The following is a 57,671-nucleotide window of genomic DNA, read 5'->3' as shown; positions in this document are numbered from 1 at the left end:
CCGCGAAGGTGTCCCCGAGAGGGAACCCGAAGGGGTCGTCGGAGATGTAGAAGCGACCCTTGAAGGAGTTAACGAGGATAAAGACCAGGGGGACGATCCAGACCAGTGTCAGCAGGGTCAGGACAATGACGGCGGCGTCTCGTCTGGCACTGTACCGGGGAGGACGGTCGTGGACGAGCGTGCTGGTAGAGACGGTCTGGGTGGGGGCGCTCATCAGGCGTCAACCTCCTTGGAACGGGTGGCGCGCAGCTGGACGAGCGCCATGACGGCCACAATGACGAAGAAGATGACCGCCTCCGCCTGGGCCACTCCGGCCTGGTTCCTCTTGACGTACATGGTGTCGACGATGTTGAGGGCGACCATACGGGTCCTCCCCAGCGGGTTCCCGTCGGTCAGGGCGAGGTTCTGGTCGTACATCTTGAAGGTGCTGGTCAGCGTGAGGAAGAGGCAGATGGTAATGGAGGGCATGATCATCGGCAGGGTGACCTTGCGCAGGGTCTGCCAGGAGGAGGCGCCGTCGATCTGGGCGGCCTCTATGAGCTCGGGCGGCACGTTCTGGAGGCCCGCGATGTAGATGATCATCATGTAGCCCATGAGCTGCCAGTTCACCAGCATGACCAGGCCCGCCAGGCCCAGGTGCCAGTCGTTGGTGATGGTCTGGCCCCAGTACTTGAGGACGGCGTTGAGCATGGCCTGCCAGGTGTAGCCCAGGACCAGGCCGCCAATGAGGTTGGGCATGAAGAAGACGGCCCGGAAGAAGTTGGTGCCGCGCAGCCTGCGGGTGAGCATGTAGGCCAGGGCGAAGGCCCCCAGGTTCACCGTGATAATGGAGATCGCGGAGACCAGGGCGGTGAAGCCGAGCGCTGGGATGAAGCCCGAGCCCGGGTCCAGGGCCTTGAGGTAGTTGTCGCCGCCGACCCACTTCGCGTTCGTCAGCGCCTTGAACTTGGTGAACGACAGGTAGAGCCCCATAAAGAAGGGGACGACGAATGCGACGAGAAATGCCAGGAGAGTTGGTCCTGCGAATATCGGGAAGTAGTACTTCAGTGCCTTGGTCATGGGTGCCTCGTGGTGGGGCCGGCGCCTCGGTGCGCCAGCGGGTCGGAGCGGGGGGCGGAGGGGTGGTGGTGGGCGGCGGTGCCCGGCTGGCCTTGGCCGGGCACCGCCGCCTGGAGCTAGGCCGGTGCGCGGCTCAGGAGGCGGCCGCCTTGTCGGTCTTCCACTGGCTGGTGAAGAAGTCCTTGACCGCGCTCCACTCCTCCTTCCCGGAGGCGTACTGGGCCAGGTGCTGGCCGAGCTGCTTCTTGAAGTCCTGGCTGGGGAAGGTCTGGAAGGCCCAGGTGACCGGGTAGAGGTCGCTGTTGCCCATGTAGGTGACGACCTCCTTGCCCAGCGGGTCGCTGGGGGCCAGGTCGGCGTAGGCCTTGTAGGGCGCGATAATGCTGAGCTTCTCGGAGGCGAGCTTGGCCCCCTCGGGGTCCGTGAAGAGCCAGGTGAGGAAGTCCCGCGTGGCCTTCTGGTTGGCCTCCGTGGCCTGGGAGTTGACGGTGAGGTAGTTCTCCGTGCCGATGGCGATACCGGCCTTCTCCTCGCCCTTGACGCCAATGTAGATGGGCAGGAAGTGGATGTCCTCCTCCTTGACGGAGTTGCCGTCCACCTTGGCGATCTGCGACCAGGCCCAGTTGCCGTTCTGGATCATGGCGGCCTTGCCCAGGGCGAACTCGCTCATGGAGTCGGTCACCTGCTTGGCGGTGGCCTCGGTGGGGCTGACGGTGGAGTTGGCCAGGTAGAGGTCGAAGATCTGCTTGTAGTTGTCCGAGTAGGTCAGCTTGATCTCCTTGAGGTCGTCGACCTTGTCGTCACGGTACTCGTAGAAGACCGGGTAGTTGGCCAGGTGGGTCTGCCAGCGCCAGTCCTCCCCGGGGGCCAGGGACGTGGAGGCGAAGACGCCGTCGATGCCGAGGTCGGCCTTCTTGGCCTGCATGTCCTCGACGACCTCCTTGAGCTTGTCGAAGCCCTTGATCTCGTCCACGCTCTTGGCCTTGGCGCCCTCCAGCGCGAAGTACTTGTTGAGGATGGCGGCGTTGTAGATGATGCCGTAGCCCTCGATGGCCAGCGGGACGCCGACGACGTGGCCGTCGCCCTTCAGGGCCAGGGAGGCGTCGGTCAGGGCCTTGGCGACGTCCGTGTCGGACAGGTCGGAGGCGTAGTCCGACCAGTTGGAGTAGCCTACGGGGCCGTTGAGGTTGAACAGGGTGGGTGGGTCGGACTTGGCAACCTCAGAGGTGAGGGTCGCCTCATAGGTTCCGGCCGCGGCGGTCACCACCTTGACCTCGACGCCGGTCTTCTCCTTGTAGGTGGAGGCGATCGACTTGAAGGCCTCGTCCGCCTCGGGCTTGAAGTTGAGGAAGTAGATGCTGCCCTTGGCGTCGTCCGAGCCGGAGCCGGAATCGGAGCTCGAGCAGGCGGCGAGGGTGGCGGCGATGGCGAGGGCAGCGGAGCCGCTAAGCACTGAGCGGCGGGAGACGAGTCGCATGTAGTCCTCCTTTGGACAGGGACGGTGAGGCGGACCAGGTGGTTCGCAGGGGGTGTGGTGGCGGCCGGGTGCGGCTGCGTGCCGGGCGGGCACCGGCGGCGCGCCCGGCAGCAGGCGAATCGTCTCACACCGGGAGGCCGTTTCCTGCAAGATCTGCAAGATTGCACAAAAAACGATCATTAGTTGGCGTGATACCAGGTATTTTACGTTGTCGTTACTGAAACGTGAGACGGACGTAACAAGTTCGTCGCGCGAGGACGCGATCCGCTCGCTCACAAACACGTCATGAGCGCGCATACATCGCGGACGCGGTACCGCCTGAGACGCGGACCCCGTCCCAGCCGGCTCGGCACCCCGTCGCCACCAGCCGTAGCCCGGCCCAGGGCCTGCTGCCCCGCCCCGCATCTGGGGTGCTATGGCACCGCCAGCCCGCCTCGCCCCGCACCTGGGGTGCTGTGCACGGCCCCGGCGGTGGTGGGCGGACGGTTCTGTCGCAGTCTGAGGATCAGAGCCGACCCCACCCCGTTCTCACCTTTGTGCACCCAATGTCCACGCAGGTCAGGAACCTGGGGCCCGGCGCGGCAGAGAGTGCCCACCGCTCTGATCCTCAGACTGCGACACGCACACGAACCAGGCCAGCAAACAGGCAGCAGAACATCCAGGAGACCGCATAGAGCCACCCGAATCCGCGCCGCGAGAGACCAGGAACCCCCACCCCCCGCAAATCAACCTCGCCCCGCTCGCGCCATACGTCAAGACGCAGCCGTGGTCCCGTGCAGGTTAATGCCGGTAAGGCACAGCAGTGCGACGAGGCAGGCTGAGATGACGAGTACGGTTGACACTGCGGTGACTGCTACCTGTCTGTCGGTGCCTGCTGCAGGGTACGGTGGGGTCGTGCTCTCGGGACGACGGCGCAGGAGGACGTCGAGGACGGCGCAGAGGATCCAGCACAGGATCCCCAGCGAGACCGATATGAGAACACGTTCCAGGACTATCACCTCCACGGCGGCATCAGAACCGAGTGCCTGCACGGGGAAGAGCGTGAAGAGATGATGCACTGCACGTTGGCAGAGCAGTGACACCGGGGCTGGGAGCAGCAGCATCAGCCCAGCCCACCAGAGAGTGCGCTTGAGCACGGAGGCACGTTCACCCCAGTAGCCCAGAAAGGCGTCCACAGGTACCGCGGCAGCTGGGCCAGAGCCTGCCTCAAGTTGGGGCGCAGAACCATATTCCATGCTTTCATGAGGGCTCTCACAGAACACCGTCGCCTGTGCTTCAGATACTCTGTCGGCCATTCTCGACCTGATCCACCTCCAGCTGCGAAGTGGGTGCCACAGTATGTCCGCCAGGCTCACCCACACAACACCTAACACCCAGAGCAATAAGAGCGCGAGCAAGGTCCAGACATTCATTATGGATCCATTACCCCATTCCTTCCACGCAACATACAGCGACTGCGGGAACGGGCCACCGCGAGCGTCTCCCTCCCTCACGAGTTCGTAGATATAAGCCGCCAGGGGGTGAGAAAACCCAATAAATAACCTGGACTCCCACCGATCCAGCCTCAGTCTTCTGCCGAATATGCGCACCACGGCTCCTCCCATGACGCTCGGGAGAAACTGCATGATGACCAAGAACGCAGCGACAGCCAGGTTTAAGGTGCCATAGAACAGCTGCGCAACACGGTTATGATACTCTCCGGCCAGATAGATAACTGACACTACTATGGTGAAGCACAGGGCCAGCCCGCGTCCCCGGTCGTCATTATCTCTCACAGGATCACCATCCAAAGTTTCCTCGACATGATTCACAACCCGATAGCGAGTCAAGTACCAGAGCCCACAGCCGGGCCCTGACCCTCGTCCGCGCCATATCTCAGGACGTGACTGAGACCCCGTGCAGGCTAATGCCAATCAGGCACAGCAGTGCGACAAGACAGGCTGAGATGACGAGTACGGTTGACACTGCGGTGACTGCTACCTGTCTGTCGGTGCTTGCTGCAGGGTACGGTGGGGTCGTGCTCTCGGGACGACGGCGCAGGAGGACGTCGAAGACAGCACTGAGGATCCAGCACAGGATCCCCAGCAAGATCGACATGAGGATACGTTCCATGACGAGCACCTCCACATCAGGACTATCCAACCTGAACACTGCACGTCGGTAGAGCAGTGACACAGGGGCTGGGAGCAGCAGTATCAGACCGACCCACCAGAGAGTGCGCTTGATCAGGGAAGCACGTTCACCCCAGTAGCCTACAAAGGTGCCTGCAGGTGCCACGGCAGACAAATCGTGATTCTCTTTGACAGGAACCACGAAACCATATTGCAAGGCGTTCTGATGGCTCTCACGATACGCTGACATCTGCGACCTATATGGTAAACTGTTTATCCACGAGTCGATCCGGTGCCACGTACGACGCGGATGAGCCAATACGTTTGCCAGCGCCGCCCACACAAAGCCCATAACCCATGCGATCAGAAATACGGTCGGGGCCGCACGAATATCCTGGGGTCATTGTCCCAGTTTTTCCATGCGGCGTACAGCGACGTCATGAAGGAAGCTTCGGCGTGGGAGCATGACACCAAAATGTCGCACAAGTACATCCCCATTGGGAACGACAGCCCGATAAGCATCTTCGCCTCCCATCGCTCCAACCATATGCCCTTGCCGAACCGGCGAATCAGAATGCAACCGATGAGGCTCGGCGAGAACATGAAAACCAGACTGGCCAAGTAGAAAAGTCCTGGCCCTATGTCATACAACAGTTTAAAGATCGGATGAAGATCAACGGTAGCACCATACAAGCACGCCGCGGACGTCAGCACCACGAAGCAAACAACGAGCTTACCGGGTCGGAAGCTACTGTCCTCCACGCCTGTCTCCCACGTTCTCCTCGATACCCTGCAAGCTTCTAGTGTACACCAGGACGGCCCACGGCTTCACTCCGGCCCTCGCAGAGTTTGGAATACCTATCTTCAAAAGGAGCTCGAGACGCCATCAAGGTTAATGCCGATCAGACAGATCAGTCCGACGAGACAGGCTGATACGACAAACGCGGTTGACACCGCCGCGACCACCAATCGATTATCATTACTTTTTGTAGGGCGCGGCAGGTTTGCAGTTTCCACACAACGCAGGAGCGTACCGAAAACGCCACAGAGAACCCAGCATAGGGCACCCGCCAAGATCGACAGGAGTATGCGTCCTAAGATGAATGCTTCCGGATTTAGCGAGTCACCAGTCTCGTAAACCTGCGCGGAAGAAAACGCAAAGAAGCGGCAGACAGCACGCCAGTAAAACAGTGACATTATTGCAGGTGACATCAGGACCAGGCCGCCCCACCAGAGGACGCGCTTGAGCACAGAGACACGCTTGACCCACCATGAGCTTAAAGGCATGACCGCAAACATCACAACGATCGGACCAAGAAGTATTTGGATAGAATCTTCAAAATGCTTCTTGAGCGTCCCTCGTGTTGCCTGAGTCGCTCCTGTCGGCTCGGAAGTACTGTCTGTCCGTGACGGAGCTTTCCGCTGAGGATAACGTGGACGTGTTACTTCGCTCGCGAAGCCCAACCATATCATACCCAGCACCCAGATACCAAAAAACATGATCGGCGCTCGAAAGACCGCCGCAGAGCTGTCCCCCCATCCGTTCCAAGCAATATACATCGAGTAAAGGGAAAATCTTCGAGTAAGACGAAATCCGTCAAATATAAGTTGACAAATATACGACCCTAACGGATATGAGAGACTCATAAACATCACAACTTCACGAGAACGCAAACGATAGTTTCCGTCAACATAAAGAATTACAACGTACACGATAAAGTTTAGGATGAAAGGTACAATAAGAGCAGTTATACCGAAGTACGCAGCTACGTCAAAATACGCTGGAGCGACGCAAAATGAACCATGGACCAAACACTGATACTCAATAGACAAATCGCTCACACACTTTACAAGTGTCAGCGCAATGAAGTACGTAACCAGTCTAACTATAAGGTGATCTTCGTCCTTCACAATTTTGTTGCGAACATTCTTCTCGACGCTGTTCATGGTCTCTAGCATACACTAGGTTGTGCTGAAAATAAAGAGGACCACACAAAACACGCCCGCTCTGCATGCATGTTCTGGATGCGGGTCCGGTCCGCTCGGGATGCTGATCTTGGATCTTCTTCTGTCTCGCACGCAGCGCTGCTCCCCGTCTTGAGGCTCAGTTGCCCAGGTCCGGCACATCCCTGGGGACCCGTGGAGCAGATCCCCTTCCTCAAACGAGGAGTCCCGGAACGACGTTCCGTATAGCGCAAGAGAGACGGTTACGTCCCGTGGCTGCACTACAACGTCATCAAGGAGTTGGATTGTAGTACAAATCGATAGAGATTGAGAATAGGAGGATGATCACGGCAGCACTGAGCGCAAATACGGCGGACACAACGCAAATAACTACACGTTGTGCGATACTGCTTTTCGACATGGGGCCAGACTGCATATTAGAATAATATTTATAGCTAGCTTCATCTGAACTAAATAGAATGCAGAGAAGCCAAAGCAGGAGGCCAGCCACGAGCGTGGCAATGATACGTTCTTCTTCAATGACTTCCGCTAGGTCCGTTGCGGCACTACGACTCGAACCCGATGGCGGCACCTTGAGGGGGGAAGGGAAAACTGAGAAGAAATCATGAACTGCCGTCATGTCCAGAAATGACATCGGAGCAGGAGACAGCAGTACCAGTCCGCCCCACCAAAACGCGCGTCTCACCATAGGCGCGCGCCCGACCCACCAAGAGGCCTTGGATCGGGTATCCATATCTTTACTGCTCATGCAGCGCCCCCGTCTAACACGTGACTCCAGGCTCCCGCAGGTCCAGGAAGCATGCCTGGCGTTGGAAGTGGTGACGTACCGTCAGGCTCCCTAGTTGCTCGCCGTGGTCTCAGTGGCTCCGGTCAGGAGCGAGGGCCTCGCCCCCCAGGAGGGGCGGGGCACCTGGCAACCATTGTCCACCCTCCGGGCCCGTCAGAGGGCGTCACAAACGTTTAAGTTTTCGCCCGGCCTCCTTTTAGGCGCCTGACCTGCGCAGATACCGCAACCCACCCGGCGTTAGGTGGTCCGCAGGGCGTCGGAGGGCTGGATGCGCCCGGCCCTGCTGGTGGCCAGGGCCCCGCCCAGAGTGCCCACCACGATGCCCCCGACCACTCCCAGGGGCACCAGGACCGGGTCCAGGACGGGCTGCCAGTGCCGGACGATCGTGACGGCGAGGATGACCATGACCGAGGCGTAGGCACCCAGGAGCCCGCCAAGGGTCCCAATGGTCAGGGACTCGCTGAGAATGAGCGCCGTGAGGTGGGTGCGTCGGGCGCCAATGGCCCGGCGCAGCCCCAGCTCACCTGTGCGTTGGAAGACGGCGGTGGTCATGGAGTTGGTCAGCGACAGCACGGAGGCCAGGAGGGTGACACCTGTCAGGGTCAGGAGCATGGTGGTGACGTTGGACTCAATGGACTCACGCAGGCTCATGGGGTCCGGCGGCGCGTTCACGGTCACGCCCTGCGGGGCGGTGGGCAGCCAGGCCACCGGCGCCTGGGCGGCCACCTGCGGGGCGGCGCCGGGAGCCACCTTGATCTCCGCACCCGCGTACCGGGCCTTTCCGGTGACCTGGTCGGAGGCCATAATGACGGAGTTAATGAGCGTGACCTGCAGCCCGGCGTCCTTGAGGATCCCGACCACCCGCATGGGGACGCCGTCGACCCAGATCGCCGGGGAGGCCGCCAGGGGCCCGAGCTGGATCTGTGTGGCCACCTGGGTGCCGACGATCACCTCGCCGGGCCCCAGCGTGGTCACGGAGGGTCCGGAGCTGTCCAGGGTGAGGATGCTGGCGGGGACGCGCCCACCCACCAGTCCGACGACCTCGTAACGCTGGTTCCCCGCCTCGTTGGCGGCGTCCGTGGGGGTGGTGGCGATGGGGGCCTGCTCGTAGACGGAGTAGACGAGCACCTCCCTGACCCCGGCCAGGGAGCCCACCCGGTCCATGGCGGTGGTAGACAGGAGCTCGGCCGCGGGCGCGGGGTTCTGCATCAGGTCAGGTGAGGTCATGGCCACCCGCTGGTTGCGCTGGGCGTCAAAGATGTCCGATACCTGGCCTGAGGCCGTCTGGGAGAGTCCCATGGTGGTCAGGGCCAGGCCCACGCCCAGGGCGACGGCGGCCATGAGCGCCAGCGTCCGCCCTGTCTTGGTCCACAGTCCCCGCCAGGCGTCGGCCAGGGCGTCAGCCACCCGCACCCGTGAGTCCCGCCCCTCCGGGACGGGCACCTCCCAGGGCGGGGCCGCGGGCCGGTCCGGGCAGCCGTCCTGAGCGGAGGGCAGCAGGAGCGTGTCGCGCTCGTGGACGCCCGGGTCGGCGCCCGCCCGGCGGCCAGGGGTGCCCCGGGTGCGTCGGGCGGCGCGACGGCGCGACGGGCCGGTGCTGCGGGCCGGGGTCGCGGGGCTGGCAACGCTGGCGGCGCTGGCCGGGCTAGCGGCGGCACTACCGGCAGCAGCGGGGGCGACCGGCTCGGTGGTGTCGGTGACGACCCCGTCCAGGACCTTCAGGCGACGTCGGGCCCGGGACGCCAGGGCAGGGTCGTGGGTGACCACAATGAGGGTGGAGCCCCTGGTGTTGAGCTCCTCCAGGGTCTCCATCACGGTCAGGGAGTTGGCAGAGTCGAGGTTGCCGGTGGGCTCGTCGGCCACCACCACAGGGGCGCCCGAGGCAATGGCCCGGGCGATCGCCACCCGCTGCCGCTCACCCCCGGACAGGCGTGCGGCCCGCTCCCCGGCCTTGGCGGCCAGGCCTACGACCTCCAGGGCCTGACGGGCCAGCTCCCGGCGGCGGGAGGCAGCCAGGCCCCGGTACAAGGTGCCCAGGGCCACGTTGTCCAGCACGCTGCGTCCCTCCAGCAGGTGGAAGGACTGGAAGATAAAGGCGAAGGTGGCGCTGCGCAGGCGGGCCCGCCCGGCGTCGGACAGGCCGGTGGTGGGGTGGGAGTCAATGATGTACTCCCCCTCGGTGGGGACGTCCAGCAGGGCGAGCTGGTTGAGCAGGGTGGACTTGCCCGAGCCGGAGGGCCCCTCAATAGCGACGTACTCCCCCTGGCTGATCGTCAGGGACACGTCCTTGAGGGCCTCCACGGGTGAGGCGCCCCGGTAGGTCCTAGACACGTGCTCCAGGGTGAGGGTGGCCATTAGCGGTCCACCCTCACCTTGGCGCCCTCAGTCAGGACGCTGCCGGCCTCGGGCTCAGCCAGTGCGCAGGTGCCGGCCACGCAGCCGGAGACGGTCACCGTCACCTGGGTGAAGCCCCCGTCGGCCCCTTGGACCAGGACGCTGGAGGATCCTTGAGCGTCTGTGGCAATGGCACGCTGGGGCACGGTGAGGACACCGGTCAGGGGGGCGGTCAGGTTCAGGGTGACCAGCACGTCCTTGCGTCCGGCCCAGGAGGCGGGAATCTCCCCGCTGGTGGGCGTCAGGGAGGCCACGGATCCTGAGCCACCTGCCCCTCCTCCGGAGTCGCGGGAGCCCTCCTTGCCCGGGCTGCCTGCCCCCTCACCGCCCTGACCGGTGGAGTCCGGCTTCTTCTCATCCACTGAGGCCACCTTGACCGGCACGCTGGTACCGTCCAGGACGGCTGTCCCCGAGACCTTGCCGCTCCCCAGGCGGGCGGCCATGTTACCGGGGACCGGCGCGGTCAAGGTCATAGTGGAGCTGGACAGTCCCAGGGTGGCACTGCTGTCCGTCAGGACCGTACCCACGTCGGGAACCTGGGCGACCTTGGAGGGCAGGCCTGAGAGCACCATGACCTCTGAGGCCGGCAGCATGATCTGCGCGGCGGCCTTGGTAGCCGGGGCCGCGGCAGGCGCGGGGGTCCCGTCGTCCTTGTCGGCCCCGCCTTGTGCTGAGGAGGAGTCCCCGGGGCCGTCACCGGAGGCAGCCGGGCGCGTCGGGGCCTGGGAGCCGACCTTCTGGTAGAGGCTCTGGATGCAGGAGGCGGTCAGCGGCCCAAAGCTGCCGGTGGCCGTGATGTTGTAGCCCAGGTCCCTCAGGGCCTCCTGGACCATGGTCACGTCCGCACCGGAGTCCCCCTCACCAATGTCCCGGTACATGGGGAAGGTACCAGCCAGGGCGAACACCGGCCGGTCATTGACCCAGGTCACCACCTGGCCGCTGCTGAGGTCCTCACCCACGTTCACCCCGGTAGAGGTGACCACCGCGGTCCCGCTGGGGCGTGGAAGGGGCAGGCTGCGGGCCCCGCTGGCCTCAGCAGAGGCCATGACGGTGGTCTGCTCCTTCAGGTCACCACGAGTCACCTCCACCACGACGGCATTGGCGGAGGGCGGTGCGGCGGCTGCCTCGCGCTGTGCCGGGGACTCGAAGCGGGAGGCCAGTGCCCAGGTCCCGGCAACGAGTCCGACGGCGGCGACCACGGCCAGTACCGCCCACCACCAGCGCGCCCTGACGCCTTTCTCACGAGTGGCTGAGGAATCGGAGCGAGAGGTTCGGATGAGACGCATACTGGGTCCTAGGGGTGAGGTAAGGGAAATTCTACGGGGAGTACGGGGGCGGTAGACAGGTGGAGCTCAGACACCTCCCTTGGCGATAATCTCTCGGGCGCGGGCGGCCTCAGCCTGGTGCTCGGCTAGGACAGGTGCCAGCTCGGCGCGGTGGGCGTCCACGAAGGCCTGGCGCGTGTCCCACTCCTGCTGGTAGAGGGTGTCGGTCCACCCCGATGAGGCCCGACAGGCGGCGTCAGCACTCGCCGTAGCGATCTCATCAGCTGACGGCGTAGCGATCGGCCTCCAGTTCCACTTGTCCCGAAGGGACTCAGGAAGTCCTCCCGTGGAACCCGCGTCCCAGGGACGGTCCGGCAGGTCAGAGATCCCCAAGGGCGCCATGCACTCACGCCACGACGCAGCCGCCGCACTCAACTCAGGAGAGGTACGGTCTGTTCCCAGCCGGTTAAGCTGGGAGCTAATAGAGGAAGGATCGGCCTGGGCATCCTCAACCGACTTATTGAATCGCTCCTTAAACTCCTCCACACTTACCCCCGCCACAGCAGCCTGCCCCTCCAGGTTACAGATACTTAGCTGGTCAAGGAACCCGTCACCTCTTCCGGCATAAAGACTGCCTCCAGCGGCCTCGACCTCGTCCCTCAGAAGATCCCGAGGATCAGGGGCCTGATGGTATCCGAACTGGCTGGCAGTGGTCTCATTAAAGAAGGTGGAGATGCCGTCACCAGCAAGGTTGGCGGGCGGCGGGGCCGAAGCATCCATGCGCACACGATAGTCAGAGAACCCCGCCTTGACCATGCAGTTCCTGGCTACAGTACTTTCGGCTTGAAGGGTCAAGGCCATAGTCTGCCCACCATAGTAGGGGTCAGTGGGAAGGGTCCAGTGAGACTGGTCCTTCGTCACCTCGGCCCCTGTCGTCGTGACGGCGCTAGAAGCTACAACTGTAGATGGCGAGGTTTGCCCGTCAGGCGGCGCCGAGGCCCCTTGCCCGCTTGTCTTCCCTCCCTGGGAGCACGCCCCCAGGAACATGGTCATACCCAGCACGACAGCACAGATGGAACGCAGGGGTGAGCGACCGTCAGTCATTGCTTGTCTCCTTCTTCTGTCCCGTTGGCAGCCTGGGACAGTAGATCGCGTAGGCGGGTCTTCTCGGCGGCGTGGGCGTCAAGGGCGCGCTGCACGTCAGCACGGTGGGCGGCAATGAAGGCAACCTGGCGGTCCCAGGTCAGGTCGTACAGGGCCTGGTTCCACCCCGAGGACTCACGGCACCCGGCGTCAAAAGTCGCCACCTGGATCTCATCGGCACTGGCATCCCCCAGGGGCCACCAGTCCCAACGCTCCTTGAGCGACTCAGGCATATCACCATAGTTCTGCAGCATCCAGGGGGCACTGGGCAGGTCACTAATACCCTGTGGCGCCATGCACTCCACCCAGGCCTTAGCTTGAGCGGCCAGGGCAGGGTCGGAGTTACTGATCCCAAACTGGTTGAGCTCGTACTCATAGGACCCAGGCTTGCTCGCAACAGGCTCCCCCGTTGGAATAGGACCGTTTTCACGCACATTTGCCTCGTTCACGCAAGTATACATCTGATCCTTAAACGCCTGCGACTTGTCCTCGTAGTAGGAACGATCTCTGTTCTCGACACCACCCGAACTGTAACGGTAACCCGGATCCGGGGCCTTACGGTAACCGTACTTCTGTGCGATCGCAGTATTGAATAGCGCCGAGAAACCATGCGGATTAGTTTCCGGGTAGGGGACGTCAATAGAGGACAAGATCTCGTAGTCCGGGAACCCGTGCTCCAGCATGCACTCGTCCACCCACACATGCACTAGGTGAACCTGCAGCCTCAAGAGCTCCTCGTCATAGATACGGTCAAACGGGAGCGCCCAGGTACTAATGTCCTTAGTAACACCCAGCGAGTCCTCCCCACCAGACGACGAACTAGGACCCACCGACCCGCCATAGCTGGCCCCCGCAGTGGATGACGCCACACCGCCATCCACCGCGGTAGAGCAGGAACCAACCATTGTGCAGACAAGAGCCAGAGCGACCAAGCAGCCTAGCCCGGCCAGTCGAGTACCTTGCATCCGTGTCAGACATTCTTTCTCAACCGTCACAGACGTCCTCCTGTTAACACGACGGTGCGAGGCTCCCATAATACGAGATCCCATAATAGTCTTACACCCCTCCCTTGGCTATGATCTCGCGGGCGCGGGCGGCCTCGGCCTGGTGCTCGGCTAGGACAGGTGCCAGCTCGGCGCGGTGGGCGTCCACGAAGGCCTGATGCGTGTCCCACTCCTGCTGGTAGAGGGTGTCGGTCCACCCCGAGGAGGCCCGACAGGCGGCGTCAGCACTCGCCGTAGCGATCTCATCGGCAGAAGGCTTACCTGTCGGCCTCCAGCCCCACTTGTCCCGAAGGGACTCAGGAAGGCCCATAGACCCTGCGTCCCAGGGACGGTCCGGCAGGTCAGAGATCCCCAGGGGCGCCATGCACTCACGCCACGACGCAGCCGCCGCACTCAACTCAGGCGAATTAAGGTCCACAGCAAGTCGATTGAGCTGCGAGCCAATTGAGGAAAGATCTTCCTGGACGTCATCGGCCAACTTGTTGGACCTCTCCTTAAACTCTTCCACACTTACCCCCGCCACGGCAGCCCGTCCTTCCATATCACAAACGTCCATTTGTTTATGGAACTCCTTGTCCTTGCTGGCGAAGAGACCTCCAGGTCCAGCGGCCTCAATCTCCGCCTCTAAAACATTCCTTGGGTCAGGAGCGCGCCGATACCCGAACTGGCTGGCAGTGGTCTCGTTAAAGAAGGTGGAGATGCCGTCACCAGCAAGGTTGGCGGGCAGCGGGGCAGAGGCATCCATGCCCACTCGATAGTCAGAGAACCCGGCCTTGACCATACAGTTCCTGACCGCGATATCCCATGCCTGAAGGCTCAAGGCCATAGTCTGCCCACCGTAATAGGGGTCAGTGGGAAGAGTCCAATGAGACTGGTCCTTCGTGACCTCGGCCCCAACGCCCTCCACAGCAGAACTACCCGTAGAGGCTACCTGCCCACCAGGCGGCGCCGAAGCCCCCTGACCGCTCGTCTCCCCTCCCTGGGAGCACGCCCCCAGGACCACAATCACACCCAGCATGGCAGCACTAATAGAACGCAGGGACGAGCGACTGCCGGTCATTGTCTGTTCTCCTCATGAATAAGTACGTCGAACGGTTCAGGAACATAAAGCATTATGGTCGTCAATACTATTGCTCTCTGGGACGCAAACCGTTATAGACGATACCCGAGACTGCGAGGTACCTTCCTGAAGCCCCGAATCTGCACCGGGCCTCCCGTCGCCACAGTCGCAGTCGCCCTCGCTGCTAGGGCGCTACGACGTGTGAGATGGTCGCGATGCGGTACCTCCTACAAAGGATCATACACCTCTTACGTGTGAGCGCACCAGGATGACTCGACTTTTGACGAGCCTCCTGACCCATCTAGATGCGCGGAAATGACTCGACTCCGTAGCAACCAACCATGAGGTGCCACGTAAGGCACCTCATGGTGGAGCTCTGGGTCCTCTTACTCGTTCTACCTTATGCTCCTCCCTTGGCTATGATCTCCCGGGCGCGGGCGGCCTCGGCCTGATGCTCGGCTAGGACAGGTGTCAGCTCGGCACGGTGGGCGTCCACGAAGGCCTGATGCGTGTCCCACTCCTGCTGGTAGAGGGTGTCGGTCCACCCCGATGAGGCCCGGCACGCGGCGTCAGCACTCGCCGTGGCGATCTCATCGGCAGAGGGTTTACCCGTCGGCTTCCAACCCCACTTGTCCCGGAGGGACTCAGGAAGCTCTCTCGTGGAACCCGCGTTCCAGGGGCGGTCCGGCAGGTCAGAGATACCCAGAGGTACCATGCACTCACGCCACGACGCAGCCGCCGCACTCAACTCAGGAGAATTAAGATCCACACCAAGCCGATTGAGCTGGGACCCGATGGACGCAGGATTCTCTTGAACCGCATCTGCCGATCCTGTCGACTCTTGATGGCTCGCCTTGAACTCATCGACGCTCACCCCTGCCACTGCGGCCTGCCCCTCTAGGTTGCAGATGTCCAATTGGTCAAAGAACTCATTGCTCTTTCCACTAAAAAGGTCACCCCCAGAAGCCTCAATCTCCGCCTCCAGAAGATCCCTCGGATCGGGAGCCCGACGGTATCCAAACTGCTTCGCAGTGGTCTCGTTAAAGAGAACGGAGATACCGTCACCAGCAAGGTTGGCGGGCGCTGGCGCCGAAGCATCCATACGCACACGATAGTCAGAGAACCCCGCCTTGACCATGCAGTTCTTGACAACGGTCTCCTCGGCCTGAGAAGTCAGAGCCAAAATTTGCCCACCATAGTAGGGGTCAGTAGGCAGAGTCCACTGAGACTGGTCCTTCACCACCTCCGCCTCAGATCCTGCCACCTCGGAAGTATTATCAACGCCTGGAGAGTCCTGATTTCCGGAAATAGACCCCTGGGAACACGCTCCTAGAAATATTAGCAGACACGCAACACCAGTGAGTCCGGGACGTAGACGGGAACAATAATTAACCATGCCAACCTCTCTGAAAATAGGTGTGCTCACATAAGCAAATGTTTGCCTAACTGCACAAAGACCACAACGACACACAGCTATAGGGCACTCGATGTGCCTCCCAGATAATCTCAAGGGTGCGCGGAAGCAGGCCTCCGCGCACCCTTAAGACTCAAGCCCAACGCGACACAGACCCGTTTACTGCACGCCAGCGCATCCTATGACCGGTCTTTGCGCCATACTCACCGTCCTGCGTCAAGTTATACCTTCGCTGAACCTGCATGACCGCCCAGCGCGTTCCTCGACCATAGTATCCGTCAACGTCAACGCTCATACCTTCAGCCGAATTCAGGTTAAACTGGAGAACGGTGACTGCATTGTTGTGGAGGTCACTAATCGCGAGCCAGCAATAGCGGCTCCCGCTACGGTCTGTAGGCGAAGCCGTGGGCCAGCCATTGGCAAGAGTGATAAACCTCGACGAAGTGCACCTAAGGTTTGTCATTGCTGGCGTCACGTCCGCACTGAATGAGTTAGAAACGTCCGACTCTGACGCCTGAGCGGCGCCGGGGATCCCCACGATCACCAGTGCCGAGGCGATAGCGGCAAGAAGCTTCTTCCTGAACAACATGTTCGTCCTCCAAAATCATGACGGTCGCTCCTGCGACCTGAGTCCAGGATGGCACACGCAGCGTGAGATCCGCTACCGACAAATGTAGGTAGTTTCACCGTGACCCAAGCAGGGCAGCTTTCTGGATGATCTCGACACGAGTACGGCAGCCCAATCGGCGCCGGATCTCTACCAGGTCGTCACGTACGGTCGTCCTGGCATACCCAATGGCCTGCGCGATCTCCTTGTCCGTGCAGGGCGCGTGGAGGACCAGCATGTCGTACACTGTCCGCTGGCGCTTCGGCAGCTTCCTCACGCCCTCGAGGAAGTCCGCGTTCTCCTCCCGGAACCGGGCCTGCCGCCGGTAGCCCTCCACCAGGAGCCTCGTCGGCTCGGGGCCGAGCACCTGCTGCCCCTGGGAGACTGCACGCAGACCCCTGGCAATGTCGTCCACTCCCATGTCCTTGGTCAGGAACCCCATCGTCTCGGTGGCCAGGACCTTCTCCATGTAGTCCTCAGGCACCAGCCCCGAGAGGATGACAACCTTCGTATCCGGATAACGCCCAGTTATGACCTTGGTCACCTCAACGCCATCCATAGATGGCATAGCAATATCTACAAGTGCCACATCTACCTGACACTTCTCCAGCGCATTAAGAGCCTCACGACCGTCTCCAGCCACAGCGACCACGTTAATGTAGGGGACGGTGCCGAGGAGGCTGCTGAGCTGACGGCGGTACCCCTCGTCATCATCAGCCAGGAGTACGCGGACCGGCTCCTTCTTCTCCGAGGCAGCACCAGTGTTCTCAGTCATGTTCTTTCTCCTTGTCTAGCGGCACCTCATCGGTGCCGTGATCTGTTCCTACCCCTGCCGCGGGGTGCGGCAGGGCGACTCCAAGCAGCCAGTCGTCCTTCAGGGGCCCGTAGCTGACGTAGCCTCCGACCTGCTCAGCCCGGCGCGTCAACATGGTCAGGCCCATGCCGCCTTCCAGCCCCCTGCGCCAGGCCTCCTCAGGCGTGCCCGACGGGGCCGTCGTAGACCTGACCATGAGCTCGACCTGGTCCGGGTCAAGCACCACCTGGACCCTCACCGACGTCCCTCGTCCGGCGTACTTCAAGGCGTTGAGGCAGCCCTCCCTCAACGCCACCGCCAGTACCGACAGGCGGGGACCGTCAAGCACCTCAGCCAGCTCCTGCTCCGAGGGGACTGAGGGGCGGAGCTCAAGGCCGGCAGCGGCCAGGAGCGTCCTGTACTCCTTCAGGACCGCCACCCAGGACCCGTCGTCTCGGACCGCCTCAGCCGCCGGGGTGCTCGCGTGAATGATCTGGCGGATCTGCCGCATCGCGCTCTGGGCGTCGGCCAGGATCTGCTCCTCGCACACCTGCGTGCGGCCCCTAGACGGCTCGCGGATCAGGTACTCCGTGTTCACCACGATCCGGGCCAGACAGGCCACCACCGAGTCATGGAGCTGCGCGGCCAGGACCGAGCGCACCCGGGAGTCCTCGGCCTCCACCCTGAGACGCCAGTACCCGACCTGCTCGTCGGCCACCTGTAGGCGGTCCTTATAAAGACGGACTACCAGCCCGACCCCGACCCCCACGACGATCTGGAAGGACCACGCCACGAAGGGCCGGACACGGTCGGGGTCACCACCTATGACTGAGCCAGCCAGCAGGGCCGTGCCCGCTACGAGTACGGCCAGGTTCCAGCGACGTGCCACCCAGCCGCCGATCACCAGGACCGAGCCGATTGCCGGCGCCGTCAGCACGGCGACGTCGCTGGGAAGAGCGTTCACCACCGCCGTCACCACCAGGGCGGCACCGCCCGCGAGCCGTGGGTACCAGCCCGAGAGCCCCACGCAGACCGCTATAACAACTGAGGCGAGAAGAGTGAGCCCTGACGGCCTCTGGACACCTGGCGGAATCCAGTCCAGGACCAGGAGGGCCAGCGCCGCCCCCGCCGGGACCACCTCCCGACGAGCGAGGATCCGCTCTGCCTGACGCCGCAGAGGGAGCTGGCCACCAATGCCAGGCACCTGCCCGGCACTCATACCTGGCACCACCACAGCCAGGGGAAGAACCGGCAGGTCAGTGCCCCACCTCCACCCAGGGGGACCTCACCGTCCGGCAACGACGGGGAGGTGGCACCAACCGTGAGGAGCACGACCAGGACGAGGGAGACAAGGGAGGAAAGGGAGGGGATGTGGATGTACCTATAAGTCATGAGACCCTCTATCGGGGATAACTATACATCTATTTCAGTATCTCATGCAGAACGCTCCCGCGCAAGACACAGTTTGGTAACGATCGGGATTAGGTCGGCCCGGCCCCACCAGCGTGAGACCGGGCCGACCGTGTGGCTCGCGACCCCTAGGGCCGCGGCGGTACCGCCCCTTGCGGGCAGCTGCTCAGCGCTTGGCGGAGCCGACCGAGCCGAGGCGCTCACAGGCCTCGACCACGCGGGCGGCCATGCCCTCCTCAGCAGCCTTGCCCCAGGCGCGGGGGTCGTACTTCTTCTTGGAGCCGACCTCACCGTCGACCTTCAGGACGCCGTCGTAGTTGCGGTACATCCAGTCCGCGATCGGGCGGGTGAAGGCGTACTGGGTGTCGGTGTCGACGTTCATCTTGATGACGCCGTTGCGCACCGCGGTGGCGATCTCCTCGTCGGTGGAGCCGGAGCCGCCGTGCATGACCAGGTCGAACGGCGAGTCCTTGACCCCGACCTTGGTCTGGAGGCGGTCACCGAGGCGCTTGGCGACGTCCACCTGGATCTCGCCCAGGATCTCCGGGCGCAGCTTGACGTGACCGGGCTTGTAGGAGCCGTGCACGTTGCCGAAGGTCAGCGCTGTGATGTAACGGCCGTTCTCGCCCAGGCCCAGGGCCTCGATGGCGCGGTAGGCGTCGTCGGCAGTGGTGTAGAGACTGGCGTTCTCCTCACCCTTGATGCCGTCCTCCTCGCCGCCGACAGCGCCGATCTCGATCTCGAGGACGGTGTGGGCCGCGCGGGAGCGCTTGAGCATGTCCACGGCGATCTCAATGTTGTCGTCCAGGGACTCCGCCGAGCCGTCCCACATGTGGGACTGGAACACCGGCAGCTCGCCGCGCTTGACCTGCTCGGCCTCGATCTCCAGCAGCGGGTGGATCCAGCAGTCAAGGAACTTCTTGGGGCAGTGGTCCGTGTGGAGGCCCACGATGCCGGGGTAGAGGTCACCGACGGCGCGGGCGTAGGCGGCGAAGGCGAGGGAACCAGTGACGCGGTCCAGGCGGGAGGAGCCGGACCAGTAGGCGGCGCCGCCGTTGGAGATCTGGACGATACCGTCAGACTCGGCGTCGGCGAAGCCCTTGAGGGCAGCGGAGAGGGTCTGGGAGCTCGTGACGTTGATCGCGGGGATGGCGTACTTGCCAGCCTTGGCGCGGTCAAGCATGTCCGCGTAGGACTCCGGGGTTGCGATGGCCACTAGATGCCTCCTGAAGAATGGTGAGTCAGTGGTGCAGGGCTCATTGTTCCACGGATCGGCCGATCCTGGAAGCGGATCATGGTCCCAGGTCACACTTCGATGCTCTATTTTTTCACCCTGGGCGATGCCTCTTAGCACTCTCGGGTCGAGAGTGCCAGAATCGAGGTGTCCGGGAAGGGCGCGAGGCGCGCCCCTCCCGCCCGGTTCCCGGAGGCTCCGGGACCGTGACCACAGGAGGTGGTTGACATGGCAACACCGTCGTCCTTCGATCCCTTCCGCGACCTGGACCGCTGGCTCACCAACGGCCTGGTGCGCACCCCCGCGTCCGTGGGCATGCCGCTGGACCTGTACCGCAAGGGCGAGTCCTTCGTGGCCCACATCGACCTGCCCGGCGTCGACCCCGCCACGATCGACGTGGACGTGGAGGACCGGACCCTCACCGTGCGCGCCGAGCGCCCCGCCCGAGACGAGGACGGGGTCCAGTGGCTCGCCCACGAGCGTCCCTCGGGCACCTTCGCCCGCCAGCTCACGCTGGGCTACGGCCTGGCGCTGGACCGCATCTCCGCCACCTACACCGACGGCGTGCTCACGCTGACGATCCCCGTGGCGGAGGAGGCCAAGCCCCGCAAGATCGAGGTAGTGCACTCCAAGGCGGCCCAGCCCATTATCGAGGCCGAGCCGAAGGCCTGAGCCGGTCCGGCACCCCGGGCCTGGTGAACCCGACCTGGTGGGCCCGGCCTGGCGGGCTGGCCGGCACTTCGAGCCGGGCCCGGTGGGCTCGGTCTGGTAGGCGGCCAGCACCAGGCCCGGGGCAGCCGAGCCCTCTGACGGCCTGTCAGCCTCGCAGTGGGGCTGACAGGCCGTTCGCGGCTCTTGAGCCTCGGGGCTCGCCAGGAAGCGAGTCCCGCGCCACCCCAGGCGTCGCGGCCTGTGGGCCGCCTGAGGCAGCGACGCTGGCGTGGTCGCCTGAGGCAGCGACGCCAGCGCGGCCCGCAGGTCGCGGTCAGCCGGGGTCTCGGTCAACCGGGGTCACGGTCAGGACCCTGACCGTCCTGACGTCAGGGCACGTCAGTCCGGGGCGGGTCCGCCGTGCTGGAGGATCCAGGTGTGCATTGCCACCGCGGCCGCCGCCGCCACGTTAATAGAGCGGGTCGAGCCGTACTGCCCGATACGCAGGACGCGGGAGCAGCTGGCCAGCAGACCCGAGCTGATCCCCTCCCCCTCGCTGCCAAAGACCATCAGGCAGCGCTCAGGCAGGGACTCGCCCTCCAGGAGGCGGGCGCCCGGGACGTTGTCAATACCCACCACCTCGTAGCCCTCACGCTCCGCCCACGCCAGGAGCTCGGCGGCCTGGGGGTGGTGGGTGACGCTGAGGTAGCGGTTGGTGACCATGGCGCCACGCTTGTTCCAGCGGCGTCGGCCGACAACGTGGACCCCACCCACATTGAAGGCGTTGGCACTGCGCACGATCGAGCCGATATTGAGGTCCTGGCTGACGTTCTCAATGGCCACGTGCAGGCTGTGGGCGCGGGCAGCCAGGTCGGCACGGATCGCCTCCACCGACCAGTACCGGTAGCGGTCCACGACGTTACGCCGGTCCCCGGCAGCCAGCAGGGCCGGGTCGTAGCAGGGGTCGGTGGGCCAGGCGGCCTCTCCCCCGGGCCAGGGCCCCACCCCCACCTCGCGACGGTCGGCGGGGACGTCCTCCTCCAGACGTTGACGGTCGGCGGGGAGGTTCCCTTCCGGGCGCTGACGGTCGGCGGGGGCATTCCCCTCCGGGCGCCCCGGGTACGACGCACGCGGCCGGTACCCACCCTCGGGCAGGTCAGAGGCCGGGGCCGACCAGGTCACTGCGCTTCCCCGGGCGAGTAACGAGATCCCCTGAGAAACCCCTCGACGAGTGTGTCGTCACCGTGCGCGCCAGATGTCCTGACACGGCGGTTCAGTAGGCGGAGCCGGTCAAGGAGCCCGCGGGCCCCGTCCCGGGCGAACCAGGCCGGGACGTCGACACTACCCAAGGCAGCCACGAAGGACCGGCTCGGCACCAATGGCCGCCAACTCCGTGACGGCAGAACTATGCGCAGCACAGCAAAGTTTCCGAAATCAAAACCGGGTACGAGGCGTGATCACGAGGACGTGGTTCGCACCGTCGGACGTCTTCCTCAGCCCAGTCCCAGGTCGTCCAGGCCCAGGGCGGCGTGGTAGGGCAGGCCCGCTGCCTCGACGCGCTCGCGCGCACCGGTGTCGCGGTCCACGACCACGGCCACGGCCAGGACCTCGGCTCCTGCCTCCCGCAGGGCGGCGACCGCCTCCAACGGGGAGCCGCCGGTGGTGGAGGTGTCCTCCAGGACCACCACCCGCCTGCCAGCGACCTCCGGGCCCTCGATACGCCGTCGCATACCGTGGTCCTTGGCCGCCTTGCGCACCACGAAGGCGTCCAGGTCCAGGCCGCGGGAGGCGGCGGCGTGGAGCATGGCGGTAGCCACCGGGTCGGCACCCATGGTCAGGCCGCCGACGGCGTCAATATCCTCCGGCCCCAGGCCCGCCTCCTCCAGCATGTCGAGCATGACGTGGCCAATGAGCGGGGCGGCCTCATGGTGCAGGGTGGCACGGCGCATGTCCACGTAGAAGTCGGACTCCAGGCCCGAGGCGAGGGTGACCTTGCCGCGCACGACGGCCAGCTCCTCAACGAGCTGGGCGAGGCGGGCGCGCTGGGAATCGTTGGTACTCACGGCTTTTAGGTTAGGCGACGGCGTCACCCAGTGGCACCTCGGAGGCCTTGGTGCGGTCTGCTCTTAGGCAGCGGTCTGTTCTCGGGCAGTGGTTCGCTCCAGGCCAGCGCGTGGCCAACGACCTGATCTCGGGCAGTGGTCTGCGGCAGTGGCCTGCTCCTGGGCAGTGGCCTGCTCTCGGGCAGTGGCACGCCCCCGGCCAGCCGTAGAGGCCGGGCCGCATGCGCCGGGGGCGTTTGCGCTGCGTTCGGCTGCAGAGGCCAGGGGCGCACGACAGAAAGCCAGCCCGGCGGAGGCCTGACGGGAAGTCGGCCCGGCGGAGCCAGCCTAGGATGAAACTGGCCTGACGGAGTCAGCTCGGGAGGAGTGGCCCGTCAGGAGGCTGGCGGCCGCCACCACAGCACGGGGCCCGGTAGCGGCGCCAGACCTCAGCCCTCAGGCCAGGGCTGCGACAGCGGCCTCGTAGTCGGGCTCCTGACCGATCTCGGGCACCTGTTCGGCGTGGAGGACCGTGCCGTCGGCGTCAAGGACCACGACGGCACGCGACAGCAGGCCTGCCAGCGGCCCGTCGGCAATGGTCACGCCGTAGTCGGCCCCGAAGGTGGAGCGGAAGACGGAGGCGGTGACGACGTCGTCAATCCCCTCAGCCCCGCAGAAGCGGCCCAGCGCAAAGGGCAGGTCCGCCGAGACGCACAGGACCGTGGTGCCCTCCAGGGCGGCGGCACGCTGGTTGAACCGGCGCACGCTGGTGGCGCACACGCCGGTGTCAATGGACGGGAAGATATTGAGGACGAGCCGCTGGCCGCGCAGAGACGCGCTGGTCACAGGCGACAGGTCGGCGCCGACGAGCTCGAAGCCGGGTGCGGTGGTGCCGACGGCGGGCAGCTCCCCGACGGTCGTGACGGGGGCTCCGTGGAAGGTGATCTCAGCCATGACCCCATAATGGCAGGCCTTTAGTCCTATGCGCAATGGTCCGGGCCCTGGTGTGAGCCCCCAGGCAGTGGCGTGTCCCAGCCGAGGCCGCCGACCTGGGGCCTGCCGCGAGGACCCGGCGGCAACAGCACCGGCAGTTGCACATTCATCCATGGAGCGCCAGCAGGTCGTTGGCGCCATTGCAACGATTCGCTGACCCCGAGGCGGTCGGGAGGACTAATGAATGTGCAACGGCGTCAGTGTTGCACATTCATCCGTGTCCCAGGCCCTGACCCGCGCCACGGATCCGCATGATTCCGCGGTTCCAGCAGCCAGGGCGGCAGAAAGAATGTGCAACTCGGGCCGCGCCGACAATGCCTAAGGCTCAGGGCCGCGTGCCAGGGGCGGCGGGCCGGTGGGTGGCTTCAGTAGTGGGTGGCTGGCTCAGTAGCGGGTGGCTGACGAGGCGTGCCCGGCGACCCGGCGCACCAGCCACCGGGGGCTCAGACGCAGGAGAGCGGCCGCCGCCTGGTAGCGCAGGGTGGGGGTGCAGATGACCTGGCCCCGGCGCACCGCGTCCAGGGCCTGGCGGGCCACCTCCTGGGAGTCGGTCCAGACCAGGGATGGCCACACGTCCTCCATGTGGGCCCGCTCGTGGAACTCGGTGCGGGTCAGGCCCGGGCACACCACGGTGGCGCTCACCCCGGTACCCTTCAGCTCGGTGGCCAGCCCCTCGGTGAAGGTCCGCACCCAGGCCTTGTGGGCGGCGTAGGTGCCCATGGCCGTCAGGGAGGCCAACGAGGCGATATTGAGCACCGCGCCGTGACCGCGCTCCACCATGCCGGGCAGGGCCGCGTGGCTGAGCTCCATGACCGCGCCGACCATGACCTCCAGGGCGCGGCGCTCCCTGTCTACGTCCCCGCCCACGAAGGCCTGCCCCAGACCGAAGCCCGCGTTGTTCACCAGCAGGTCCACCGGACGACGGGCCACCTCCTGGGCGGTCCGTGGCCCGCGGGCCGAGCGGGCAGGGAGCCGGGAGCCCCCTTGCCGACCAGGGCCCTGGGGCCGCACGTGATCCCGGAGGCGAGCAGGATCCAGACGGGCGTAGCCCTGGGGACCGGTACCGCTCCCTGTCCCGGCGGGGCCGGGGCGTGTGGTACTTCCGGCCTCGGCAGGGTTGGGGCTCCCGGCCCCTGCCGCTCCCGTCCTCAGCAGGCGCTGGGCAACCTTCTGGCGGCCCTGCGCAGTGGAGAGGTCGGCGGGCAGGACCTGCGCCCCCACGCCCGCTACCTGGTGCAGGTCCTCGGCCAGGACGGCCAGGCGCTGATGGTCTCGGGCCACCAGGACCAGGTCGTGCCTGGCTGCGGCGAGCTGCCAGACCAGCTCAAGCCCGATCCCTGAGGTGGCGCCGGTGACGAGTGCGGTTCCCATGTCCCAAGGCTACGACGTCGCCCGCAACCTCCCAGCCGCCACTCGCGAGAACGGTACTTGTTCGTCGCGAGAACGGTACTTATTGCTCGCGAGAACGGTACTTGTTCGCCGTGAGAACGGGTGGCGCCGGGGCGCCTGTCACGTACCCGGCGTGGATCGGGACAGGCTACGGACCTCCCTGGGGCCAGGACCCCGGCCCGCGGGCACCAGGCGATTGCTGCGGCCTCCTGCTGGAGTGGCAGCAGGGCCACCGGCCCGCAGACACCAGGTCGTCTGGCTCTCGACGAATGCTGCGGCCACCCGGCAGCCCCTACCCACGGGCAACCAGGCCGACGACGTGCCCGTTGGCGGGCGCCTGCCCCACTACCCTGCCCCACAAAGCACCAGGTCACCGACGCCCTCCGTGAGGACGACGAGGACAGTCAGCCCCGGCCTGCGGGCACCGGCCTCCTCGACGTCGTAGTCCTCATGGGGCCTCTCGGTCAGCCCCGGCCTGCGCGGCACCAGCCACCACTCGCATGCGCCACCAGTGCGTGAACGACCACCTCAACCCGCACGGGCACCAGTCACCAGAGGTCGGGACGGGAGTGGTCCGACGGCCCCGGGCCCGGATCCGCAGACCGTGACAGCCCAGCCGCCCTCCCCTACCGAAGCGAACAAGTACCGTTCTCACGAGGAACAAGTACCGTTCTCACGACGAACAAGTACCGTTCTCACGACGAACAAGTACCGTTCTCACGACGAACAAGTACCGTTCTCACGACGAACAAGTACCGTTCTCGCGGAGAGGGGGCGGGTGGGACGGGGAAGGAGAGGCGGGCCAGGGCGGGGCGGGCAGCAGGCGGTAGATATGACGGTGCCCGCCACCACTGCTGGTGACGGGCACCGTCGGGGTCCCCACCCCAAACCTGTCAGCCCTTGACAGAGCCAGCTGCGAGGCCGGCCTGCCAGAAGCGCTGCAGGAAGAGAAAGATCACGGCCAGCGGGAGCACGCCGAGAAGGGCTCCCTGGAGAACCGCGCCATACGTCGGGTCGAAGTACGACATCATGCCGTACAGACCCAGTGTCACCGGCTTGAGCTCGGTGCTGTTGGTCACCATCATGAGCGGCAGGAGGAAGTTGTTCCAGGTCGCCACGAAGATGAACAGGAAGATCGTCACCATCGCGGGGGCCAGGAGCCGCAGCACCATGGTGAAGAAGATGCGGAACTCCCCGGCGCCGTCGATCCGGGCCGCCTCAAGCAGCTCGTCAGGCACTGACGTCGCAGCGTACATGCGTCCCAGGAAGACGCCGAACGGGCTCACGCAACTGGGAATGATAATAGACCAGATGGTGTCGGTCAAACCCAGGGAGTGCATCACAATGTACAGGGGGATCGTCAGCAGCGCAATCGGCAGGAGCAGTCCGCCCAGGACCGCGAGCTGGAGGACGTTGGCCCCCCGGAACTTGAACTTGCTCATGCCGTAGCCGGCCATGACGGAGATCAGCGTACCGATCACCCCGGCCACGGTGGAGTAGAACACGGAGTTGGCCACCCAGCGCCAGAACATGCCGTCGGTCCACGCCATGAGGGCGTTGTAGTTGGCCTTCATGGTGGACAGCGGGTCCTCGCTGAGGCCCAGGCTCCCCTCGCTCAGCTGGGCGTTGGTCTTCGTCGCCGAGACAATGAGCCAGTACAGCGGGAAGAGGAAGTACAGGAGGACCAGGACCAGGACGAGCCAGGTCGCCAGCTTGGCCCCGTCGGAAGGCTCCAGGGAACGGGCGTGGTCCGCCTTGCTGGGCCGGTACCACCGGCCGTCAGGGAGGGTGGCCATCGCGCGCCGGTCGCGGCGTAGCGTGGCGTCGGTGCTCTCGTCGTCGGTGGCATCCTCCTCCAGCTCGACGGCATCCACCTCCACGTCGTCAGTCACAGTGTCACTCTGAGTGGTGTCGCTCATGGTCGTCCTCACTTGTCCACACGGGTCTGGACGAAGGCGTAGACAGCCGCCAGGCCCCCGGCAACCAGGGCCATGACGATGGAGATCGCCGAGGCCATGTGCGGGTCGCCCGGAGAGGTCATCATGGTGTTGTAGGCCATCATCATCGGCGTGTAGTTCTTCCCCATCCAGGCCTGGGAGCTGGCCATAATGGTGGGCTCGTTAAAGAGCTGGATGGTGCCGATAATAGACAGCAGCACGGTGAGCAGGGCTGCCCCGGAGAGCATCGGGATCTTAATGCGGGTGGCGATCTGGAAACCGCTCGCACCGTCCAGGCGGGCCGCCTCGTAGAGGTCGGTGGGGATCGCCTGGAGGGCGGCCAGGAAGACCAGCATGTTGTAGCCGGTAAAGGTCCACGTAGTCATGTTGGCCATTGAGGCCAGGATAATGTTCTTCCCGAAGAAGTTAATGCCGGTCAGGCCGGTGAGGGGCCCCAGGTGCGGGGAGTAGATGTAGAGCCAGACCATCGCGGCGACGACACCGGGGATGGCGTAGGGGAGGAAGTAGCCCAGACGGAAGACCGTGACCCGCCTGATCAGGTAGGAGTCCAGGACCAGGGCCAGGACCAGGGCGGAGATAATCATGACCGGGATCTGGAAGGCCGCGAACAGGAGGACCCGTCCCATCCCGACCCAGAAGTCCCCGTTGGTGACCACCGCCTCGAAGTTGTCCAGGCCGGAGAAGGAGGTGACACGCTCCCCGCCCCCGTAGAGGCCGCCGCCCACGGACTTCGTGGTAAAGAAGGCCTGGTAGATGGAGACAATAATCGGCACCACGAAGGTGACGGCGAAGAACAGGGTGAACGGGGCCGCGAAGATCCACCCGTAGACGGTGTTACGGAATCTGCGCGCCCTGATCGCCCTGATGTTCGCGGCGTTTGCCGCTGCAGGTGCTGTGCTCATGAAGGTCCTTATGTGCTGGGGGATGGAGTCGCCGCGCGGACCGCGGACCGGGGATGGGAGGCCCTCAGCCTGCGGGCCGGGCCTGGGCCCAGGTGCCGGAGCCGCCCGTCGCGTCGGCCGACGCGGGGCTGTCCTGGACGACCTGGGCCCGGGTACCGGGCCCGGCTGGCAGCTGGCGTCCGGGGCGACGCCCTGGCCGCTCCGAACCGCCGCCGGTGGGGAGGCGGGAGCCCCACCTCCTCACCGTGGTGGGTCACTCCTTGACGGAGATCCCCTGGGCCTTGAGGGTGGTCAGCGAGGTCTCCTGGGCCTTGGAGAAGATGTCGGCGACCTTGGCGCTGCCGAGGGTGACGTTGCCGCCGACCTCCGCCATGGCGCTGGTGACCTTGGGCCATGTCGGGGCGTAGGGGAAGTTCGGGTTCATGGTGGCGTTGGCCTCGGCGAGGAAGCCGAAGACGTCCTGCCCGCCCCAGAGCTTCTTGAGGGCCTCGGGGGTCTCGGGCTTGCCGGTGGTGGCGGCCACCACCAGGCCCTGGGAGACGAGGGCCGGGATCTGCTGGTTGAACCAGTCGGCGAACTTGAGGGCCTCGGCGGGGTGCTTGCAGCCCTTGATGACGGCAATGGCCGAGCCGCCGTCGGCGCCGGTGGCGTCCTTGGTGACGCCGTCGAACTTGGGCAGGTAGGCGACCTGCCACTTGGTCTCCGTCACGCCGAGGTCACCGAGGATGAAGCCGGGCTCCCAGCCGGCGGCGACGGTGCCGATGAGGCTGCCGTCCTTGAGGGCGGCACCGAAGGCGTCGCCCCAGCGGCCATCGGAGGGGACGAAGATGAGGCCCTCGTCAAGGAGCTCCTGGTAGACGGTGGCGACCTTCTTGGAGATCTCGGAGTTGCAGTCCACCTTCCAGGTGGTGCCCTCCGGGGTGTACCAGGAGGCGCCGGCGGCGGCGGCCTGGCCGGACATGAGGTAGCCGACCTCGTCGCCCTGCCAGGAGGCGATGTACTTGCCCGAGGCCTTGGCGGTCTTGGCCGCCTCCTTGAGCTCCGCCCAGGTGGTGGGGACCTTGATGCCCAGGGCGTCGAAGGCGGCCTTGTCGTAGATGTAGACCAGCGGGCCGGTGTCCTGGGGCAGGCCGACGACGACCGAGTCGAGCTTGCACTGGGCCATGGGACCGGCGGCGTAGTTCTTCTCGTAGCCGCCCTCCTTGAACTGGGCGGCCACGTCCTCCAGGTCCCCGGCCAGGAACTCGGCGGCGATCTCGCCGTAGCCGACCTGGGCCAGGTCGGGGGCGTCACCGGACTTCACGGCCTGGGCGATCTTGGCGTAGGACTCGTCGGCCTTGCCGTCGAACTTCTTGGCCGTCACCTGGATGCCGGGGTTCGCCTGGTTCCACTGGGCGACGACGTCGTCGACCTTGGTCATGCCCTCCTTGTCGGGCAGGCGGTGCCAGTAGGTGATCTTCACGACCTCGCCGCTGCCCGCGGCGCCAGAGCCGCCCGTGGTGTCAGACCCGCCCGTGGCGGAGGTGTCCTTCTTGTCCGAGCCGCAGGCGGCCAGGGTAGCCAGGGCGGCGGCAGCGATGCCGCCAGCCAGGACCTGGCGGCGGGATGCGTACATGGTGGTCTTCATGGGAACCCTTCTCTGTAAGCGCAAGACCGAGCTCCCGTGCTCGGTCTTGATCGATTGCCATGTGAAGCGCTTGACTCCACGCACAGAGTACGAAGTGGCAGGCATCTCGTCAAGTGCGTTGTCTGACCTCCTGGCGGGAATCTGGCCGCGTACCGCGCCTGCCTGGGCAAAAGCACATCAGTGCGGTGCGCCACAGGGGGTGCTGGCGTCCCGCACGTGACGAAACCGCGATTTCTGGCGGCCCGCGCGACATCGAGGGGCGGCCGGGAGATGGCACCGGGCCAGGTTACCGGGCTCTGTCCCCAGGGCCGCCGCGCCCCCACCGACGAGGCCTTACGCAGCCTAGGGCCTCACCGCACCGGGCTCGCTGCCGGGGGCAGCCAGGGGCGAGGCCTCACGCAGCCTAGGGCCTCAGCCCCCTGCCTCCAGGGCGCCGTGGTCAGTGGCCACACCACCCACACCCCCGGACCGCTCGGCCCCCTGCCTCCAGAGCGCCGTGTCCTTGACACCTGTCCCACACCATTAGGCTGCCCCCATGCGCCTGGCAACCTGGAACGTCAACTCCGTCCGCACCCGCACCGAGCGCGTCATCCGCTTCCTGGAGCGCCAGGACATAGACGTGCTGGCCATCCAGGAGACCAAGTGCCGCCCCGAGCAGTTCCCCTACCTACCTTTTGAGGCCGCTGGCTACGAGGTGGCGGTCCACGGGCTGGACCAGTGGAACGGGGTGGCGATTGCCTCGCGCGTCGGCCTGTCCGACGTCGTCACCTCCTTCCCCGGACAGCCCACCTGGGTCGCCGGCCAGGGGAAGGAGCCCGTGGTCGAGGCCCGCGCACTAGGCGCCACCGTGGGGAGCGCATCAGGCACCACCGGGACCACTGGGGTCACCGGGATCGGTGGGGACAGCGGGACCGCCAGGGACGCCACGGCGACCGGCGTCCCACGCCCGGTACGGCTGTGGAGCCTGTACGTCCCCAACGGGCGCGAGCTCACCCACCCCCACTACACCTACAAGCTGGAGTGGCTGGCCCGGCTGCGCGACGCCGTCGGCTCCTGGCTGGAGGCCGACCCGGACCTGCCCCTGGCCCTCGTGGGCGACTGGAACGTGGCCCCCCGCGACGAGGACGTGTGGGACGTGTCGGCCTTTGCGGGAGCTACGCACGTCTCGGCGCCCGAGCGGGAGGCATTCGCAGCCTTTGAGTCGGTAGGCATGAGCGAGGTGACTCGCCCACACGTGACCAACTACACCTTCTGGGACTACCAGCGCCTGCGTTTTCCCCGCAACGAGGGTATGCGCATTGACTTTGCCTACGCCTCACCGGCCCTGGCCGCGCGGGTGGTAGGAGCAGCCATTGACCGCGACGAGCGCAAGGGCAAGGGGGCCTCGGACCACGTGCCCGTCATTGTCGAGCTGGACTGAGGGGCCCAGGACGCGGGACGGCCTCGGCATTGACGACCCCGCGGTCAGGGACTCGGAGAGACCCGGCCCCAGACGCCAGGCGGCCTCATGCGTCTGGACGCCGTCGGCGTCGGGCGCGATCACTCCCGACCCCAGACACGGGGTGGTCTCATGACTGTGCAACACCACCACCCGGCACCCGACCCCCGCACCACCAGCAGGCGTCGCTCTGGCCAGCCACTGTCGCACTCGGGAGGGCCCCGACCCCAGCACCGCCAGCAGCCACCCCGGGCACCGCAACTGGGTCCCGCCCTGCCCGCACTGCACAGCACACAGCGGAACATTTTGTGCAGAAGGTAACCGATTGCACACAAAGCGACCTAGATTCGTCACTTTCTACACAAAACGTTACCTTGTGCACAAAATGTCACCCTGTACACAAAACGTCCCCGCACACCACTCCCACCCACACGACCAGGAACTCCGACCCCCCACAGACAGAACCCACCCCAGGAACCTCAGACCAACCCCAAAGACCCCACACACAACCAGCCCCCCACCCCACCCACACCACAAACACCAACCCCACGAACAAGTACCGTTCTCACGACAAACAAGTACCGTTCTCGCGGAGAGGGCGCGGGCCTCACAGGGCCAGGATTTGGTCGCACAGGGCTGGCCAGCTCGCCTTGTGGACGGCACCGAAGGGCTGCTCGCCCAGGAAGACGGCCTGCCGCCCGGCCACCGGGTCCACCCACACAAAGCTCCCGGACTGCCCGAAGTGCCCGAAGGTCGCCGGACTGTTGCGGCTACCAGTCCAGTGGGGGGACTTGTGTCCGCGCACCTCCAGCCCCAGGCCGAAGCCGTTGGGCACCTGGCGCCCGTAGCCCGGCAGGACGCCGTCGAGCTGAGGGAGGAAGGGGGTGCGGGCCAGCGCCGCCAGGTCGGCCGAGACCAGCCGGGGCGCGGCGAGCTCACGGGCGAAGACGGACAGGTCCGCCGCCGTGCCGCTGCCCGAGTACGCCGGGGAACCGGGCACCAGGACGCTGGCCATACCCAGCGGCTCCAGGACGGTGGTCTCCACCCAGGCCTCCAGGGGCGTGGCCGTGGCCTCCTGGAGCCGCTGACCCAGGATCTCAATACCGAAGTTGGAGTAGACGCGCCGGGTGCCGGGGGCGGCCAGGACGGCCGGGGAGTCAAAGGCGACGCCCGAGGAGTGGGACATGAGGTGCGCAATGGTGGCCCCGGGCAGCCCCGGGCCGGCCGGGTCGTCCAGGGCGAGCAGGCCGCGGTCGACGGCGACCAGGGCCGACCAGACCACCAGCGGCTTGGTGACGGAGGCCAGGGGGTGGACGGCGTCCACGTCCCCGGCGCGGGCAATGACCTGTCCGTCCTGGGTGACGACCAGGGCCGTAGGGAGGCTGAAGGCTGACAGCGCCGGGAGGCGGGCCGGGTGGGCGCCGGGGGCGGTGGACGTCGTCTGGTCCGTCATGGAGCGATGCTAGCCCGCGCCGGGGCGCACCCGGCGCCTGGGCCAGTCCTGAGCGGCGGGTCCTAGTGCAGGGCCAGGCGCTGCTCGTGGAGGACCTCCAGGACCGGGGACTGGGCGGCCGGACCCTGGCCCAGGGCCCGCACGATCTGGGTGGTCCAGGCGTCCACCCGGCGGTTGGCGTCCCGCAGGTCGTAGTACTCCTCCACGCGGGCGTCGTACTCCTCCAGGGCGGCCTCGTCCAGCTCGGGGTAGGAGTCGACGGCGCAGGTCACCGCACGCGGCAGACGCGGCTTGTACTGGGGCTCCTGGTCCGGGTGCCCCACGAGGAGGCCCAGGACGGGGAAGGTGCGCTCAGGCAGTCGCAGGGCCCGGACGAGGCGGCGCGGGTCGCCCAGGACGCTGCCGAGGTAGACCGTCCCCAGCCCCAGGGACTCGGCGGCCACGACGACGTTCTGGGCGGCGATCACGGCGTCCTCCATGCCGGCCAGGAACAGGTTGGTGCGCTCCAGGGGCTCCAGGTCGGCCCCGGCGCGCTGGCGGATGAGGGCGTTGCGGTACAGGTCGACGACGAAGACCAGCAGCTCACCGTGTGAGCCCCCGACGTAGGGCTGGCCGGAGGCGGCGTGGACCTCCTCGCGGACGGCGGGGTCGAGCACCCGGATAATGGTCAGCTGCTGCTGGAAGCCGGAGGTGGCGCTGTGGCGGGCGACGTCCAGAAGGGTGTCCACCACCTCCGGGGCCAGCGGCTCGGAGGTGAAGGCGCGGATGGTGCGGTGGGCCATCTGGGTGGCGATCGTGCTGTTGGTGACGGCGGTGGTCTCGGGGGTGGTCAGAGCTGCTCCCATGGGCAGAGTGTAGGCCGCCCGCGCTGACCCACAGGGTACTTTGGGGCAGAATTCCGGGAGCCAGCGCGAAGACGCACGGCCGTGCCCCCGAGGCGCCCCCGGGCCTCTGGTCGGCCCGCACTCCCACAGGCCGACGAACGGCCGTGCCCCCGGGGTGCCCCGGGCAGCAGGGAGCTCCGTCTGGCACGCACGTGGGACCGGGGGTGCCCCCAGGGCGCCCCCGGGCAGCAGGACCGGCCACCTGCTCACCACAGGTGGCCGGTCCCGGTCTTTTACGGGCACGGCCCGGGTCCGCACCCCATAGGGCCTGACTGTGAGGCTGGCCCCGGTCCCCTACGGGCGCGGCCGGACCCAGGCGTGGCCGGACCGCCGCGGCAGGCGAGGCTGGCTGTGAGGCCGGTTCCGGCCCCTCACGGGCGCGGCCGGACCGCCACCCGGCGGCTACTTGGCCCGGAGGACGTCGCGGTCGCCCTCGCGCACCACCACCAGCTCGCCGGCGGGAACCTGGCCCGACGTCGTCTCCGTGGAGGTCAGGGCGGTCTGGTAGAAGGCCGTGGTGCCACGCACCAGGGCCAGGGTGTCACGCCCGTCGCCGTCCCAGTCGCCGACGTAGGCCCGGTCGGTGGCACGCCCCAGGGAGACCGAGCCGGCCGGGGCCGCGGCGACCGCGTTCTCGTTGTAGAAGACCGTGCGGCTGCCTACGCGCACCGCCCAGCTCTTGGTCCCGTCGCCGTCCCAGTCGCCCAGGAAGGCGGTGCCGCGGTCCAGACGCACCATGGCCGACACGAAGGCCGGCTGCTCAGGCTCCGGGGACGGACCCGGCGTGGGGCCAGGGCTCGGCTCCGGGGACGGCGTGGGCTGGGGCCCGGGCGTGGGCTCGGGGCTCGGGGACGGCTGGGGCGTCGGCTCAGGACCGGGCTCAGGGCCCGGGCTCGGGGCTCGGGGACGGCTGGGGCGTCGGCTCAGGACTGGGCCCGGGCTCGGGGCTCGGGGAGGGCGTGGGCTTGGGCGTGGGGGAGGCGGAGCAGGTGGCCCCCACCCGGATCTCAGCGGCCCCGCCGAAGGCGTTGCCCGCCTGGGAGCTCAGCTGGACCATGCGCACGTAGGCCGCCTGGCGGACCTGGGAGGGATCCAGGTTGACCGCCTGGGGCGCGTCGGTGTCAGCGAGGCTGCCCTCGTGGACCACGCTCCAGTCCTGGCCGTTCTCGGAGACCTCCAGGCGGTAGTCCTTGGCCCGGGAGTTCTGGTTCCCGGAGCGCCTCGTGTACTCAAAGCCCGTCACCTGGCAGATCTGGCCCTGGGGCAGGCCCAGGGTGATGTGGTGCGGGAACCCGGGGGATCCCCCCTGCCACTGGGTGTGCCAGAAGGTGCTGGGGTCGCCGTCGATCGCCGCGGTGGCGGGGCCGTTGGGAGGCGTCTCACCGGTGCGTTCCTCGGAGTCGGCCTCGGTCAGGGTCAGGGAGCCCGCGGGCAGCGGGTTCTCCAGGGCCACGCGGCCGCCGGTGACGTTCACCGCCACGTCCACGTGCCGGTCCCCCTGGGAGAAGCGCAGGGTCTGCGGCCCGCTCACCAGCGAGGCGGGGGCGTTGACCCACTGGCCCGTGCGCGCGCCGGTGGCGTCCATGCGGAACTGCCCCAGGCGCGTCTCACCCACGGTAATGTCCACGTAGGAGCCGGGGGCGAACCCGGTGACCCCCATGGCGTAGCGGCCGCCCACGGCCAGGTCGGTGACGGGGACCTGGGCCTGCGGGGTCACCGAGGGATCCCAGGGCTGGGGCAGGGACGGGTTGGTGGCGTCGTCGGCCACGTGGACCGTGGTGGTCGCCGTCCTCTCCCCCAGGGTCAGGGTCAGGGTGTAGTCCCCGGCGGCGGCGTAGGTGTGGCTGCCCAGGAGCCGGTACAGCCCGGAGGCGTAGTAGGGGTCACGCGGCCGGTCCGTGGTGACCGTGGCCGTCGTCGGCTCCGTGCCGTCACCCCAGTTGACGCTCACCGTGGAGCCCGGGCTCAGGCGGGAGGCGGAGACGCCGTCGGCGTCGGCGGTGGAGTCCGGGGAGACGGCGGTGGAGTCGGTGACGGTGCCCGGGGCGGCGAGCACGCCCACGGGGACGGTCGCCTCCTGGCCCGGGCGCACGCTCAGGCCCGCCGTGGCGGCCAGGGACGCCTCCCAGGTGACCTGGGCGGTGTCGTAGAAGTTGGTGCCCTCCATGGTCCAGCGCGGCCCGATGCCGCTCAGCCGGCCCACGAAGTTGTCCACGTCACGCCGGGCCTGGGGGGTCCAGCCGATCTCGGCGTGGGCGGCCGCACGGCCCCACATGAGGAACTCGTTCTGGTCCCCGCCGCGGACCGTCTCGGACCACAGGGCGGCCTCGTTGCCCAGGATGCCCGAGTCGCCCACGCCCGGGATAATGCTGGCCGGGTCCCACTGGTAGTACTGGCGCACGTCGCAGGTGCCCGAGCAGGCCCAGGTCAGGCCGATGGGGGTGGAGGAGTGGTACTTCTGGTCGATGTAGGACGTGGCGCCGTTGGAGACGACGACCTTGGCCCCCTCCTGGTTGACCGCGCGGGCCACCGTGGTCTTGTCCCCGATCCAGTACTGGATGCCGTCACCGGTCTGCATGGTCGTGGCCGCGGCCTCCGACCAGCCGATGGGGCTCTTACCGGTGTCGCGCACGGTCTGCAGGATGCGGCTCAGGGTCGCGTTGTACGTGGCCTGGCCGTAGCGGCTCAGCATGGAGTGGGGCTCGTCACCGCCGATGTGGAGGAAGCGTCCGGTGGTCATGTCCGCGAGCTGCCCCAGGACGTGGCGCATAAAGGTGAAGCTGACCTCCGAGTTGGGGTCGAGGTAGGAGTAGCCGACGTTGCCGGTCCCGTTGGCCGGGGCGGTGGGCTCCTCGGGCGTGCCCGGGTGGGAGGAGCCGGCCGTGTTGAGCTCGGAGACGGCGTGCAGGGCGGCGTTGGTGTGTCCGGGCAGGTCCACCTCGGGCACCATGGTCACGAAGCGGGAGCTCGCGTAGGCCACGATGTCACGGAACTCGGCCTGCGTGTAGTAGCCGGTACGGCCCAGCTCCTGGGAGGCCTGACGGTCGTGGGTGTTCATGGCCGTCTTGCCGGAGACCTCGGTCAGCCGGGTGTAGTCAATGGTGTCCCCGGCCTCACGGCCCTCGTTAGTGATCTCGACCCGCCACCCCTGGTCGTCAGCCACGTGGAAGTGCACGTAGCTCATCTTGAGGTTGGAGACCTCGTCAATGATCTTCTTGACCTCGTCCACGGTAATGAAGGAGCGGGCCGGGTCGATCATGACGGCGCGGTACTCGTAGCGGGGCGCGTCGGCGATGCTCACGGCCGGGGCCGCCCAGGTGGTGGACAGGGCGGTGGGTGAGGCGGCGGCGGCCGGCAGCAGCTGGAGGAGCGTGCGGGTGCCGTTGAAGAAGCCGTGGGCGCTGGTGGCGGTCACGACCGCACCGGTGTCGGCCGTGGTCAGGGCGTAGGCCTCGTCCCCGGTCTGCCCCGGGACCTCGCCGTCGCGCAGGACGACGTCGTGCGCACCCGGCGTGGCGGAGGACACGACCTCCAGGGGGTAGCCGGTGGAGGCGCGCAGCTCGGTGGCCAGGATGTCGGCGACGCCGTGGGCGGCGGAGGCCGTCGCGCCGTCGAGCACGATTCGGGACTCGGCGCTCAGGGTGAAGGGCGCCTGCGTGACGGAGTTGTCGGTGAGGCTGACGGGCAGGGGGACCAGGTGGAGGCCCGGGGACGCCTGGGGCGGGTCGGCGGCCTGGGGGTCGTCCCAGACCTCCAGCTCGTACAGGGAGACGCCGTACTTGGTGTTGTTAATGGGGGTGCGCTCCTCGGCCTGCATCTTGACGTAGCTCCACTGCTCAGAGGCCTGTGCGGCCGACAGGGTCTGGGTGTCCGTGGTGGCGCAGGTGGGGCGGATCGTCTCCGAGGCCCGCTGCCAGGTCTGGCCGTCCTTGGACACCTCGAGGTGGTAGGCGGCCGCGCACGCGGCCTCCCACTTGACGGTGACGTGGTCGATCGTCGTGGGACGGGCCAGGTGGACGGCGAGCCAGGCCTGGTCAGTAGTTCGAGGACCACCGGGAGTCTCCGCTGGCGACGCCGTCGATCGCCTTGTCCGCGAGCCACCGGTCGGTCAGCTCGGTGCCCGAGGAGGTGACGTCCGCCCCGGCGCTGGCCAGGGCCACGTTGTGCCCGGTGGCGGCAGGCTCGGCGACAACGGCCGGTGGGGTCGCCGGGAGCGCCTGGGTAGGGGCGGTGGCCGCCAGACCGGTGGCGACCAGCGCCGTCGCGCCCAGGAGGGCGGCGGCTCGGGCGAGGCGTCGGCGCCTCGCAGGAAGGGGTCTCATCATATGCTCCTTTGCAGAGAGGACAAATTGGCGAATGTTTTTAACTGTATTTAATATCTCCGGCACGTCTCAGGACGTCCGAGCCGGTCCGGGATGTGGCCGGTCCGGAGTGTGTTGTACGCGCGTGCTCCCAGGTGACCGTGGCACCTTGCGGACCCTGGGCGGGTCCTCGTTGGCGGACGGTCCCGGGCCCTGCCCCTCCCGTTCTCACGGCGAATAAGTACCGTTCTCACGGTGGGGCGGTGGTGGGGGCCGCCGCCCCCGGGGGCGGGGGGTTACCTGGCTATGAGGACGTCGTGGTCGCCCTGGCGGGCCACCACCAGCTCGCCGGCGGGCACCCGCCCCGCCGTGGTAGCACTGGAGTCCATCACCTGCTGGTAGAACACGCTCCTACCCCGCACCAGGGCCAGCGTGTCCCGACCATCACCGTCCCAGTCACCCACGAACACCCGGTCCGAGACCCTCCCCAGAGACAACGACGCCACCGGAGCAGCCAGAACCGAGTTCTCAGAATAGAACACCACCCGACTACCCACACGCACACCATAAGACCGAACACCATCACCATCCCAATCACCCACCAGAACACTCCCCGACCCATCAGCAGCAACCCGAGCCACAAACACAGGCATCACCCCAGGAACCACACCCCCACCACCAGACGACGAAGACGCCGACACAGAAGGAGAACCAGACCCAGACGCAGAAGGCGACGCAGACGCAGAAGGCGACGGAGACGGAGAAGAAGACGGCGCAGACGTAGGCGAGGGAGACACAGAGGGCGACGCGGACGGACTGGGCCCCGGCGTCGGGTCAGGTCCCGGCGTCGGGTCAGGTCCCGGCGTCGGGCTGGGCCCGGGTGAGGGCTGCGGGCGGGTCGGGACGGTGCTGGAGTGCACCGGCACCAGGCTCACGGACTCCGGGCCGGCACCTGCCTCCTTGGCGGCTACCGCGAGCGCGATCACGTTGTCGCCGTGGTGGTTGAGGAAGGCCGAGGGGATGGTGAAGGAGCTCTGCGGTCCCGCGTCACCAATGTAGACGCCCGTGTTCCAGCCGTTGACGAACAGCGTCACCTGGGAGTGGTCCGCCCGGGCGGGGAGGCGTGAGGAGCTCACGTCCAGGTGCCAGGCGGTGTCCTGGGAGTCGGGGACGTCGAGGGTCACGTGGGAGCGGTACCAGGTGACCCCGGGGCGGGCGGCGTGGAGGTCGTCGGTCCTCTCCCAGGAGGAGTCCTGGAGGGCGGGCATGTGCCAGCCGGCCCTCTCCCCGCCCAGGCCGCCGTTGTTGTAGACGGTGCCCGAGGGGTTGGTGGCGGCGTCCCTGGCCGAGGCCGTCGTCGCTCCATTGATCCTCCAGGTCACGGCGCCCTGGGCGTCCAGGGCGGCGTCGTAGAGCCCACGGTTCTCCTTGGACTGGGACAGGCTGCCCCAGGCGCCGTTGTTCCAGTCCAGGCTCAGTCCCAGGTTGTTGACCAGGACCGCGACCACGACGCGCTGCCCGGCCCTGACCGCCCCGGCGGGGGCCTTGACCGACTGCCAGTCGCCGGTGGCGCTGAGGGCGCCCGCGTACTGGCCGTTGACCCAGACCTGCGCGAAGCCGGGGTTCCTCCCCTGGGCCGGGGCCCCCTTGGAGGCGGTGGCCTGGAAGGAGAGGGTGGGGTCGGAGCTGGCCGCCGTGTAGTGGGCGCGGTACCACACGCTGCCGGAGTGGAAGCCGTAGTGGTTGGAGTCCAGCACGACGCCGGCGTAGGAGCCGGGTCCCTGCTGGTTGCGGTCGCGGTTGCCGGGGTAGCGCAGGATCCCGGGGTAGTCCTCGGACTGCCGGGAGGTGGTGGCGTCGGCGCTGGTCCAGGCCGAGTCGTCGTAGTCCGTGGCGGCCTCGGCGTCGTCGGTGGCCGAGACGAACGACAGGGCCTGGGGGGCGACCTCCTGGGGGCCGGGTGCGGAGCCGTGGGCCGTGCCCGAGCTCACCTCGCCCAGGGGCGCGCCGTTCCAGGTCACCGAGCCCACCCCGGCGGGGGCGACGACGCTCAGGTCACCGGCCTGTTCCAGGGAGCCGGTGATGTGGGCGACGCCGTCGGCGTAGTGGACGGTGCGGCCCACCTCGGCGCCCTCCACGGCGGTGGTGGTCAGGACGCCGTCGCGCGTGCCGTCCAGGAGCCAGACCCTCTTGGCGCAGGTGCGGTCGATAACGCGCAGCGTCAGGGTGTCGGCGCTGCTGGTGGCCCCGGCCCTGGTCACCGTCACGTTCAGCGGGGTGCTGGCGGTGTGGCGGTAGTTCAGGCGCAGCTCGCCGCGGGCGGCGTCCCAGGTGTGCTCCACGCCCTCACCGGTGACGGTGGGCTCGGCGTCGTAGTGCAGGACGGTCTCGCCCTCGTCCCCGGCGCGGCCCACGAGGTACTGGAGGGGGCCTGCCTGGGTGTCGAGGGGAGCGCCGAGGATCTGGGAGGTGGTGTAGTACAGCTCGTGGGTGCCGATCCTCTGGTCGGCGGTCAGCAGCAGGGCGTCACGCCCGTGGAGGGTCAGGCTGGTGCCCTCCTTCTGGGGGACGCGGGGCCAGCTGACGGTGCCTGGTTCCGTTCCGCCGGAGCCGGGCAGGGCCGAGGTGTCGGGGTAGTAGCGGATGGCGTCCAGGGAGACGAAGGTGTCCGAGGAGCCGGGGAAGGGGGTGCCGTCGACCGTGACGCGCACGGTGTGGGAGGCGGGCGCCTGGTCCTGGGGGGCCCGCCAGGAGAAGACGGTCCTGACGGGTTCGGTGCCCGTGACCGTGGTCTCCTGGGTGCGGCCCACCACGGTCCCGTCCACGCTGACCGTGGCCGAGCCGTGGTTGCCGGAGAAGGGGGCGATGAGGTCCAGGCCCACGCCGGTGAAGGTGTACTCGTAGGAGTCGCCCGTGGTCCTGGAGAAGGTCTCGTTGCCGCCCAGGTCGCCCTGGGTCCAGGGCCTGCCCGAGGCGTGGGTCCAGGAGCCGGTGTAGGTGATGGCGGGGTCGTCGTCGCCCACGGTCACCGGCTGGGCGGCCTGGGGGGTCACGACGTCGAAGGCGTCCAGGCCCAGGACCGCCCCGGAGGTGTTGGTCACCGTCACGGTGTGCTCGCCCTGGGCCAGGTCGGTGGCCTCGAAGGCCACGAACTGGGTGGGCTTGTTCTGCTCGGTGTCGACCCTGGTGGAGGAGACGGTGACGGGGTCGGCGTCATCGACCCTCACGGTGAACTCGCCGTGGTCGGTCCCGGTGCTGGTGACCAGGCGCACGCCGGTGCCGGTGAAGGTGAGGGCGGCGGTGTCCCCCGGGGTGGAGGAGCGGGTCAGGGTGGCCTTGGAGGCGGTGGTGTCCTCCACCTGCTGCCAGGAGCCGGTGTAGGTGATGGCGGGGTCGCGGTCGTCGTGGCTGAGGGAGTGGGTGGGGCCCGTCCTGCCGGTCCCCAGGCTCAGGGGGATGGTGAAGGTGGTCTCGGTGGTGGAGTTGGAGTCCCTCAGGCGGGCCGCGATGGTCCGGGTGCCGTGGCCGGTGACGGAGGTGGAGGTGTCCGAGGCCTGGCGCGAGTAGAGGCTCACGGCGTCGCCCTGGTGGTCGGCGGGCGCGGGGGCCTCCACGGCGTCCATGGAGGGCAGGGCGGGCACGCCCCTGGCGTAGTAGCCGATCTCCTTCTGCACGGCCGACTTCTCGGTCATGACCCGGTCCTCGGTAATGCCCGCACCGTAGTCGTAGGAGGTGAAGCCCGACGCCGGGGAGCCGGTCCACCCCCAGTTGGTGCCGCCGAATCCCATGTAGAAGTTGAAGGCGGTCACCCCGTTGCCGATATTGTTGACCCCCCACTGGCGGGTGAAGTCCGGGTCGGTGTACCCGTAGCAGTCCGAGGCGTTGTAGGAGGCGCCCCAGGGGGTGAAGGCCCCGCCCTGGGACTCGGTGATGAAGTTGGGGCTGCCCGGGGCGTAGGCGTGGAAGGCGGCCTCGGAGTCCCTGATGGCGTTGCGGGGCGCGGAGCAGTTGAAGCCCACCGGGTAGGAGTCGTAGGCGTAGAGGTCCAGGCCGGTGGCGGAGGTGTCCGACATGCGCCCGCCCAGGCCCCAGTCGTTGTGGAACAGCGGCACGGTGATGCCGTCGGCCCGAACGTGCCGGGTGAGCTCGGCCAGGAAGGCCGTGTCCGCGCTGTTGGCCTCGGTGAGCTCGTTCTCCACCTGGTAGAGCAGGACCGAGCCGCCGCCGTCGGTGACCTGGTGGCGCCTGATAATGGCGTTGACGGCGCTGAGCCAGGACTTGGAGGCGGCCAGGGCCCTGGCGTCCGTGGAGCGCAGGCCGCCACCGTAGTTGGACATGTAGGCGGGCAGGCCGCCCATGGAGATCTCGGCGTTGACGTAGGGGCCGGGGCGGGCGATGACGTAGAGGCCCTCCTGCTCGGCCAGGGTCAGGAGCAGGTCAATGTCCTTGACGCCTCCTGGTGTGAAGTCGAAGTCACCGCCCTCCTCGCTCTGGTGCATGCCCCAGAACATGTACAGGGAGACGGCGTTGTAGCCGTTAGCGCGCATCTTCTGGAAGACGTCGCGCCAGCCGTTGACGTCCGGCAGGCGCCAGTAGTGGATCTCCCCGGACCAGATGTTCAGGCGCGTGCCGTCCACCATAAAGGAGTTCTTGTCGAAGGTGACGGTGTGCGCGTGTCCGTCGTTGCCGGGGAAGAGGATGTCGGCCGCCTCGTAGCGGGTGACGGAGGCCAGGCCGGGGTGGCTCACCGGGGCGGCGGAGGTGGCAGGGGCCAGGAGCCCCGCGCCGCTGGCGGCCAGGGCTGTGGCCAGGACGGTGCCAGCGGCTCGACGGCGTGACGACGGTGTCATGCTCACTCCTGGGGAGGGTCTAGGGAACGAGGTGCGGGCGACGGTGCCCGCAGGACGGTGCGGTATGCGCGAATGTGACGGATTGAAGGCGGCAACGCTGCCGATCAATCATGAGTTGAACCTAGCATTGGGGATTCCGCCACGTCCACAGGGAGGTGGGAGGGGGCAGGCGCGCGTGCGCGGTGGGCGCGCGGCGGGCGCACCAGGGACGTCACCGACTGGCGGTCGGCAAGAGCGTGCGCGGCGGGCGCAGGGCGGGCGGGCTCGGCACGGCCCGGCGCGGCGCGAGTGGGTGCAGCACGGGCTCAGGGCGGGCGGGCCAGGCGGGCAGGCGCGGGTTGAGGCGCGGGCGGACAGGTGGCGGGCACGAGGCTAAGGCAGGCGGGTGGTGCAGGGCGCCGGGCAGGACCCGCCTGGCTACGATGCGGCTAATGCCCTTCTACCACCGCGCCCCCCACGACCGTCAGCCGTTGCGTCCCCTGGTGGCCCCCGGCCTCCCGGCACCCGACGTCACCGGCGCCCGGCGGTGGCGGGATGTGGGCTACGCCGTCGTCGACCTGGAGACCACCGGCCTGTCCCCCACCGCTGACGCCATCCTGGAGGTCGGCGTGGTACTCACTGACGCCGACGGGCAGGTCGAGCGCAGCTGGTCCACGCTCATTGACCCCGGCCCCCTGACGGGCGTGGGCCCCACGGCTGTCCACGGGCTGCGCGCCCAGGACCTGGTGGGGGCGCCCGCCCTGGACGACGTCGCCGACCTGCTGGTGCGTGACCTGGCCGGGCGGGCCGTCGTCGCCCACAACGCACGTTTTGACGTCGGGTTCCTCACCCAGGCCCTGGGCGGGGGGCACATGCTCGACGTCGGCGCCAGAGTGCCGCGCGTGTGCACCATGGAGTGGGCCCGGCACTTTATGACCACCCCCTCACGACGGCTGACGGCCTGCTGCCAGGCGGCCGGGGTCGTGGTCGGCCAGCACCACACGGCGCTCGACGACGCCTACGCGGCCGCTGGTCTCCTACGCCACTACCTGGGGGTGGGACGCCGACGGGGCGAGGAGCCGGTGGTCTGGGCGCGTGCGCTCATGGAGGCCGCCGTCTTCACCGGATGGCACTGGGACGAGGGGCGAGCTGGCCGGGGGGCCGGGATCCTGGTGCCGCGCACCGCACGTCCCGACGGCTTGTGAGGACCTTGGGCGACGTAGCGGGAACGGCAGCCAGGTGAGGTAGCCGGGAGGTGATGACCCTGGACGCCGGGGGCGGGAGGTCCGGTGCGCCCCCGACCTGGCCGCTAGTCGTAGGGCCTAGGCGACGTGGGCAGGGATCCGACCTTGTCGGCCCAGAGTGTCTCGGCTCCCTCCCCCACCGCGGGGGACGGCGCCAGCCAGGGCCCGGTCGTAGAGGCGGCACGGGCCCCCTCCACCACGGGGGACGGCGACGCCCTGTGTCTACGGTCAGGGCGGCGCCCCCAGCCGTGAGAACGGTACTCGTTCCCCATAGGAAATAAGTACCGTTCTCGCGACGAATAAGTACCGTTCTCGCGACGAATAAGTACCGTTCTCGCGGGGAACAAGTACCGTTCTCACGGTGGGGCGGGGGCGGGTGGGCCGCCGCCCCCCAGGCGGGGGGGCTGTTACCTGGCTATGAGGACGTCGTGGTCGCCCTGGCGGGCCACGACCAGCTCCCCCTCGGGCACCCGCCCCGCCGTGGTGGCACTGGAGTCCACCACCTGCTGGTAGAACACACTCCTACCCCGCACCAGGGCCAACGTGTCCCGACCATCACCGTCCCAGTCACCCACGAACACCCGGTCCGAGACCCTCCCCAGAGACAACGACGCCACCGGAGCAGCCAGAACCGAGTTCTCAGAATAGAACACCACCCGACTACCCACACGCACACCATAAGACCGAACACCATCACCATCCCAATCACCCACCAGAACACTCCCCGTCCCATCAGCAGCAACCCGAGCCACAAACACAGGCATCACCCCAGGAACCACACCCCCACCACCAGACGACGAAGACCCAGACGCAGACGGCGAAGGAGAAGAAGACACAGACGGAGAAGAAGAAGGAGAAGGCGACGGAGAAGAAGACGGCGTTCCAAAGAGGTTGATCTCGGCCGCCGACCCGTACTCCACCGATCCCTTGGCCTGGTCGGTCCTAATGACGAACTGCACGCAGTCCACACCGGTGGCGCCCTGGAGGTCGATAGTGGTCTGGACGGGCTTGGTCAGGGTGCCGGAGGCCGCCTGACGCCACGCGGAGTCCTCCGCGGGGCAAGTACCGTCCGTGGAGCGGGCCACATTGACGACGTACTGCTCGGCGACCCCGTTGAGGTTGTCCGTGCGCGGCACGTAGCCCAGGCGGGTGACGTCGTAGAGGGCGTCGATCTTGAGGGTCACGTAGTGCGGGGGCTGCGCCACCGCCCCGGACCACTGGGAGTGCCAGAAGGTGCTGGTGTCGCCGTCGATCACGTTGGTGGCCGGGGAGTACTCCCCGCCTCCCAGGTTCTGGCTGGAGAAGCCCCCGATGGACAGGTGGCTGCGGTCCACGTGGTCGGGATCGTCCACCTTCAGCCAGACCGTTCCCGTGGAGGCGGCGCCCGTGGAGGTGGTGAAGGTGGCCGTCACCTCCACGTAGCCCTGGCTCAGGGCCCCGGCGGCAATGGTCAGCGGGATGTCCACCTTGGTGTAGGCCCCGGGGGCGAGGTCGCTGACCGTGGCGCCCTCGGCGGTGACCCCGGTAGGCAGGTCCAGGCTCACCACCCCGGAGAGGGTGTCGGCGCTCTGGTTGGTCACCCACACGGAGACGGTCGCGTGGGTGCCCTTCGTGCTCAGGCTCACCTCGTTGGCGGACAGGGGGGCGCAGACCCCGCCGAGCCAGGACATGGAGAGGCGGTTGTAGGAGATGGTGTTGCCACCCTCCTCGGTGGCCAGGCCAATGTGCCCGTCGGACTGCACCGCGATCGTGGTGTACCCCACGTGGCCGGTGTTGTAGGTCTTGGCCGAGGCCCAGGTGGCCCCGTCGTCGCAGGACATCTTAATGGTCCCGTAGGTGCGCCCGCTCCAGGTGGCGGAGTTGGTGAACAGGAGCACCTTGGACTGGGGGCTGCCAGCCGGCGCCGAGGGGTAGGCGCGGATGACCTGGCCGTTGTTGGTGGGGTCCTTGAGCTGGTAGTCCGGGGTGACCTCGCCCCAGGTGCGGCCGCCGTCGGAGGAGCGGGCGATCTTGCGGTACCCGCCGCCGGCGTTGTCACGGGAGTTCAGCAGCAGGGTGCCGTCGGAGAGCTCCACGACCTTGTTCTCGTCCATGCGCGTCCCGAAGGCCTCACCGGCCTGCCAGGTGGCGCCGTGGTCGTCGGAGTAGACCGAGACGGCCTGGATGGAGCCGTCGTCCTTCTTGATCGTGAACTGCTGGACCAGCCGCCCGGCGTAGGCGCCGTACTTGAGCTGGATGCCCTGGCCGGAGGCCGCGAACCGGGAGATCCAGGAGGCGTCCGGGGTGACCTGGGGGGTGATGACCTGGTGCTCCCAGGTGTAGCCGTTGTCCCGGGAGACCGAGACCTCCGCCTGGAGGACATTGCGGTCATTGACGTCGGAACCGGCCTGGGAGCCGAAGAAACCGGTGTTGTAGGACTTGACGTGGAAGTTGAAGATAGCGCCGGTCTGCCAGTCCACCACGTAGGAGGGGTCGGAGAAGCCCACGCGGGTGTCCCGGGAGTCCTTGGATCCCTGGTGGACGTAGGTGGGCTCGCCCCAGGTCACGCCGTTGTCCGTGGAACGGCGCTGCACGATGGAGTTGGGGTTGGGGGCGTCACCGCCGCTGACGTCCCAGCCGGTGCGGGGGCGCTCGTCGTAGGAGACCAGCAGGTCGCCGTTGGGGGCGGAGGTAATGGCCGGGATACGGTAGTTGTTGGCGCTGGTGTTGGCGGCCAGGACCGTGGAGCTGGTGAACTCCGACGGCAGGGAGGGATCCACGCCCGGCTCGGTGGCGGGCTGGGCCGGCGGGGGCGTGAAGGCCACCGGCAGGGCGGTGCCGCTCAGGGTCCGGGTCTGCAGGACGGCGCCGGTGGCGGGGTCCTTGGCCTGGAGGGTGATCGACGGCGTCCAGGCGCCGTTGCGACCGTCCTCGTCGGTCATGACGTGGCTGAGGTCCTTGCAGTTGTAGACGCCCGCGGCCCCCGTGGGCAGGTTCCTCCAGGTGCACTGGTCGGCCAGGTCGTCGAAGGAGGAGCCGGTGGCCTCGACCGTGATGACCGTGCTGGCCAGGCCCTTGACCCGGATCTGGTAGGTGACCTGGTCCCCGACGGCGTAGGTGTCCTGGGGGGTCTGGTTGGTGAAGGACACGACGTCGAGCATGGGACCGGTGACGGGCACGGCCGGCCCGCTGACGGCCTCGGAGGTGGTGGCGGTGCCGTTGTAGCCCACGTCCAGGGTCTCGTAGGCCACCGACGGCGTGAAGCCGCCGGAGGCGAGGTCCTCCTGGGTCACCACGTGGGTGGCCTGGCCGTTGCACTCCCGGGTCTGGCCAGCGGGGAAGTTGGTCCACCGGCACGCCGAGACGCCGCCGCCCAGGTTGGTGCTCCTGACGCGGAAGGCGGCGGCGTCGGACAGGTTGCTGGTCACGGAGATGTCGAAGGTCATGACGTCACCGACCGCGTAGATGCCGTCCTGGGGGGCACCGGACTGGGTGATCGTAATGTCCATACGGCCGTCAGGGGTGGGGGTCGCCTGCGCCAGCGGCGCGGCAGCGAGCCCGGTCGTCACGAGGGCGGCCGCGCCCAGGAGGGCGGGTAGTCTCCTGAGTCTGCTGAACCGGGTGGACGTCATCGTTGTCATGGATGCTCCGTTCTTCTGCGGTAAGGCGGCGCCGCCCCGAGCAGCAGTCAGATCCTGGTTGTCTGACAACCAGGCCAGGATAGCCGAGGCACGGGCCCCTTATCGGGCCCTCCCTCCCCCCCCCACCCCCCTCATGTGCCAGGTCTCACGGGCCGTGGGCCCAGGGTCCCGGGGAGGGGTGTGGCGGACGACAGGGGGCAGCAAGCTACCACGCCTTACACGTGCTCACATACGGCGTTCTACTTTAGTTGCGTCTTGAGTATATTACAGATTACAGGTGGTGGCGGGTGGGTGCCCGGGGGCTGCCGGGCACCCACCCGGCGGGGGCCGGGCCTCAGCCCTGAGGACGGGCCCGGTCCAGGTCGGCCCGCGTACCGGCCACCGTCTCCGAGGAGGTGGGACTGACCTGGAGGAGGACCGTGGAGCCGCGCACCAGGGCCAGGGTGTCGCGCCCGTCGCCGTCCCAGTCGCCGACGTGGACCTGGTCGCCCTTGCGCCCCAGGGACAGGACGACCGCCGCCGAGGCCAGCACCGTGTTCTCGTTGTACAGGATCACGCGGGTCCCCACCCGCACGCCGTAGGTGACCACCCCGTCGCCGTCCCAGTCTCCGCGCAGGATGGTGGCCTGCGCGTTGGCCCGGGCGGCGGTGACGAAGGCGGGCTCGGAGCCGGGCGTGGGCCCCGCGGTGGGGGCGGGGGACGGCGCGGGCCCAGGACTCGGGTCAGGCCCAGGACTCGGCGTCGGATGGGGCGTGGGCTCAGGGCCGGGACTCGGGTCAGGCCCGGGGCTCGGATCGGGAGCGGGGCTCGGGTCGGGGCCGGGAGCGGGCGGGAGCGCGGAGGCCCGCAGCCCGATCTCGGCGGCGCTCATAAAGGGCATGCCCTCGACCTGGCTGGTACCCACGAGCCTGACGTACTGCCCGGTGGCGTCAAAGGCGATGGTCTGCGGCTCGGCCCTGGCCCCCAGGGTGCCGGTGGCCACCGGGGAGCCCCAGTTCTCGCCGTCGTCAGAGACGTAGATCTCGTACCCGGCCATCCACCCGTTGCGCACCCCTGAGCTCGACCCGGTGCGCGGGGTGTAGACCAGGCCGCAGACACGCTGGCGCTCAGGCAGGCGCATGGTCACCCAGTGCGGGTAGGCGTCCTGGGCACCCGACCAGCGGGTGTGCCAGAACGTGCCGGGGTCACCGTCGAAGGCGGCCTCCAGGTGCCCGTTGACCGGGCCCTCGCCGCTGGTCTCCTGCGAGCTGGTGGCCACCGGGGTGGGCGTGACCAGGGTGCCGCAGGTGGCGACCAGGGACGCCTGGAGGACGCGCTCGCCGCCGTCCCACCTCACGGTGAGCGGCAGCGTGGCGGGACCCGCGGCGGTGGTCGGCTCAGCGGTCAGGGTGAAGGTGGTGCTCTCCCCGACCGCCAGCTCGCTCCTGCCGCCACCGGCCTGCCCCACGCTCCAGCCCGGCAGCGACCCGGCGGACACGCTCAGGGCGCTGACCGCGTTCGCGGTGTGGTTGGTCACCGTCACGCTGACCGTGGAGGGCTGGCCGGGGGCGGCCGGCGCCGGCTCCACGTCCACCGTGGTCCCCGGGGTGAGGGCGCCCGCGCTCAGGCGCCAGGTGGTGGCGGTCATGTCGGCGGGGAGCTGGACCAGGGCGCCGGGGTCCAGGGGCCTGGTCAGGTCCACGTGCTGCTCGGAGCCGGTGGCGACGGCCAGGTCCTGGTTGGTCAGGGCGTTGCGCAGCACGTAGGCGTCCCCGGCAGGCAGGAGCTGCCACTTCTGGGTGTTGCGCTCGCGGGCGGTCTCCCGGCTGCCGGGGTCGGACCACCTGACGCCCACGTCCGCGCAGGGGACCATGGAGGTGGAGGCCCCCACCTGGGTGACCACGGACAGGTGCCGGGTGCCCTCGGTGACCGCCAGGCAGGTGCCGGTGGCCTGGGAGCGCAGCTGGTAGTAGTGGTCCGCGGTGGGGGTCAGCGTCCAGGCGTCGGAGCCCGCGGGATCCGCGCCCGCCCCCTCCGCGCCCGCCCCCAGGACGGCGTCGGAGCCGGTGGCGGTGAGGGTGTAGGTACCGGCCTCCACCGGCCTGCGCGCCACGTTGTCCCACAGGGGGTTGCGCCCGACGGCGTCGACCGAGCCCTTGAACTGCGCCCAGTCCATGCCGCCGTGGGAGGCGGTCCAGGTCATCTGGGAGACGAAGCGCAGGCTGTCGAACACCTCCTCCTCGACCTCGTTCTCCGTCTGGTAGACGGAGTCGTCGGGCCAGATGGAGAGCTTCGCCCCGGTCACCATGGGGTTGCCGGGGTCGATACCCGCCCCGGGGAACCTGCCGACGTCCCAGTCGCTGTTCCACAGCCGCTCGGAGTCCATCTTGTAGAACGTGGCCGAGCGCGACCAGTACAGGGCGTCGCTGGCGTTCATGACGCGGTAGCCCCGCCCGGCCAGGACGTCCGCCCTGACCCCCGAGGCGTACCAGAACTCCACGGTAATGTCCCGGTCCAGGCTGACCACGTTGGTGGGCACGACGCCGTCGTTCCACATGCGCAGGCTCTTGCCCCTGGCCTTGACGTGGGCGTTGACCTGGTTGACGAAGGCGATAAAGGCGTCGTTGACGGTGGCCCCGGCCCCGTAAGTCTGCTCGGCCCACCGGGCCAGGGCGGGGAAGTCGGCCGGGCTGGTGCCGATCATGTACTCGTCGGCACCCATGTGCCAGTACCTGGTGGTGAAGACCCCGTCGTACTCGTCCACCAGGTCCAGGTAGTACTGGACGGCCTGGGGGTTGGACAGGTCCAGCATCTCGGGGTGGCGCCTGCCGTCGCGGTCCACGAGCTGGTACTCGGGGAGGTTCTCCAGCCAGATCCCCATGTGCCCCGGGGAGTTGATCTCGGGGATGACGTCGATCCCCAGGTCCCTGGCCCGGGACACCAGGCGGGAGACGTCCGCACGGGTGTAGTAGGACCAGGTGTTGGCCTCGGGGTGCCTGTCGCTCTTGAGCTTCATCTCCAGCAGGAGGTGGTTGAGCTTGAGGTCGGCCATGTCGGTCAGGAGCCGGTCGATCCAGTCGCCCTGGATATTGATCTGGCAGGCGCAGGCGGTGACCCCGCGCTCGGCGTACCTGGGCACGTCCACCGCGCTGCCCGCGGGCAGGACCCGCTGCTGGCGGAGCATCTGCCCCACCGTGCGCGTGCCGTAGAACACGCCCCGCGCGTCCGCCCCGGTGACGGCAATGCCGTCGGCGCTCACGCGCAGCTCGTAGCCCTCGACCCCGAGCTCGGCCAGGCGGTCGGGGTCCAGGCTCAGGGAGATGTCGCCCGCGTCGGGGTCCTGGGGCGCGGTGGGCACGGCCTCGCCGGTGACGGCGCGCAGCTCGCTGGCCAGCAGGTCCCGGGTACGGGCCAGGTCCTCAGAGCCGACGACGCGCGTGGCCGAGGTCATGGACCAGGTGCCCGGCGCCGCCTCCCAGCTGGTCAGGCTCGGTACGGTGGCGGGCAGGGTAACGGGGGCGTCCGGTGGGGCGGGGTCCGCCGCCGCCACCGGGCCGAGGGCCCCCGCCAGGAGGCTCAGGCCGGCGACGGCAGTCAGGGCCCGTGGGATGGGTCTCATGGTGCTCCGATTCGTCAGTGATTACGCACCGGCGGGCAGGGAGCCACGTCGCCCCCTCACCCGCGCAAGGTCTGGTAGGAGGCAGTGTATCGAAGGATTCTGATCTTTTCGAGGCCGAACGCTCAGGATCGCTTAAGAGGCCTGTCCGACGCCGAGATCCACGAGAAAGCCGTCCTCGTCCGCCGCCACCCCGTTGACGGCGCCCAGGATCGCCACCACGAGCTCCTCAATGAGGTCCCGGGCCCGGGCCCGCTCCCGGCGCCGGCTGCGCGAGGACGGGGGCCGGTAGGCCTCCGAGGCGTCCCGGGGCCGCCACCGCAGGAAGTACTGCACGACGCCGCCACGGGCCCAGGGCTCACCGGTCACCGCCAGGGGCAGGCTCTGGGCCTCCCCGATACGCACCTCCACCGAGCCCCAGTCGTCGTGGCCCTCCTCCACCGGCGTCGCCAGGGCGTAGCCGTCCAGGACCTGGGTCAGCGGCTGCCCGGAGCGACGCGCCTCCATCTCGGCGCGCCCGGCGGCGGCCCGGGCGTCCTGGGCCTTGCGCCAGGCGTCGTCGAGCCGGTCCGCCCCCAGGGTGCTCGCCACCCGCTCCAGGGCCTCCGGGGTCAGGGTCGCCAGGCCCGTGGGCCCCTCGACGGGGACCACGTCCATGACCGCGCGGATCGAGGGGGCCACGGCGGACAGGACCGCCTGGGCGCCGTCGGGGTCGAGCCACAGCGGGGAGTAGACCGTCAGATCCACCGAGGACTGCGGGTCCGGGACCACCAGGGTGGCGTGGTTCTCACCGTCCGGGCCCGGGGCGGCCAGGCGCAGCCCCCCGGCCAGACGCCGGGCGATAGCACGCAGGCGGGTCAGGGCCACCAGCTCCAGGCCCTCGGGCTGCCCCAGGGGGAAGGCGTCCGAGAGCGGGTCCACCCCGGTCAGCTCAGGGGGCAGGGGGCCCGAGCGCTGGGCACGGCAGTGCAGGAGCATGACCTGGCTGACCCACTCAGGCAGGCGCAGGAGCCTGCGTATCTGCACGTCCAGCCTCCAGGGGCCCTGGAGCTCGGCCCCGGGGGTCAGCTGGAGGCGGGAGGCGCCGACCCACCCCGCCTGCGGGTCCAGGGAGACGGCCAGGGACTCGACCTCGTCGGGGCTGACGTCGTCGGCCAGGACAAGGAGGTGGTGGTCGTCCACGAGCCCCACCGGCAGCATGGAGGAGGCCGTGAAGGTGGTGGTGTCGGTGGGAAGGGATATAGCAAGGTCGTTCACGGGCGTTCCTCCTCGGTCTTCGTCAGGGCGGGACAAGCGGTGTGGCTGGGCGCGGCGTCGGCGGCTCCGGAACCGGGCACAGCTCCGGGGCCGGGAGGCTGGGCGGCCTCGGGCCCAGGGGCGGGTGCGGCAGCCGGGCAGGGGCTGGGCTCGGGCGCTGCGTCGGGACCGGCGTCAGGGGCCGGTGCGGCAGCCGGACCGGGCGCGGCGCCAGGGACCGCGGGAGCGTCCGGGCCGAGGGCCTCAGGCACCCGGATCCGGTGGAAGCCCTGGTAGGAGCGCGACGCCGTGGGACCGCGCTGCCCCTGGTAGCGCGAGCCGGAGGCGCCCTGGCCGTAGGGGGCCAGTGCCGGGGAGGAGAGCCGGAAGAAGCACAGCTGCCCCACCTTCATACCCGGCCACAGCAGGATCGGCATAGTGGCGGTGTTGGACAGCTCCAGGGTGACGTGCCCCGTGAAGCCAGGGTCGATAAAGCCCGCCGTGGTGTGGGTCAGCAGGCCCAGGCGGCCCAGGGAGGACTTGCCCTCTAACCGGGCGGCGACGTCGTCAGGCAGGGTGACCCGCTCGTAGGTGGACCCCAGGACGAACTCCCCCGGGTGGAGGACGAACGCCTCGTCCGGCCCCACGTCCACCAGGTGGGTGAGGTCCTCCTGGGCCTGGGAGGGGTCGATCACCGAGTAGCGGTGGTTGTCAAAGAGGCGGAACCACCTGTCCAGACGCACGTCAATGCTGGCAGGCTGAACCATCTGCGCGTCATACGGGTCCAGGGCGACCCGGCCGGCGTCAAGCTCGGCACGGATATCACGGTCGGAGAGCAGCACGCCCCGAATTGTGCCACCACCGGGGGCGGGTACGCCGTGCGCCGGGCCCGGCGCCAGGGCAGGACGTCCTACGTCGCCCCGCCGGGGGCGCGTGCCGCACGCCCCTGCCGGCGCGCGCGCCCGGGCCTACCCGGCGCCCGCACACCGCGCAGGCGGCCCGCCCGCCGCGCACCGCGCCCAGCGGCCCCGGGCGCCACCGGGCCCCCTGTGCCCAGTATCACCATACTGACACGGGTGAAAAGGGCCTACGACCCTCACGTGAGGACACCGGGTGCCTGCTGCCGCCCGGACCGGGCGCCCGCGCCACGTCAGCTATGACCGGTACCACCACACGCCGCCACGAGGCGACTTGCGTACCCGGGCCCAGGGTGCGCTATGCTCATCTGGCGCCGCCGGCCACGGCCTACGTGGTAGGCGCTCGCGGGTGTAGTTCAATGGTAGAACTTCAGCTTCCCAAGCTGACAGCGCGGGTTCGATTCCCGTCACCCGCTCCACGAGGCCGCCGGGCCCGCCTCCCGGCCCCTGCCTCACACCCTGGACCCACCTAGCTCAGATGGGATCGCCGTCGGGTAGGCCGCCTCCTCCACGTCACCAGAACCCCGCCCCGGGCTCAGAGGGGAGCCTCGACAGCCCCTGGACCCACCCGCCTACGCCGTCGTGGCACGCGACAGGACGGTAGGGTCCGCTCCATGACCTCTTCCCGGCTGGTCGTGGCCGCCGCCGTCCTCGACTCCCTGTCCGCCCCGGGCGCCCTGCTGTGCGCCGCCCGCTCCTACCCGGCCGAGCACGCCGGGCAGTACGAGTTCCCCGGAGGGAAGGTCGAGGCCGGCGAGACCCCGCACGAGGCCCTGGTGCGGGAGCTGCGCGAGGAGATCGGGGTCCCGGTCAGGCTCGGGCCCGAGCTGCCTCCCACCGACGGCTCCCCCACCTGGCCCGCCATGCACGGCTACCGCATGCGGGTGTGGCTGGCCGAGGTGGCCCACGGCCTGGCCCCGGTGCTGGGCGACGCCCACCAGAGCCTGGACTGGGTGCCCCTGGAGGAGGTCGCGGCCCTCCCCTGGCTGCCGGCGGACCTGCCTGTCGTGTCGGCCCTGCGTAAGGCCGTCGCGCACCCGCGCACCGGGGCGTAGCCGGGGCCGAGCCAGCAGGCCACCGGGGCCGAGCCAGCGGGGCCACCGACGCCGTCCGGCCCGTGGACCGGGCCCCACGTGGACCGGGTCCTGTCGCAGTCTCAGTCAGGATGACCCCGCCCGGGACCCCGGGCCCCACGTGGACCGGGTCCTGGCCGAGGCCCGCAGCACAGTCCGGCCCCTGCGGAGACCCCCGGATACTGACGAAGACCTCACAGGTGTCACCAAGGCCTTATGGATTAGGCTGTCCTTATGCCGAAGATACTGGGTCACTCACTGGCCGAGCACCGTGAGCGCACACGCAGTGCTCTCTTTGACGCCCTGGGCAGGCTCATGAGCCGCCAACCCTTCGACAAGATCACCCTGTCCGACGTCGCCGCCCAGGCCGGGGTCGGACGCACGGCGGTCTACAACCACTTCGCGAACAAGGAGGACCTCCTCCTGGCCTTTATGGAGCACGAGGCCGCCCGGTACTCCCAGGAGCTGTCCCAGGCGCTCGAGGGCATCCAGGACCCCGTTGACCGTCTGCGCGTCTACGTGCGCCAGCAGGCCCTCATTAAGCGCGACTACCACTTCCCCGCGACCGGCCCGCTGAACACCTCGGTCTCCCGGGCGACCGCCGGGCGCCTGCGCGCCCACGGCGAGCTGCTCGTCCAGACCCTCGCCGCAGTCCTCACCGACGCCATGGACTCGGGCGCCATCCCACCCCAGGACCCCCGCACGCTCGTCTCCCTGGTCCACGCCTGCGTCATGGGGGGCCGGCCCACCCCCACCGAGCCCGCGGCCCGCGAGGCCTACCTGGCGGCCCTGGACACCTTCGTCCTGCGCGCGGTCGGCGCCGCGGTGCCGGACCACGCCGTCCCGACGGTGCCGCCCTCGCACGTCGAGGAGCCCGCCACCCCGGTGCCACCAGCAGGTGCTCGCTGCCCGGTGGCCCACGTGGCCTGAGCCCGGCGACCACGGACCGGACGCCACGGGACCGCACAAGCTGCCCCCGCACCTCAAGCCGCGGTAGCGGCGACCTACCAGGGGCGCCTGGCCCCGCCCCCGCCGGGCTGCTGGGGGTTACGGGTCTGCAGGCGCGGGTCGAGGGTCGGCCCACCGGGCCTGGGGGTGGGCGACGGGCTGGCACTGGCAGACGGAGTCGGCGTGGGCGTGGAGCCCGGGCTCGGGCTGGCACTCGGATCCGGAGTGGCGCTGGGGTCCGGACTGGCGCTGGGGTCCGGGCTCGGGCTGGCGCTCGGATCCGGGCTGGCGCTGGGGTCCGGACTGGTACTGGGATCCGGCGTGGAGTCGCTGCCGTCCTGGCCCGAGGGCATGGAGCAGTCGTCGAGCGCCGTGACGGCGGCCTGCTTCTGCTCCTCCACGGCGGCGGAGTCGCCGGCCTCTTGCGCCTTGGCGGCCAGCAGGACGTGCGCCACCGCCAGGTTGCCCCGTACCAGGCACTCCGGGCTGTCCGGCTTGGCCACCTGCACCTGGGTGCCGTCCGAGGTGGTCCCGGTCTTGCGCGGGGCCCTCGGCACCACCTTCAGGGCCCGCTCCAGGTCCTTGACCGCGGCGTCGACCTGGTCGTCCACGAGCTCGGCCGTGCCCAGGTTGTAGCGCACCCGCCACTGCTCGAACCAGGGGTTGAGCCGCTCCACCGTGCGGTAGTAGCGCACCGCGTGGGCGGAGTCCTTGGCAATGGCCGCCCGGTGCCCGGCAAAGGTCCACCCCCACACCGCGGCCAGCCACAGGGACAGCGCCAGGGCCAGCAGGGCGGGCAGGACGCCGATGACGAAGCGGTGGCGACGTCGGGTCAGGCGGGCCTGACGCGCCCGAGGATCCTCCGGGCCCGGGTCCGCACGGGGCTCACGCGCCTGGGGCCCCTGGCCCCCGTCGTCCTGCGCGGTGCGGTGCCTGCTCGCCCGGTGCAGCCTCATCGGCGGCCTCCTGTCTGCGTGGGGGTCAGTGAGGAGCGGGACACCAGGCGACGGGCGGCCACGTCCGCCCGGCCCAGGCTGGCGACCTCCCAGATGAGCAGCCCGGCGGCCACGACCCCCAGGGGCCACACGACGTAGCGGCTGGAGCGACGGGTGCGGTCCTCCTCGGTGGTCTTGCCCTCCACGCTCAGGTCGGTGAACTTGCTCGTGGGCTCGTCATTGGTGCCGGTACGCTGGATATAGGTCACGCCCAGGGCCGAGGCGAGGGCCGAGAGCGCCTGGGTGTCGGGCACGGAGACAGCGTCCTTGCCGCTGGGGTCCTGGATGAGGGGGGCGTCGGTGGCACCGGTGCCGGTGTTCTGCCGCATGGTGCCCCCCTCCTTGGTGCCGTAGCCCAGGACGGCGCCGCCCTGGATGTAGCCGGCCACCGTGGACCAGCTGGGGTTAATGGTGCCCGGGGTGGCGCCGTCCTCGGTGGACTCCCCGTCGGACAGGACGTAGAGGATCCGCGAGCCACCGGGACGGTGCTCCTTGGCGTCGGAGAGGATCTGGGTGACCAGGGGCAGGGCGCGGTCCACGGAGGAGCCGGAGGAGCGGGAGGAGATCTCCGGGGTCAGGTTGGCGATCCAGGTGGTGAGGGCCTCGACGTCGCTGGTCAGGGGCAGCTCACGGGCCGCCGTGGAGTCCAGGGCGATGACGGAGAAGCGGGCGTCGGCGTAGGCGTCACGGATGGCGGTCAGGTCGGCGCGCACCCCGTCCAGACGGGTCCCCTTGCCCCCGTCCCAGTCCTGGGCGGCCATGGAGCCGGTGCGGTCCACCACCAGGTAGACCTCGATGCTGGAGACGGGGACCTTCTCCTTGAGCTCCACGGAGGGCCCCGCCAGGATGACCGGGACCAGGGCGGCCAGGGCGCCACGGCGCCACCAGCGCCGCCAGGCCCCCGGCTCGGCGCCGCCGTGGCGGATCCACCTGGCGCCGAGCCACAGCAGGACGGCGTAGGCCACGACCAGCAGGACGATGACGGCCACGGGGACCATGGGTACGAAGGTCATGCGCGCCTCCAGACGGCTCCGGCGAGCAGGACCAGGACCGCCCCGGCGAGCACGACCGCCCAGACCTCGGGGACGTCGGTGGTGCGGACCTGGGTGTTCTCCCGGGCCTCCTTGACCTGGGTGCTCTCGACCTCGTTGACAATGGTGGAAGTGGCGTTGGGGTCGTCGACCTCGTAGAAGAGCCCGTTGTGCTCGAGGGTGACGTTCTTGATCTCGGTGCGGGCGGCGTCGATATCGGCCTGGGTGATACCGGGGTCCAGGTTCTTGGCGTCCACGCCGAACAGGGTAATGAGCTTGATATTGTTCTGGGTGGCGAAGTCCGCGGCGGCCTGCAGGGAGTAGATCTGGAGGTGGTAGTCGTCGTAGACCTGGTTGTCGGTGGCCAGGATGAGGATCCGGGGCCGGTCCTTGACGCTCTGGTTGCCCATGGCGGCCGCGCACGAGGCCAGCCCGTCCCCGTCCAGGGAGGAGGCCTTGATGTCCCTGTTGGTGGTGCCCGCGAAGGTCCGCGCGTAGCGCTGGTAGGCGGGGTCGTGGTACGTGGCGGTGCTGGTGTCGAAGTCCAGCGCGTTGGCCACCTCGGTGAGCTGGTTGCGCAGGGTGTCGTAGTCGTCGGTGAGGGGGACGATCGTCTGCGCCGTGTTGTTCCAGGCCGTCAGCCCCACCCTCTCCCCCTCGAAGGAGTCCACGAGCGTGCTGAAGGTCTTCAGGACCTTGGCGTCCACCCCGATCATGGAGAGCGACACGTCCAGGCAGAGCATAATGTCGCGGTTGGCCAGCTGGTCGTTGCGCACCGTGCGGTGCACGGGCCGTCCCGCGATCCCGGCCGCCGCCACCAGG

42 protein-coding genes, 1 tRNA gene and 1 pseudogene (2 of these 44 only partly in view) are annotated in these 57,671 nt (G+C 68.2%); 7 read left to right on the top strand and 37 right to left on the bottom strand.

From position 1 onward, the window contains the following. The 4 genes from C3V41_RS11345 to C3V41_RS12955 all read right to left on the bottom strand — a co-directional run. Positions 1 to 214: the 5' end (the start) of a carbohydrate ABC transporter permease gene (locus C3V41_RS11345; protein ID WP_106110341.1), read on the bottom strand. Its footprint begins 677 nt before the window's first position; 214 of the gene's 891 nt are visible here — the first part of the coding sequence; it begins with the start codon at positions 212 to 214; its stop codon lies off the left edge, out of view. Further along, positions 214 to 1,059, bottom strand: coding sequence for a carbohydrate ABC transporter permease (locus tag C3V41_RS11340; RefSeq protein WP_106110340.1), 846 nt, complete (start codon positions 1,057 to 1,059; stop codon positions 214 to 216). The genes C3V41_RS11345 and C3V41_RS11340 overlap by 1 nt, the downstream gene beginning before the upstream one ends. Before the next feature lie 133 nt (positions 1,060 to 1,192). Further along, a complete protein-coding gene (locus C3V41_RS11335; RefSeq protein WP_106110339.1) occupies positions 1,193 to 2,536 on the bottom strand; it encodes an ABC transporter substrate-binding protein in 1,344 nt (447 codons plus the stop codon). 752 nt (positions 2,537 to 3,288) lie between these two features. Further along, positions 3,289 to 4,311 (bottom strand): hypothetical protein, encoded by a 1,023-nt coding sequence (locus tag C3V41_RS12955; RefSeq protein WP_129591603.1) that lies wholly within the window; start codon positions 4,309 to 4,311, stop codon positions 3,289 to 3,291. A 739-nt stretch (positions 4,312 to 5,050) separates the two neighbouring features. On the opposite strand from C3V41_RS12955, the gene C3V41_RS13240 reads away from it, so the two are divergent. After that, positions 5,051 to 5,272: a hypothetical protein gene (locus tag C3V41_RS13240; RefSeq protein ID WP_165271647.1), complete on the top strand. Its 222-nt coding sequence runs from the start codon at positions 5,051 to 5,053 to the stop codon at positions 5,270 to 5,272. A 239-nt stretch (positions 5,273 to 5,511) separates the two neighbouring features. Here the strand turns inward: C3V41_RS13240 and C3V41_RS12950 are convergent, their stop codons facing one another. The 13 genes from C3V41_RS12950 to fbaA form a co-directional block, all read right to left on the bottom strand. Further along, positions 5,512 to 6,594 carry a hypothetical protein gene (locus C3V41_RS12950; RefSeq protein WP_129591602.1) on the bottom strand — a complete coding sequence of 361 codons (1,083 nt, stop codon included), beginning with the start codon at positions 6,592 to 6,594 and terminating at the stop codon, positions 5,512 to 5,514. A gap of 289 nt (positions 6,595 to 6,883) precedes the next feature. Further along, positions 6,884 to 7,360, bottom strand: coding sequence for a hypothetical protein (locus C3V41_RS12945; RefSeq protein ID WP_129591601.1), 477 nt, complete (start codon positions 7,358 to 7,360; stop codon positions 6,884 to 6,886). Between the two features lie 276 nt (positions 7,361 to 7,636). Further along, entirely contained in the window at positions 7,637 to 9,754 is a 2,118-nt protein-coding gene (locus C3V41_RS11315; protein ID WP_106110335.1) for an ABC transporter ATP-binding protein/permease, read from the bottom strand. Further along, positions 9,754 to 11,079 carry a peptidoglycan-binding protein gene (locus C3V41_RS11310; RefSeq protein WP_129591600.1) on the bottom strand — a complete coding sequence of 442 codons (1,326 nt, stop codon included), beginning with the start codon at positions 11,077 to 11,079 and terminating at the stop codon, positions 9,754 to 9,756. The genes C3V41_RS11315 and C3V41_RS11310 overlap by 1 nt, the downstream gene beginning before the upstream one ends. Before the next feature lie 66 nt (positions 11,080 to 11,145). Further along, a complete protein-coding gene (locus C3V41_RS11305; protein ID WP_129591599.1) occupies positions 11,146 to 11,838 on the bottom strand; it encodes a hypothetical protein in 693 nt (230 codons plus the stop codon). A 320-nt stretch (positions 11,839 to 12,158) separates the two neighbouring features. After that, positions 12,159 to 12,884: a hypothetical protein gene (locus tag C3V41_RS11300; RefSeq protein WP_129591598.1), complete on the bottom strand. Its 726-nt coding sequence runs from the start codon at positions 12,882 to 12,884 to the stop codon at positions 12,159 to 12,161. 373 nt (positions 12,885 to 13,257) lie between these two features. Then, positions 13,258 to 14,025, bottom strand: a complete 768-nt coding sequence (locus C3V41_RS11295; protein WP_129591597.1) for a hypothetical protein — start codon at positions 14,023 to 14,025, stop codon at positions 13,258 to 13,260. 640 nt (positions 14,026 to 14,665) lie between these two features. Then, positions 14,666 to 15,529 carry a hypothetical protein gene (locus C3V41_RS11290; RefSeq protein WP_129591596.1) on the bottom strand — a complete coding sequence of 288 codons (864 nt, stop codon included), beginning with the start codon at positions 15,527 to 15,529 and terminating at the stop codon, positions 14,666 to 14,668. A 283-nt stretch (positions 15,530 to 15,812) separates the two neighbouring features. Then, on the bottom strand, positions 15,813 to 16,142 hold the full coding sequence (locus tag C3V41_RS14460; RefSeq protein WP_368033299.1) for a peptidoglycan-binding protein: 330 nt from the start codon (positions 16,140 to 16,142) through the stop codon (positions 15,813 to 15,815). A gap of 220 nt (positions 16,143 to 16,362) precedes the next feature. Beyond that, on the bottom strand, positions 16,363 to 17,061 hold the full coding sequence (locus C3V41_RS11280; RefSeq protein ID WP_106110328.1) for a response regulator transcription factor: 699 nt from the start codon (positions 17,059 to 17,061) through the stop codon (positions 16,363 to 16,365). Next, positions 17,054 to 18,298: a sensor histidine kinase gene (locus C3V41_RS11275; RefSeq protein ID WP_106110327.1), complete on the bottom strand. Its 1,245-nt coding sequence runs from the start codon at positions 18,296 to 18,298 to the stop codon at positions 17,054 to 17,056. The genes C3V41_RS11280 and C3V41_RS11275 overlap by 8 nt, the downstream gene beginning before the upstream one ends. Beyond that, complete coding sequence (locus C3V41_RS13235; protein ID WP_165271646.1) at positions 18,295 to 18,471, bottom strand: hypothetical protein; 177 nt, start codon at positions 18,469 to 18,471, stop codon at positions 18,295 to 18,297. The genes C3V41_RS11275 and C3V41_RS13235 overlap by 4 nt, the downstream gene beginning before the upstream one ends. 184 nt (positions 18,472 to 18,655) lie before the next feature. After that, positions 18,656 to 19,705 carry a class II fructose-bisphosphate aldolase gene (fbaA, locus tag C3V41_RS11270; protein WP_106110326.1) on the bottom strand — a complete coding sequence of 350 codons (1,050 nt, stop codon included), beginning with the start codon at positions 19,703 to 19,705 and terminating at the stop codon, positions 18,656 to 18,658. A 246-nt stretch (positions 19,706 to 19,951) separates the two neighbouring features. Between fbaA and C3V41_RS11265 the strand changes: the two genes are divergently transcribed. Next, the gene (locus tag C3V41_RS11265) at positions 19,952 to 20,395 is read left to right on the top strand and encodes an Hsp20/alpha crystallin family protein (protein ID WP_106110325.1); all 444 of its coding nucleotides are present in this window, start codon (positions 19,952 to 19,954) and stop codon (positions 20,393 to 20,395) included. Positions 20,396 to 20,773: 378 nt separating this feature from the next. On the opposite strand, the gene C3V41_RS11260 is transcribed toward C3V41_RS11265, so the two are convergent. The 7 genes from C3V41_RS11260 to C3V41_RS11230 form a co-directional block, all read right to left on the bottom strand. Next, positions 20,774 to 21,418 (bottom strand): TrmH family RNA methyltransferase, encoded by a 645-nt coding sequence (locus tag C3V41_RS11260; protein WP_246742267.1) that lies wholly within the window; start codon positions 21,416 to 21,418, stop codon positions 20,774 to 20,776. A 449-nt stretch (positions 21,419 to 21,867) separates the two neighbouring features. Beyond that, positions 21,868 to 22,437 (bottom strand): orotate phosphoribosyltransferase, encoded by a 570-nt coding sequence (gene pyrE, locus C3V41_RS11255; RefSeq protein ID WP_106110324.1) that lies wholly within the window; start codon positions 22,435 to 22,437, stop codon positions 21,868 to 21,870. A 435-nt stretch (positions 22,438 to 22,872) separates the two neighbouring features. Beyond that, entirely contained in the window at positions 22,873 to 23,370 is a 498-nt protein-coding gene (tpx, locus tag C3V41_RS11250) for a thiol peroxidase (protein WP_106110323.1), read from the bottom strand. Between the two features lie 423 nt (positions 23,371 to 23,793). Continuing rightward, positions 23,794 to 24,780, bottom strand: coding sequence for an SDR family NAD(P)-dependent oxidoreductase (locus tag C3V41_RS11245; RefSeq protein WP_106110322.1), 987 nt, complete (start codon positions 24,778 to 24,780; stop codon positions 23,794 to 23,796). A gap of 911 nt (positions 24,781 to 25,691) precedes the next feature. Beyond that, positions 25,692 to 26,594: a carbohydrate ABC transporter permease gene (locus tag C3V41_RS11240; protein WP_106110832.1), complete on the bottom strand. Its 903-nt coding sequence runs from the start codon at positions 26,592 to 26,594 to the stop codon at positions 25,692 to 25,694. Between the two features lie 131 nt (positions 26,595 to 26,725). Then, a complete protein-coding gene (locus C3V41_RS11235; RefSeq protein WP_106110321.1) occupies positions 26,726 to 27,658 on the bottom strand; it encodes a carbohydrate ABC transporter permease in 933 nt (310 codons plus the stop codon). A 253-nt stretch (positions 27,659 to 27,911) separates the two neighbouring features. Then, a complete protein-coding gene (locus C3V41_RS11230; protein WP_217350940.1) occupies positions 27,912 to 29,285 on the bottom strand; it encodes an ABC transporter substrate-binding protein in 1,374 nt (457 codons plus the stop codon). Positions 29,286 to 29,820: 535 nt separating this feature from the next. Here C3V41_RS11230 and C3V41_RS11225 point away from each other — a divergent pair. Continuing rightward, the gene (locus C3V41_RS11225) at positions 29,821 to 30,705 is read left to right on the top strand and encodes an exodeoxyribonuclease III (RefSeq protein ID WP_106110320.1); all 885 of its coding nucleotides are present in this window, start codon (positions 29,821 to 29,823) and stop codon (positions 30,703 to 30,705) included. 625 nt (positions 30,706 to 31,330) lie between these two features. Here C3V41_RS11225 and C3V41_RS11220 read toward each other — a convergent pair. The 6 genes from C3V41_RS11220 to C3V41_RS14300 form a co-directional block, all read right to left on the bottom strand. Beyond that, entirely contained in the window at positions 31,331 to 32,176 is an 846-nt protein-coding gene (locus C3V41_RS11220; RefSeq protein WP_106110319.1) for a serine hydrolase domain-containing protein, read from the bottom strand. 62 nt (positions 32,177 to 32,238) lie between these two features. Further along, positions 32,239 to 33,021: an NADPH-dependent oxidoreductase gene (locus C3V41_RS11215; protein WP_106110318.1), complete on the bottom strand. Its 783-nt coding sequence runs from the start codon at positions 33,019 to 33,021 to the stop codon at positions 32,239 to 32,241. Positions 33,022 to 33,462: 441 nt separating this feature from the next. After that, on the bottom strand, positions 33,463 to 33,798 hold the full coding sequence (locus C3V41_RS11210; protein WP_106110317.1) for a hypothetical protein: 336 nt from the start codon (positions 33,796 to 33,798) through the stop codon (positions 33,463 to 33,465). A 142-nt stretch (positions 33,799 to 33,940) separates the two neighbouring features. Further along, positions 33,941 to 37,054 (bottom strand): family 20 glycosylhydrolase, encoded by a 3,114-nt coding sequence (locus C3V41_RS11205; RefSeq protein ID WP_254423754.1) that lies wholly within the window; start codon positions 37,052 to 37,054, stop codon positions 33,941 to 33,943. Between the two features lie 40 nt (positions 37,055 to 37,094). Further along, a complete protein-coding gene (locus C3V41_RS11200; protein ID WP_129591595.1) occupies positions 37,095 to 37,382 on the bottom strand; it encodes a hypothetical protein in 288 nt (95 codons plus the stop codon). Positions 37,383 to 37,657: 275 nt separating this feature from the next. Next, positions 37,658 to 42,211: a beta-galactosidase gene (locus C3V41_RS14300; RefSeq protein WP_165271645.1), complete on the bottom strand. Its 4,554-nt coding sequence runs from the start codon at positions 42,209 to 42,211 to the stop codon at positions 37,658 to 37,660. 431 nt (positions 42,212 to 42,642) lie between these two features. Here C3V41_RS14300 and C3V41_RS11175 point away from each other — a divergent pair, with 431 nt between their 5' ends. Beyond that, positions 42,643 to 43,395: a 3'-5' exonuclease gene (locus tag C3V41_RS11175; protein WP_106110314.1), complete on the top strand. Its 753-nt coding sequence runs from the start codon at positions 42,643 to 42,645 to the stop codon at positions 43,393 to 43,395. A gap of 446 nt (positions 43,396 to 43,841) precedes the next feature. On the opposite strand, the gene C3V41_RS11170 is transcribed toward C3V41_RS11175, so the two are convergent. The 4 genes and pseudogenes from C3V41_RS11170 to dcd all read right to left on the bottom strand — a co-directional run. Next, positions 43,842 to 47,054, bottom strand: coding sequence for an exo-alpha-sialidase (locus C3V41_RS11170; protein WP_129591594.1), 3,213 nt, complete (start codon positions 47,052 to 47,054; stop codon positions 43,842 to 43,844). 334 nt (positions 47,055 to 47,388) lie between these two features. After that, entirely contained in the window at positions 47,389 to 50,652 is a 3,264-nt protein-coding gene (locus C3V41_RS11165; protein ID WP_106110312.1) for a family 20 glycosylhydrolase, read from the bottom strand. 132 nt (positions 50,653 to 50,784) lie between these two features. Further along, the gene (locus tag C3V41_RS11160) at positions 50,785 to 51,906 is read right to left on the bottom strand and encodes a hypothetical protein (protein ID WP_106110311.1); all 1,122 of its coding nucleotides are present in this window, start codon (positions 51,904 to 51,906) and stop codon (positions 50,785 to 50,787) included. A gap of 200 nt (positions 51,907 to 52,106) precedes the next feature. After that, positions 52,107 to 52,727 (bottom strand): annotated as a pseudogene (gene dcd / locus C3V41_RS11155) (dCTP deaminase); the annotation flags it as partial. Between the two features lie 420 nt (positions 52,728 to 53,147). Here dcd and C3V41_RS11145 point away from each other — a divergent pair. The 3 genes from C3V41_RS11145 to C3V41_RS11135 all read left to right on the top strand — a co-directional run bounded on the left by C3V41_RS11145 (position 53,148) and on the right by C3V41_RS11135 (position 54,805). Then, positions 53,148 to 53,221 (top strand) — tRNA-Gly (locus tag C3V41_RS11145). 195 nt (positions 53,222 to 53,416) lie between these two features. Continuing rightward, positions 53,417 to 53,857, top strand: coding sequence for a (deoxy)nucleoside triphosphate pyrophosphohydrolase (locus C3V41_RS11140; protein ID WP_106110309.1), 441 nt, complete (start codon positions 53,417 to 53,419; stop codon positions 53,855 to 53,857). 252 nt (positions 53,858 to 54,109) lie between these two features. After that, positions 54,110 to 54,805, top strand: a complete 696-nt coding sequence (locus tag C3V41_RS11135; protein WP_106110308.1) for a TetR/AcrR family transcriptional regulator — start codon at positions 54,110 to 54,112, stop codon at positions 54,803 to 54,805. Positions 54,806 to 54,879: 74 nt separating this feature from the next. Here the strand turns inward: C3V41_RS11135 and C3V41_RS11130 are convergent, their stop codons facing one another. The 3 genes in view from C3V41_RS11130 to C3V41_RS11120 are tightly spaced (each overlapping or abutting the next) and all read right to left on the bottom strand, a layout consistent with a single transcriptional unit that may run on beyond the window. Next, positions 54,880 to 55,779: a hypothetical protein gene (locus C3V41_RS11130; protein ID WP_106110307.1), complete on the bottom strand. Its 900-nt coding sequence runs from the start codon at positions 55,777 to 55,779 to the stop codon at positions 54,880 to 54,882. Beyond that, positions 55,776 to 56,831 (bottom strand): vWA domain-containing protein, encoded by a 1,056-nt coding sequence (locus C3V41_RS11125; RefSeq protein WP_106110306.1) that lies wholly within the window; start codon positions 56,829 to 56,831, stop codon positions 55,776 to 55,778. The genes C3V41_RS11130 and C3V41_RS11125 overlap by 4 nt, the downstream gene beginning before the upstream one ends. After that, positions 56,828 to 57,671 carry the 3' portion of a vWA domain-containing protein gene (locus tag C3V41_RS11120; RefSeq protein WP_246741991.1) on the bottom strand. Its footprint extends 218 nt past the window's final position, so the window shows 844 of its 1,062 coding nt (coding positions 219–1,062); its start codon lies beyond the right edge, outside the window; it ends in the stop codon at positions 56,828 to 56,830. Before C3V41_RS11120 ends, C3V41_RS11125 begins: the two co-directional genes overlap by 4 nt.

Origin of the sequence: Actinomyces sp. oral taxon 897 (assembly GCF_002999235.1) — a bacterium.
In the GTDB taxonomy this organism is placed as follows: domain Bacteria; phylum Actinomycetota; class Actinomycetes; order Actinomycetales; family Actinomycetaceae; genus Actinomyces.
This window is presented reverse-complemented; position numbering and strand designations above follow the sequence as displayed.

Bases quoted from the DNA above. Each gene is read 5' to 3' on its own strand.
- C3V41_RS11340 (WP_106110340.1), bottom strand. From the start codon at position 1,059: ATGACCAAGGCACTGAAGTACTACTTCCCGATATTCGCAGGACCAACT.
- C3V41_RS11335 (WP_106110339.1), bottom strand. From the start codon at position 2,536: ATGCGACTCGTCTCCCGCCGCTCAGTGCTTAGCGGCTCCGCTGCCCTC.
- C3V41_RS12950 (WP_129591602.1), bottom strand. From the start codon at position 6,594: ATGAACAGCGTCGAGAAGAATGTTCGCAACAAAATTGTGAAGGACGAA.
- C3V41_RS12945 (WP_129591601.1), bottom strand. From the start codon at position 7,360: ATGAGCAGTAAAGATATGGATACCCGATCCAAGGCCTCTTGGTGGGTC.
- C3V41_RS11315 (WP_106110335.1), bottom strand. From the start codon at position 9,754: ATGGCCACCCTCACCCTGGAGCACGTGTCTAGGACCTACCGGGGCGCC.
- C3V41_RS11310 (WP_129591600.1), bottom strand. From the start codon at position 11,079: ATGCGTCTCATCCGAACCTCTCGCTCCGATTCCTCAGCCACTCGTGAG.
- C3V41_RS11305 (WP_129591599.1), bottom strand. From the start codon at position 11,838: ATGGATGCTTCGGCCCCGCCGCCCGCCAACCTTGCTGGTGACGGCATC.
- C3V41_RS11300 (WP_129591598.1), bottom strand. From the start codon at position 12,884: ATGCTGGAGCACGGGTTCCCGGACTACGAGATCTTGTCCTCTATTGAC.
- C3V41_RS14460 (WP_368033299.1), bottom strand. From the start codon at position 16,142: ATGACAAACCTTAGGTGCACTTCGTCGAGGTTTATCACTCTTGCCAAT.
- C3V41_RS11280 (WP_106110328.1), bottom strand. From the start codon at position 17,061: ATGACTGAGAACACTGGTGCTGCCTCGGAGAAGAAGGAGCCGGTCCGC.
- C3V41_RS11275 (WP_106110327.1), bottom strand. From the start codon at position 18,298: ATGAGTGCCGGGCAGGTGCCTGGCATTGGTGGCCAGCTCCCTCTGCGG.
- C3V41_RS13235 (WP_165271646.1), bottom strand. From the start codon at position 18,471: ATGACTTATAGGTACATCCACATCCCCTCCCTTTCCTCCCTTGTCTCC.
- C3V41_RS11265 (WP_106110325.1), top strand. From the start codon at position 19,952: ATGGCAACACCGTCGTCCTTCGATCCCTTCCGCGACCTGGACCGCTGG.
- tpx (WP_106110323.1), bottom strand. From the start codon at position 23,370: ATGGCTGAGATCACCTTCCACGGAGCCCCCGTCACGACCGTCGGGGAG.
- C3V41_RS11245 (WP_106110322.1), bottom strand. From the start codon at position 24,780: ATGGGAACCGCACTCGTCACCGGCGCCACCTCAGGGATCGGGCTTGAG.
- C3V41_RS11240 (WP_106110832.1), bottom strand. From the start codon at position 26,594: ATGGCCACCCTCCCTGACGGCCGGTGGTACCGGCCCAGCAAGGCGGAC.
- C3V41_RS11235 (WP_106110321.1), bottom strand. From the start codon at position 27,658: ATGAGCACAGCACCTGCAGCGGCAAACGCCGCGAACATCAGGGCGATC.
- C3V41_RS11230 (WP_217350940.1), bottom strand. From the start codon at position 29,285: ATGAAGACCACCATGTACGCATCCCGCCGCCAGGTCCTGGCTGGCGGC.
- C3V41_RS11225 (WP_106110320.1), top strand. From the start codon at position 29,821: ATGCGCCTGGCAACCTGGAACGTCAACTCCGTCCGCACCCGCACCGAG.
- C3V41_RS11220 (WP_106110319.1), bottom strand. From the start codon at position 32,176: ATGACGGACCAGACGACGTCCACCGCCCCCGGCGCCCACCCGGCCCGC.
- C3V41_RS11215 (WP_106110318.1), bottom strand. From the start codon at position 33,021: ATGGGAGCAGCTCTGACCACCCCCGAGACCACCGCCGTCACCAACAGC.
- C3V41_RS11210 (WP_106110317.1), bottom strand. From the start codon at position 33,798: ATGGTGCGTCTGGACCGCGGCACCGCCTTCCTGGGCGACTGGGACGGC.
- C3V41_RS11200 (WP_129591595.1), bottom strand. From the start codon at position 37,382: ATGAGACCCCTTCCTGCGAGGCGCCGACGCCTCGCCCGAGCCGCCGCC.
- C3V41_RS14300 (WP_165271645.1), bottom strand. From the start codon at position 42,211: ATGACACCGTCGTCACGCCGTCGAGCCGCTGGCACCGTCCTGGCCACA.
- C3V41_RS11175 (WP_106110314.1), top strand. From the start codon at position 42,643: ATGCCCTTCTACCACCGCGCCCCCCACGACCGTCAGCCGTTGCGTCCC.
- C3V41_RS11170 (WP_129591594.1), bottom strand. From the start codon at position 47,054: ATGACAACGATGACGTCCACCCGGTTCAGCAGACTCAGGAGACTACCC.
- C3V41_RS11165 (WP_106110312.1), bottom strand. From the start codon at position 50,652: ATGAGACCCATCCCACGGGCCCTGACTGCCGTCGCCGGCCTGAGCCTC.
- C3V41_RS11140 (WP_106110309.1), top strand. From the start codon at position 53,417: ATGACCTCTTCCCGGCTGGTCGTGGCCGCCGCCGTCCTCGACTCCCTG.
- C3V41_RS11135 (WP_106110308.1), top strand. From the start codon at position 54,110: ATGCCGAAGATACTGGGTCACTCACTGGCCGAGCACCGTGAGCGCACA.
- C3V41_RS11130 (WP_106110307.1), bottom strand. From the start codon at position 55,779: ATGAGGCTGCACCGGGCGAGCAGGCACCGCACCGCGCAGGACGACGGG.
- C3V41_RS11125 (WP_106110306.1), bottom strand. From the start codon at position 56,831: ATGACCTTCGTACCCATGGTCCCCGTGGCCGTCATCGTCCTGCTGGTC.